Source organism: Streptomyces sp. NPDC029152, assembly GCF_055564355.1.
In genome coordinates, this window is record NZ_JBVHWR010000013.1 from 121,776 (window position 1) to 177,862 (window position 56,087).

The 56,087-nt window shown below is 73.2% G+C and carries 50 protein-coding genes, 1 tRNA gene and 1 pseudogene (1 of these 52 only partly in view); 33 read left to right on the plus strand and 19 right to left on the minus strand.

The features are described 5' to 3' along the window. The 7 genes from galU to ACZ4V6_RS26120 form a co-directional block, all read left to right on the plus strand. A protein-coding gene (gene galU / locus ACZ4V6_RS26090; protein WP_467831843.1) for a UTP--glucose-1-phosphate uridylyltransferase GalU crosses the window boundary here: on the plus strand, window positions 1-595 show its 3' portion. 308 nt of this gene lie to the left of the window's left edge; 595 of the gene's 903 nt are visible here — the last part of the coding sequence; its start codon lies beyond the left edge, outside the window; its stop codon occupies window positions 593-595. Window positions 596-600: 5 nt separating this feature from the next. After that, window positions 601-1,950: a molybdotransferase-like divisome protein Glp gene (gene glp / locus ACZ4V6_RS26095; RefSeq protein WP_467831846.1), complete on the plus strand. Its 1,350-nt coding sequence runs from the start codon at window positions 601-603 to the stop codon at window positions 1,948-1,950. 85 nt (window positions 1,951-2,035) lie between these two features. Next, window positions 2,036-2,548 (plus strand): cyclic pyranopterin monophosphate synthase MoaC, encoded by a 513-nt coding sequence (gene moaC, locus ACZ4V6_RS26100; RefSeq protein ID WP_467831849.1) that lies wholly within the window; start codon window positions 2,036-2,038, stop codon window positions 2,546-2,548. Continuing rightward, window positions 2,545-3,084: a MogA/MoaB family molybdenum cofactor biosynthesis protein gene (locus ACZ4V6_RS26105; protein WP_467831851.1), complete on the plus strand. Its 540-nt coding sequence runs from the start codon at window positions 2,545-2,547 to the stop codon at window positions 3,082-3,084. The genes moaC and ACZ4V6_RS26105 overlap by 4 nt, the downstream gene beginning before the upstream one ends. A 26-nt stretch (window positions 3,085-3,110) precedes the next feature. Then, entirely contained in the window at window positions 3,111-3,743 is a 633-nt protein-coding gene (locus ACZ4V6_RS26110; RefSeq protein ID WP_467831853.1) for a GNAT family N-acetyltransferase, read from the plus strand. Window positions 3,744-3,915: 172 nt separating this feature from the next. Beyond that, complete coding sequence (gene sepX, locus ACZ4V6_RS26115) at window positions 3,916-5,133, plus strand: divisome protein SepX/GlpR (protein WP_467831856.1); 1,218 nt, start codon at window positions 3,916-3,918, stop codon at window positions 5,131-5,133. 85 nt (window positions 5,134-5,218) lie between these two features. Next, window positions 5,219-5,292 (plus strand) — tRNA-Ala (locus ACZ4V6_RS26120). A gap of 79 nt (window positions 5,293-5,371) precedes the next feature. Here ACZ4V6_RS26120 and ACZ4V6_RS26125 read toward each other — a convergent pair. From ACZ4V6_RS26125 to ACZ4V6_RS26135, 3 genes are all read right to left on the minus strand, one after another. Beyond that, window positions 5,372-7,828, minus strand: a complete 2,457-nt coding sequence (locus ACZ4V6_RS26125) for an FtsX-like permease family protein (protein WP_467831858.1) — start codon at window positions 7,826-7,828, stop codon at window positions 5,372-5,374. After that, window positions 7,822-8,589, minus strand: coding sequence for an ABC transporter ATP-binding protein (locus tag ACZ4V6_RS26130; protein WP_467832018.1), 768 nt, complete (start codon window positions 8,587-8,589; stop codon window positions 7,822-7,824). The genes ACZ4V6_RS26125 and ACZ4V6_RS26130 overlap by 7 nt, the downstream gene beginning before the upstream one ends. 131 nt (window positions 8,590-8,720) lie before the next feature. Then, window positions 8,721-9,206: a GNAT family N-acetyltransferase gene (locus ACZ4V6_RS26135; RefSeq protein ID WP_467831861.1), complete on the minus strand. Its 486-nt coding sequence runs from the start codon at window positions 9,204-9,206 to the stop codon at window positions 8,721-8,723. 68 nt (window positions 9,207-9,274) lie between these two features. On the opposite strand from ACZ4V6_RS26135, the gene ACZ4V6_RS26140 reads away from it, so the two are divergent. After that, entirely contained in the window at window positions 9,275-10,078 is an 804-nt protein-coding gene (locus ACZ4V6_RS26140; RefSeq protein WP_467831863.1) for an exodeoxyribonuclease III, read from the plus strand. On the opposite strand, the gene ACZ4V6_RS26145 is transcribed toward ACZ4V6_RS26140, so the two are convergent. After that, window positions 10,066-10,704 (minus strand): MerR family transcriptional regulator, encoded by a 639-nt coding sequence (locus ACZ4V6_RS26145; protein ID WP_467832020.1) that lies wholly within the window; start codon window positions 10,702-10,704, stop codon window positions 10,066-10,068. The two genes, ACZ4V6_RS26140 and ACZ4V6_RS26145, sit on opposite strands and share 13 nt — an antisense overlap. 187 nt (window positions 10,705-10,891) lie before the next feature. Between ACZ4V6_RS26145 and ACZ4V6_RS26150 the strand changes: the two genes are divergently transcribed. From ACZ4V6_RS26150 to ACZ4V6_RS26165, 4 genes are all read left to right on the plus strand, one after another. Then, on the plus strand, window positions 10,892-12,421 hold the full coding sequence (locus ACZ4V6_RS26150) for a flavin-containing monooxygenase (RefSeq protein ID WP_467831866.1): 1,530 nt from the start codon (window positions 10,892-10,894) through the stop codon (window positions 12,419-12,421). After that, the gene (locus ACZ4V6_RS26155; RefSeq protein WP_467831868.1) at window positions 12,418-13,365 is read left to right on the plus strand and encodes an alpha/beta fold hydrolase; all 948 of its coding nucleotides are present in this window, start codon (window positions 12,418-12,420) and stop codon (window positions 13,363-13,365) included. The genes ACZ4V6_RS26150 and ACZ4V6_RS26155 overlap by 4 nt, the downstream gene beginning before the upstream one ends. Beyond that, entirely contained in the window at window positions 13,362-14,255 is an 894-nt protein-coding gene (locus tag ACZ4V6_RS26160; RefSeq protein ID WP_467831871.1) for an SDR family oxidoreductase, read from the plus strand. Before ACZ4V6_RS26155 ends, ACZ4V6_RS26160 begins: the two co-directional genes overlap by 4 nt. 86 nt (window positions 14,256-14,341) lie before the next feature. Beyond that, complete coding sequence (locus tag ACZ4V6_RS26165; protein WP_467831874.1) at window positions 14,342-14,566, plus strand: hypothetical protein; 225 nt, start codon at window positions 14,342-14,344, stop codon at window positions 14,564-14,566. A 72-nt stretch (window positions 14,567-14,638) separates the two neighbouring features. Here ACZ4V6_RS26165 and ACZ4V6_RS26170 read toward each other — a convergent pair whose 3' ends face one another. Continuing rightward, window positions 14,639-17,977: a S41 family peptidase gene (locus tag ACZ4V6_RS26170; protein ID WP_467831877.1), complete on the minus strand. Its 3,339-nt coding sequence runs from the start codon at window positions 17,975-17,977 to the stop codon at window positions 14,639-14,641. A 150-nt stretch (window positions 17,978-18,127) separates the two neighbouring features. Here ACZ4V6_RS26170 and ACZ4V6_RS26175 point away from each other — a divergent pair, with 150 nt between their 5' ends. The 5 genes and pseudogenes from ACZ4V6_RS26175 (at window position 18,128) to ACZ4V6_RS26195 (ending at window position 22,905) form a co-directional block, all read left to right on the plus strand. Continuing rightward, window positions 18,128-18,727 carry a TetR/AcrR family transcriptional regulator gene (locus ACZ4V6_RS26175; protein ID WP_467831879.1) on the plus strand — a complete coding sequence of 200 codons (600 nt, stop codon included), beginning with the start codon at window positions 18,128-18,130 and terminating at the stop codon, window positions 18,725-18,727. Between the two features lie 122 nt (window positions 18,728-18,849). After that, a complete protein-coding gene (locus ACZ4V6_RS26180) occupies window positions 18,850-21,084 on the plus strand; it encodes an MMPL family transporter (protein ID WP_467831881.1) in 2,235 nt (744 codons plus the stop codon). Between the two features lie 129 nt (window positions 21,085-21,213). After that, window positions 21,214-21,717, plus strand: a complete 504-nt coding sequence (locus ACZ4V6_RS26185; protein WP_467831884.1) for a YbaK/EbsC family protein — start codon at window positions 21,214-21,216, stop codon at window positions 21,715-21,717. Next, window positions 21,714-22,556 (plus strand): annotated as a pseudogene (locus ACZ4V6_RS26190) (EamA family transporter); the annotation flags it as partial. The gene ACZ4V6_RS26185 and the pseudogene ACZ4V6_RS26190, both read left to right, overlap by 4 nt. Window positions 22,557-22,629: 73 nt before the next feature. Next, window positions 22,630-22,905, plus strand: a complete 276-nt coding sequence (locus ACZ4V6_RS26195) for a DUF1876 domain-containing protein (protein ID WP_467831887.1) — start codon at window positions 22,630-22,632, stop codon at window positions 22,903-22,905. Between the two features lie 42 nt (window positions 22,906-22,947). Here the strand turns inward: ACZ4V6_RS26195 and ACZ4V6_RS26200 are convergent, their stop codons facing one another. The 4 genes from ACZ4V6_RS26200 to ACZ4V6_RS26215 form a co-directional block, all read right to left on the minus strand. Beyond that, complete coding sequence (locus tag ACZ4V6_RS26200) at window positions 22,948-24,132, minus strand: serine hydrolase domain-containing protein (protein WP_467832023.1); 1,185 nt, start codon at window positions 24,130-24,132, stop codon at window positions 22,948-22,950. 91 nt (window positions 24,133-24,223) lie between these two features. Beyond that, window positions 24,224-24,982, minus strand: a complete 759-nt coding sequence (locus ACZ4V6_RS26205; RefSeq protein ID WP_467831889.1) for an energy-coupling factor ABC transporter ATP-binding protein — start codon at window positions 24,980-24,982, stop codon at window positions 24,224-24,226. Beyond that, window positions 24,970-25,731: a cobalt ECF transporter T component CbiQ gene (gene cbiQ / locus ACZ4V6_RS26210; protein WP_467831892.1), complete on the minus strand. Its 762-nt coding sequence runs from the start codon at window positions 25,729-25,731 to the stop codon at window positions 24,970-24,972. Before cbiQ ends, ACZ4V6_RS26205 begins: the two co-directional genes overlap by 13 nt. A gap of 1 nt (window position 25,732) precedes the next feature. Continuing rightward, window positions 25,733-26,806 (minus strand): energy-coupling factor ABC transporter permease, encoded by a 1,074-nt coding sequence (locus tag ACZ4V6_RS26215; RefSeq protein ID WP_467831895.1) that lies wholly within the window; start codon window positions 26,804-26,806, stop codon window positions 25,733-25,735. 191 nt (window positions 26,807-26,997) lie between these two features. On the opposite strand from ACZ4V6_RS26215, the gene ACZ4V6_RS26220 reads away from it, so the two are divergent. Then, window positions 26,998-27,375 carry an SsgA family sporulation/cell division regulator gene (locus ACZ4V6_RS26220; RefSeq protein ID WP_467831898.1) on the plus strand — a complete coding sequence of 126 codons (378 nt, stop codon included), beginning with the start codon at window positions 26,998-27,000 and terminating at the stop codon, window positions 27,373-27,375. A 21-nt stretch (window positions 27,376-27,396) separates the two neighbouring features. On the opposite strand, the gene ACZ4V6_RS26225 is transcribed toward ACZ4V6_RS26220, so the two are convergent. From ACZ4V6_RS26225 to ACZ4V6_RS26235, 3 genes are all read right to left on the minus strand, one after another. Beyond that, complete coding sequence (locus ACZ4V6_RS26225; RefSeq protein ID WP_467831899.1) at window positions 27,397-29,154, minus strand: penicillin-binding transpeptidase domain-containing protein; 1,758 nt, start codon at window positions 29,152-29,154, stop codon at window positions 27,397-27,399. 106 nt (window positions 29,155-29,260) lie between these two features. Next, window positions 29,261-30,898: a penicillin-binding transpeptidase domain-containing protein gene (locus tag ACZ4V6_RS26230; protein ID WP_467831901.1), complete on the minus strand. Its 1,638-nt coding sequence runs from the start codon at window positions 30,896-30,898 to the stop codon at window positions 29,261-29,263. Between the two features lie 138 nt (window positions 30,899-31,036). After that, window positions 31,037-32,782: a dolichyl-phosphate-mannose--protein mannosyltransferase gene (locus tag ACZ4V6_RS26235; RefSeq protein ID WP_467831903.1), complete on the minus strand. Its 1,746-nt coding sequence runs from the start codon at window positions 32,780-32,782 to the stop codon at window positions 31,037-31,039. Window positions 32,783-32,878: 96 nt separating this feature from the next. Here ACZ4V6_RS26235 and rsmI point away from each other — a divergent pair, with 96 nt between their 5' ends. The 5 genes from rsmI (at window position 32,879) to ACZ4V6_RS26260 (ending at window position 37,390) form a co-directional block, all read left to right on the plus strand. After that, complete coding sequence (rsmI, locus tag ACZ4V6_RS26240) at window positions 32,879-33,727, plus strand: 16S rRNA (cytidine(1402)-2'-O)-methyltransferase (RefSeq protein ID WP_467831906.1); 849 nt, start codon at window positions 32,879-32,881, stop codon at window positions 33,725-33,727. 242 nt (window positions 33,728-33,969) lie between these two features. Continuing rightward, a complete protein-coding gene (locus ACZ4V6_RS26245) occupies window positions 33,970-34,401 on the plus strand; it encodes a hypothetical protein (RefSeq protein ID WP_467831908.1) in 432 nt (143 codons plus the stop codon). 56 nt (window positions 34,402-34,457) lie between these two features. Then, window positions 34,458-35,348, plus strand: coding sequence for a TatD family hydrolase (locus tag ACZ4V6_RS26250; protein WP_467831911.1), 891 nt, complete (start codon window positions 34,458-34,460; stop codon window positions 35,346-35,348). A 280-nt stretch (window positions 35,349-35,628) separates the two neighbouring features. Continuing rightward, window positions 35,629-36,489: a 16S rRNA (adenine(1518)-N(6)/adenine(1519)-N(6))-dimethyltransferase RsmA gene (rsmA, locus tag ACZ4V6_RS26255; protein WP_467831913.1), complete on the plus strand. Its 861-nt coding sequence runs from the start codon at window positions 35,629-35,631 to the stop codon at window positions 36,487-36,489. Between the two features lie 7 nt (window positions 36,490-36,496). Next, window positions 36,497-37,390, plus strand: coding sequence for a 4-(cytidine 5'-diphospho)-2-C-methyl-D-erythritol kinase (locus ACZ4V6_RS26260; RefSeq protein WP_467831916.1), 894 nt, complete (start codon window positions 36,497-36,499; stop codon window positions 37,388-37,390). Window positions 37,391-37,400: 10 nt separating this feature from the next. Here ACZ4V6_RS26260 and ACZ4V6_RS26265 read toward each other — a convergent pair whose 3' ends face one another. Then, window positions 37,401-37,997, minus strand: coding sequence for a Uma2 family endonuclease (locus ACZ4V6_RS26265; RefSeq protein WP_467831918.1), 597 nt, complete (start codon window positions 37,995-37,997; stop codon window positions 37,401-37,403). Window positions 37,998-38,153: 156 nt separating this feature from the next. Between ACZ4V6_RS26265 and ACZ4V6_RS26270 the strand changes: the two genes are divergently transcribed. From ACZ4V6_RS26270 to ACZ4V6_RS26285, 4 genes are all read left to right on the plus strand, one after another. Next, window positions 38,154-39,968 carry an ABC-F family ATP-binding cassette domain-containing protein gene (locus ACZ4V6_RS26270; protein WP_467831921.1) on the plus strand — a complete coding sequence of 605 codons (1,815 nt, stop codon included), beginning with the start codon at window positions 38,154-38,156 and terminating at the stop codon, window positions 39,966-39,968. A 242-nt stretch (window positions 39,969-40,210) separates the two neighbouring features. Beyond that, window positions 40,211-41,980 (plus strand): outer membrane protein assembly factor BamB family protein, encoded by a 1,770-nt coding sequence (locus ACZ4V6_RS26275; RefSeq protein ID WP_467831922.1) that lies wholly within the window; start codon window positions 40,211-40,213, stop codon window positions 41,978-41,980. A gap of 61 nt (window positions 41,981-42,041) precedes the next feature. Next, window positions 42,042-43,964: an outer membrane protein assembly factor BamB family protein gene (locus ACZ4V6_RS26280; RefSeq protein ID WP_467831925.1), complete on the plus strand. Its 1,923-nt coding sequence runs from the start codon at window positions 42,042-42,044 to the stop codon at window positions 43,962-43,964. Between the two features lie 204 nt (window positions 43,965-44,168). Then, complete coding sequence (locus ACZ4V6_RS26285) at window positions 44,169-44,843, plus strand: helix-turn-helix transcriptional regulator (protein ID WP_467831927.1); 675 nt, start codon at window positions 44,169-44,171, stop codon at window positions 44,841-44,843. Window positions 44,844-45,477: 634 nt separating this feature from the next. Here ACZ4V6_RS26285 and ACZ4V6_RS26290 read toward each other — a convergent pair. Both ACZ4V6_RS26290 and ACZ4V6_RS26295 read right to left on the minus strand, forming a co-directional pair. Next, window positions 45,478-45,783, minus strand: a complete 306-nt coding sequence (locus ACZ4V6_RS26290) for a hypothetical protein (protein ID WP_467831929.1) — start codon at window positions 45,781-45,783, stop codon at window positions 45,478-45,480. Window positions 45,784-45,804: 21 nt separating this feature from the next. Beyond that, window positions 45,805-47,484 (minus strand): sodium:solute symporter family protein, encoded by a 1,680-nt coding sequence (locus ACZ4V6_RS26295; RefSeq protein ID WP_467831932.1) that lies wholly within the window; start codon window positions 47,482-47,484, stop codon window positions 45,805-45,807. A 178-nt stretch (window positions 47,485-47,662) separates the two neighbouring features. Here ACZ4V6_RS26295 and galT point away from each other — a divergent pair, with 178 nt between their 5' ends. From galT to galK, 3 genes are read left to right on the plus strand one after another with little or no spacing between them, the layout of a single operon-like run. Then, on the plus strand, window positions 47,663-48,724 hold the full coding sequence (galT, locus tag ACZ4V6_RS26300; RefSeq protein WP_467831935.1) for a galactose-1-phosphate uridylyltransferase: 1,062 nt from the start codon (window positions 47,663-47,665) through the stop codon (window positions 48,722-48,724). Further along, on the plus strand, window positions 48,721-49,683 hold the full coding sequence (gene galE, locus ACZ4V6_RS26305) for a UDP-glucose 4-epimerase GalE (protein ID WP_467831938.1): 963 nt from the start codon (window positions 48,721-48,723) through the stop codon (window positions 49,681-49,683). The genes galT and galE overlap by 4 nt, the downstream gene beginning before the upstream one ends. Window positions 49,684-49,726: 43 nt before the next feature. Next, the gene (gene galK / locus ACZ4V6_RS26310) at window positions 49,727-50,899 is read left to right on the plus strand and encodes a galactokinase (RefSeq protein WP_467831941.1); all 1,173 of its coding nucleotides are present in this window, start codon (window positions 49,727-49,729) and stop codon (window positions 50,897-50,899) included. Here galK and ACZ4V6_RS26315 read toward each other — a convergent pair. Continuing rightward, window positions 50,883-51,338, minus strand: coding sequence for a GNAT family N-acetyltransferase (locus ACZ4V6_RS26315; RefSeq protein WP_467831944.1), 456 nt, complete (start codon window positions 51,336-51,338; stop codon window positions 50,883-50,885). The genes galK and ACZ4V6_RS26315 overlap by 17 nt on opposite strands. 289 nt (window positions 51,339-51,627) lie before the next feature. Here ACZ4V6_RS26315 and ACZ4V6_RS26320 point away from each other — a divergent pair, with 289 nt between their 5' ends. Next, window positions 51,628-52,395 carry a response regulator transcription factor gene (locus ACZ4V6_RS26320; RefSeq protein ID WP_467831947.1) on the plus strand — a complete coding sequence of 256 codons (768 nt, stop codon included), beginning with the start codon at window positions 51,628-51,630 and terminating at the stop codon, window positions 52,393-52,395. On the opposite strand, the gene tamR is transcribed toward ACZ4V6_RS26320, so the two are convergent. Then, window positions 52,354-52,851, minus strand: coding sequence for a MarR family transcriptional regulator TamR (tamR, locus tag ACZ4V6_RS26325; RefSeq protein WP_467831950.1), 498 nt, complete (start codon window positions 52,849-52,851; stop codon window positions 52,354-52,356). The genes ACZ4V6_RS26320 and tamR overlap by 42 nt on opposite strands. Window positions 52,852-52,969: 118 nt before the next feature. Between tamR and ACZ4V6_RS26330 the strand changes: the two genes are divergently transcribed. Together ACZ4V6_RS26330 and ACZ4V6_RS26335 are read left to right on the plus strand one after the other, a co-directional pair. Further along, the gene (locus ACZ4V6_RS26330) at window positions 52,970-53,788 is read left to right on the plus strand and encodes a trans-aconitate 2-methyltransferase (protein ID WP_467831952.1); all 819 of its coding nucleotides are present in this window, start codon (window positions 52,970-52,972) and stop codon (window positions 53,786-53,788) included. Then, a complete protein-coding gene (locus tag ACZ4V6_RS26335) occupies window positions 53,785-54,147 on the plus strand; it encodes a VOC family protein (RefSeq protein ID WP_467831955.1) in 363 nt (120 codons plus the stop codon). The genes ACZ4V6_RS26330 and ACZ4V6_RS26335 overlap by 4 nt, the downstream gene beginning before the upstream one ends. 11 nt (window positions 54,148-54,158) lie before the next feature. On the opposite strand, the gene ACZ4V6_RS26340 is transcribed toward ACZ4V6_RS26335, so the two are convergent. Both ACZ4V6_RS26340 and ACZ4V6_RS26345 read right to left on the minus strand, forming a co-directional pair. After that, entirely contained in the window at window positions 54,159-54,833 is a 675-nt protein-coding gene (locus tag ACZ4V6_RS26340; protein WP_467831957.1) for a TetR/AcrR family transcriptional regulator, read from the minus strand. Next, window positions 54,830-55,831, minus strand: a complete 1,002-nt coding sequence (locus tag ACZ4V6_RS26345; protein ID WP_467831958.1) for an acyl-CoA desaturase — start codon at window positions 55,829-55,831, stop codon at window positions 54,830-54,832. Before ACZ4V6_RS26345 ends, ACZ4V6_RS26340 begins: the two co-directional genes overlap by 4 nt. Window positions 55,832-56,087 lie beyond the last annotated feature (256 nt).

The following is a 56,087-nucleotide window of genomic DNA, read 5'->3' on the forward strand; positions in this document are numbered from 1 at the left end:
CCACTACGTCCGCCAGGGCGACCCCAAGGGCCTCGGCCACGCCGTGCTGTGTGCCGCCCCGCACGTCGGCGACGAGCCCTTCGCGGTCCTGCTCGGCGACGACCTGATCGATCCGCGCGACCCGCTGCTGCAGCGCATGATCGACGTGCAGGCGCAGCACGGCGGCAGCGTCATCGCCCTCATGGAGGTCGAGCCCGAGCAGATCCACCTCTACGGCTGCGCCGCCGTCGAGGCCACCGAGGACGGCGACGTCGTCAAGGTGAGCGGACTGGTCGAGAAGCCCGACCCGGCCGACGCCCCCTCCAGCTACGCCGTCATCGGCCGTTACGTCCTCGACCCGCACGTCTTCGACATACTGCGCAAGACCGAGCCCGGCCGCGGCGGTGAGATCCAGCTCACCGACGCCCTCCAGCAGCTCGCGGAGGACGAGAAGGTCGGCGGTCCGGTGCACGGCGTCGTCTTCAAGGGCCGCCGTTACGACACCGGCGACCGCGGCGACTACCTGCGTGCCATCGTCAGGCTCGCGTGCGAACGTGAGGACCTGGGCCCCGACTTCCGGACCTGGCTCCGCAGTTACGTAGCCGAGGAGATGTAACGACGTTGAGCAGCGACGCGCCCCGTGACACCGGTCACGACCACGCCACCGCGGACTTCGGTCCCGACCGGCTGTGGTCGGTGCAGGACCACCTCGACGACATCCTCGCCACCGTCCGCCCCCTGGAGCCCATCGAGCTGAACCTGCTCGACGCCCAGGGGTGCGTCCTGGTCGACGACATCACGGTGCCTCTCTCGCTGCCGCCGTTCGACAACAGCTCCATGGACGGGTACGCGGTGCGGGTCGCCGACGTGGCGGGGGCCGGTGAGGAGTACCCCGCCGTCCTGGAGGTCGTCGGCGACGTCGCCGCCGGCCAGGCCGACCCGCCGTCCGTGGGCCCCGGCCAGGCCGCCCGCATCATGACCGGCGCCCCGCTGCCGCCCGGCGCCGAGACCGTCGTCCCCGTCGAGTGGACGGACGGGGGCCTCGGCGAGGGACCGGTCGCCGGGATGCGGGCCCGCAGCCTCGCCCCCGAGGGCGCCGAGGGACAGGTCCGCGTGTACCGGCCGGCCGGGGCGGGCGCGCACGTGCGCGCGGCGGGCAGCGACGTGAAGTCCGGCGACCGGGCCCTGGAGGCCGGAACGGTCCTCGGGCCGCCGCAGATCGCCCTGCTCGCCGCGATCGGGCGCGGCAGGGTCCGGGTGCACCCCCGCCCGCGCGTGGTGGTGCTGTCCACCGGCAGCGAACTCGTCCAGCCCGACGAGGAACTGGCCCACGGTCAGATCTACGACTCCAACAGCTTCGCCCTCACCGCCGCCGCCCGCGACGCCGGCGCCATCGCCTACCGCGTGGGCGCGGTCGCCGACGACGCCGAGACGCTGCGGAGCACCATCGAGGACCAGCTCGTCCGCGCCGACCTGATGGTCACCACCGGCGGGGTCAGCGTCGGGGCGTACGACGTGGTCAAGGAGGCCCTCGCCCACGTCGCCGACGAGGACGAGCCGGGCAGCGGCGTGGAGTTCCGCAAGCTCGCCATGCAGCCCGGCAAGCCCCAGGGCTTCGGCTCCATCGGTCCCGACCACACCCCGCTGCTCGCCCTGCCCGGCAACCCGGTGTCGTCGTACGTCTCCTTCGAGCTGTTCGTGCGCCCCGCGATCCGCAGGCTCATGGGCCTCGCCGACGTCCACCGCCCGACCGTCACCGCGACCCTCACCGCCGAGAAGGCGCTGACCTCGCCCAAGGGCCGCCGGCAGTTCCTGCGCGGTGCCTTCGCCGACGGATCGGTCACCCCGGTCGGCGGCGCAGGGTCCCACCTCGTGGCGGCCCTCGCGCACGCCGACGCGCTGATCGTCGTCCCCGAGGACGTCGCGTCGGTCGAGCCCGGCACCGAGGTCGAGGTGGTCCTGCTCCGCTGACCCCGCCCGGATGGCGGTACCGTGTCGCGCACAGCAGGCCCACGCGCCGCACCGCGCCGGGCCCGGACCGGGAGCGCCACACAGCATGAGCACGCACGACCGACCCACGCAGGACGGCCAGGACACGCAGGGCCGGCTGACGCACATCGACGAGGCGGGCGCCGCCCGCATGGTCGACGTGTCCGCCAAGGACGTGACCGCGCGCACCGCACGCGCCAGCGGACGCGTCCTGGTGGCGCCCCGCGTGGTCGAGCTGCTGCGCGGCGAGGGGGTCCCCAAGGGCGACGCCCTGGCCACCGCCCGGATCGCGGGCATCATGGGCGCCAAGCGCACCCCCGATCTGATCCCGCTCTGTCACCCCTTGGCGCTCTCCGGTGTGAAACTGGACCTGTCGGTCGCGGACGACGCCGTGGAGATCACCGCCACGGTGAGGACGACGGATCGCACGGGTGTCGAGATGGAGGCGCTCACCGCGGTCTCCGTCGCCGCGCTCACCGTGATCGACATGGTCAAGGCGGTCGACAAGGGAGCGGTCATCACGGACGTGCGCGTGGAGGAGAAGACGGGCGGCAAGTCGGGCGACTGGAGCCGGGGATGACACGGGAAGCGTCGGCGGGCGGTGCCCTGCCCGCAGCGTACAGCGCCCTGGTGGTCACCGCCTCCAACCGGGCCGCCGCCGGGGTCTACGAGGACAAGGGCGGCCCCCTGATCGCCGAGGGCCTGCGGCGCTTCGGCTTCGCCGTCGACGGCCCGCGGGTCGTCCCCGACGGCGACCCCGTCGAAGCGGCCCTGCGCGCGGGCGCCGAGGCGGGCTACGACGTGATCGTCACCACCGGCGGCACCGGCATCTCGCCCACCGACCGCACCCCCGAGGCGACCCGGGCGGTGATCGACCACGAGGTGCCGGGCATCGCGGAGGCCGTCCGGGCGTACGGCCGCGACAAGGTGCCCACCGCGGCGCTCTCCCGCGGTCTGGCCGGGGTGGCGGGCGGGACGCTGATCGTCAACCTGCCGGGTTCCACCGGCGGCGTGAAGGACGGCCTCGCGGTCCTGGAACCCTTGCTGAAGCACGCCGTGGACCAGCTCCGCGGCGGTGACCACGCCGGACCCGGCAGCAGCGGGGGTGTGAGCTGAACGGCCCGTCCTGGCCCGTCGAGCTGGTGGACGGCGACATCGTCCTCCGGCCCATAAAGCTGCGCGACCAGCGGGCGTGGCGCGAGGTCAACCGCCGCAACCGCGACTGGCTGCGCCCCTGGGAGGCGACCATTCCGCCGCCCGCGCCCGGCGGGCCGCTCGCGCACCGGCCGACGTACCGCCAGATGGTCCGGCACCTGCGGTCCGAGGCGAACGCCGGCCGGATGCTGCCCTTCGTCATCGAGTACCGGGGGCGGCTGGCCGGCCAGTTGACGGTGGCCGGGATCACCTGGGGCTCGATGTGCTCCGGCCACGTCGGCTACTGGGTGGACGAGGCGGTGGCCGGGCGCGGGGTGATGCCCACGGCCGTCGCGATGGCCGTGGACCACTGTTTCCGCACCGTCGGCCTGCATCGCGTCGAGGTCTGTATTCGCCCGGAGAACGGGCCCAGCCGCCGGGTCGTGGAGAAACTCGGATTCCGCGAGGAGGGCCTCAGGCCCCGTTATCTCCACATCGACGGCGGATGGCGCGACCATCTCGTGTTCGCGCTCACCGCGGAAGAGGTGCCGGAGGGGCTGCTGCGGCGCTGGCACCGGTCACGGGACCAAAGTGCGCGGAACAGCCCGGGCAATCCGGGTCCGGCCGAACACCGGAATTGAATAAACGTTCGAAATTGATCGGTCCGCGACCGTGCGGGAGCGGGTAATTCGCGACCTCGGCGGTCGGCTGGTGGCATCGGTCGTAAAAAAAGTTCGAAATATCAGCCGGATCGTGCGACACACCGGTCCAATTGGCGGATGGCCCCACGCAAACCCCTCTACCGTGTGAGGCGTGAGCAGCAGCGGCCTCATCTACGCAGTCATCGTCGGGGCCTGGGCCGCCTACTTGGTGCCGATGTGGCTCCGTAGGCAGGACGAGCTGAACGAAGCCCGTCCGACGGAACGCTTCAGCACCGCCATCCGGCTGCTGTCCGGACGGGCGGGCATGGAGCGCCGGTACGCCAAGGACCTGCGGTCGCGCTCCGCCGACGACGCGGAGCCCGACGCCGACGCCCCGGACGCCGTCACCGAATCGGTGGACGTCCGGGCCTTCGCCGTGTCCAAGACCCGTCGGCACACCCAGCCGGTCCCGCAGCACACCGAGGAGCGGCCCGCACCGGCCCGCGCCGAGACGGACGGACGCCCCGACCGCGACGGACCCGCGCAGGCCCCCGAGTCCGGTGCCGCACCGGCCCGCAGGCGGGTGCCCGCCGCCCGGCCCGCCCCGGGCTCACCGGCGGCGGCCCGCGCCCGGCGCATGAAGGTGCTCGCACGCCGCCGGCGCACCACCGTGATGCTCTTCCTGGCCTTCACGCTCGGCTCGGTGGTCGCCGCGGTCGGCGGACTGACGTTCCTGTGGGCGCCCGGCGTGCCCGCGGTGCTGCTCAGCGCCTACATCGCCTATCTGCGGTCCCAGGAACGCCGCCGGTTCGCCTTCCAGATGGACCGCCGTCAGGCCGAGGTCGCCGCACAGCGGCTGCGCGACCGCCAGCCGCGCCGGCGCGTCCCCGCCGACGCCGCCGGCGACCCCGGGGCCGAGGAGCCGGACGAGGTGCCCGACGCCGAACCCGACCCCGGGCTCTCCGCGCTCGCCGCGGACCGCCGGGCGCTGGTGGAGCAGACCGACCACGCCGAGTGGGTCGACCAGCAGCGCGAACGGCAGCGGCGGCCGGGCCAGGGCGACAGCTGGGACCCCGTGCCGGTCCCCCTGCCCACCTACGTCACCGCCCCGGTCGCCCCCCGCGCCACACCCGACGTGGACCTCGCGGCGCCCGACACCTGGAGCTCGGCCCGCTCCAGCGCGGTCACCCCGGACCGGACGGAGCGGGAGGACGCGGAGGATCGGACGGCACCGGACGGCACGGCCGGCCACGCCGAGGACCGGCCCGAGGACCCCGGCCGCAGCGACGTCCGCCGCGCCGCCTCCGCCCGCCGCGCCCGGGAGCGGGGCCGGACCCCGCTGTTCGACCAGTACGAGGACGGCGACCGCCCCCGCGCGGCCAACGAATAGCGCGCCCGGACCCCGCCCCCGGACGGGCTCCGGGAAGGGATTTTTGAGCAGGCCGATCGGGGTGCTAAAGTTTCACTCGTTGCAAGGGCCTGTGGCGCAGTCCGGTAGCGCACCTCGTTCGCATCGAGGGGGCCAGGGGTTCAAATCCCCTCAGGTCCACGCAGCATGAAGCCCCTGTCAGTGGTTACTGACAGGGGCTTCATCGTGTTCCCGGGAGCCGGGCCGGCCGCCCCGGGGCTCAGCCCGCCGCGCGGACTGACAGCCCCTCACCCGTCCCGCGCCGCAGCACCAGTGCCGCCGGGACCGTCGCCGCGAGCACGGCGACGACCGCGCACGCACCCGCCACCGCGCCCAGCGCCGGCCAGGGCAGCGCCGGCGGGACGGCCGGGGCCGACAGCAGGGCCAGGGCGCCCCGCATCCCGCACAGGTTCAGGACCGCCACCGCCACGCCCAGCACGGTGCCGACCGCCACCACCGTCAGCGACTCCGCCGCCACCAGCCGCAGCACCTGCCCCCGGGTGGCCCCCGCCAGCCGCAGGACGCCCAGGTCCCGCACCCGGTCGGAGGTCGCCATGACCAGGGTCGCCGCCAGCGAGATCCCCGCGTACAGCAGGACGATGCCCAGCACCAGCAGGAAACCCGCGCGCGAGGTGCCGTCCGTCCCCGGCGCCGTCGCGCTCAGCCACGCCTGCCGGGTCAGCACCCGCCCGCCCGAGGACCGCACCGCCTCCCGCAGCCCCGCCGCCACGGCGCCCCGGTCCGCGCCCCGCGCCACCGTCACCTCCACCCGGTCGACGGCCGCGCCCCGCGCGTTCGCCGGGGTGACGTACGCCCCGTTGTCACCGGTGCCGACCGGCATCACCGCCGCGATCCGCAGCGAGCGCCGGGTGCCGTCGCCGAGCCGGACCGTCACGCGCTGCCCCACGGTGTGCCGCTCCCACTCCTCGTCGACCACGATCGAGTCGTCGTCCAGGTCGGTGATCCGGCCGCCCGTCAACGGGATCCGCGCGGTCGCCGCCAGCGCCCCCGGGTCGGCCGCCCGGGCCTCGGAGCGGATCAGGGCCACGCCCTCCTCCACGACGTACACGGCGGTCGGCGCGGTCGCCGAGACGGCCGCCGTGCCGGGCACCGCGCGCAGCCGGCGCACCGCGTCCCGGCCGAGGCCGCCGTCCGCCGTCACCACCAGGTCCGCCACCGTGCGCTCCCGGGCCTCGGCCGCCCGCGCCCCGTCCAGCGTCGCCACCGCCCCCAGCAGCGAGCCGGTCAGCGCCACCGTCACCAGCACCGGCGCCGCGACGGACGCCGTGCGCCGCACGGACGCGGCGGCGTTCTCCCGCACCAGCGTCCCGCCCGCGCCCGGCAGCCGCGACGGTGCCCAGGCCAGCAGCCGGACCAGCGGGCGCACCGGCAGCGGGGCCAGCAACGCCACCGCCGTGATCAGCAGCATCGGCCGGCTCACGTACGTCTTGCGGTGCAGCAGGTCGCCCGGGTCGGTCAGCAGCGCCAAGGCCGACGTCACCGCCGCCGTCAGCAGCAGGGCCGCACCGCACAGCAGACGGCCCCGGGTCAGCGTCCCGGTGTCCACGGACGCCTCGCGCAGCGCCTCGGCCGGCCCGGTCCGCCCCGCCCGCCAGGACGCCGCCACCACCCCGCACAGGGCCACCAGCAGGCCCGTCCAGAAGGCCAGGTGATACGGCCACACCCGGTCGCCGATCGCGAACCAGCCGGGCGCCAGGCCCTGCCCCACCGTCCACGCCGCCACCTCCGGGGCCGCGCAAGCGCCCAGCACACAGCCCGTCGCCGAGGCGAGGACACCGACCAGCAGCGCCTCGGCGGCCACCAGCCGGCGCACCTGGCCCGGCGTCGCGCCCGCCGTGCGCAGCAGACCGAACTCCCGGCGCCGCTGCGCCACCATGAAGGAGAACGTCGACGCCACCACGAACACCGACACGAAGGCGGCCACCCCGCCCGCCGTCCCGAACAGGGCGTTCAGCGCCGTCACCGCCTCCCGGTCCCGGTCCGGGGCGGCGTCCGCCAGCCGTCGCGCCGCACCGGTCAGGACCCGGGCGCCGTCACCGGCCACCCGCCGCACGTCCGCCGGGTCCGCGTCCACCACCAGCTGCGTGCTCGACGGCGACAGCCGCGCCGCACGGGCGTCCGTGAAGAAGACGGCCCGCTCGAAGCCGAGGTCCCGCACCGTGCCGACGACGCGCACGGTGCCGTACGAGGTGTGCAGCCGCTCGCCCACGGCCGCCCGGCCGCCCGTGACCACCACCTCGTCGGCGGCCCCCGGCGCGCGTCCCGCGCTCAGCTCGTACGGGGCGAAGGCCGCCGTCGACCACGGGTGGCCCACCAGGGCGCCGCGCCCGCCCCCGACCCGTACGGGGAAGGCGCGGTCCTCGGTGACCGGGCCCAGCGCGCGCAGCGCCGCCACCGTACGGGCCGGTACCGGGCGGGGGTGCGCCAGCGGCTGCGTCCCGACGCCGTTCGCGGTCGGCACCCGCAGCGTGTCCGGCCCCCGCACCACCACGGGCGCCGCCGCGAACCGCTCCGGGGCGCGCTCGGGGGCGTCCTGCGAGGAGGCCAGGGCCAGGCCCGTCACGGTGAGCAGGGCGACGCCGAGCGCCAGGGCGACGAAGCTGCCGGCGAAGGCGGTCCAGCGGACGCGCAGGGTGCGCAGGGCGACGTTCAGCACGGCACGGCCTCCTGGCCCGCGGTCTCCAGCGCGGCCATCCGCGCCGCGATCCGGCCGGCCGGGGCGGCCGCCAGCTCGTCGTGCACCCGCCCGTCGACCAGGAACACGACCCGGTCCGCGTACGACGCGGCCAGCGGATCGTGGGTCACCATGACGACCGTGCGGCCGTCCTCGTCGACCATGCCCCGCAGCAGGGCCAGCACCTCGCGGCCGGTCCGCGAGTCGAGCGCGCCGGTCGGCTCGTCGCCGAACAGCACCTCGGGCCGGGTGATCAGCGCCCGGGCCAGCGCGACGCGCTGCTGCTGGCCGCCCGACAGCTCGGACGGGCGATGCCGGGCGCGCTCACCGAGCCCGACCCGCCGCAGCACCTCCCGCACCTCGGCCCCGCGCGGGCGCCGCCCGGCCAGGCGCAGCGGCAGCGCGACGTTCTGCTCGGCCGTCAGGGACGGCAGCAGGTTGAACGCCTGGAACACGAACCCGATCCGCTCCCGGCGCAGCAGCGTCAGCCGCCGCTCGCTCAGCGCGGTCAGTTCCGTCCCCCCGAGCCGCACCGAGCCCGAGGTGGGCCGGTCCAGGCCCGCCGCGCACTGCAGCAGCGTCGACTTGCCCGAGCCGGAGGGGCCCATGACGGCGGTGAAGGTGCCGGCCGGGAAGGCGAGCGTCACCCCGTCGAGCGCGGCCACCCGGCCACCGCCCGTCCCGTACCGCCTGCTCACGGAACGCAGTTCGACCGCACTGGTCCCCGTGCTCGCGATGCCCATGTCCTCCGCCGCCCCCACTCGTCCGGTGTTCACGGGGTCCACGAAACCGCGAACAGGCCCTCCGGGTCGGTGCGGCAGGGGCGAGACTCGGGGTAGGGCCAGGCCCACCCCTTCGCGTACGTCCTACGGGTCTACGGGGTCCGAAGGGCCTTCGCGTAGCAGAGGCTGTCCTCGTGGAAGCGGTAGTAGCCGAACTTCTCGCAGGGCTCGTAGCCGCTGGAGAGGTACAGGGCGACGGCCTCCGGCTGCTTGGTCCCGGTCTCCAGGACCATCCGGAGCCGGCCGGCCGCGCGGGCGTCCTCCTCCAGGGCGGCCAGTATGCGTCGGGCCAGCCCCCGGCCGCGCATCTGCTCGATCACGAACATCCGCTTCAGCTCGGCGTCCCCGTCGCGGTTGCCCTCGTCGTTGGCGTCCTGGCGGCGCCAGCCGCCGGAGGCGACCGGGACGTCGTTCTCGTCGTACGCGAGCAGGTAGAGGCCGTTCGGCGGCGTGAAGTCCGCGGCGTCGAGGTGCGTGGCGTCGCCGCCGTCGCCGTAGCGGACGTCGTACTCGGCCTGGACCTCGTCGTTCAGCTTCACGGCGTCGGGGTGGTCGAAGGGGACCCGGCGTATGTTCATGCTTCCTACCGTATATCGATGCATTGCCCGGAGCGGGACGTCGTCCAGTGTGCCGGTATCGTGCGCTGATGCTCACCGTGACCTCCGTGAACGTGAACGGTCTGCGCGCCGCCGCGAAGAAGGGCTTCGTGGAATGGCTCGCGGGCACCTCCGCCGACGTGCTGTGCCTCCAGGAGGTGCGGGCCGAGCCCCACCAGCTCCCCGAACACGTCCGCACCCCCGACGGCTGGCACGTCACGCACGCCCCCGCCGCCGCCAAGGGCCGCGCCGGCGTCTCCCTCTACACCCGCCGCGAGCCCGACCGCGTACGGATCGGCTTCGGCTCGCCGGAGTTCGACACCAGCGGCCGGTACGTCGAGGCCGACCTGCCGGGTGTGACGGTCGCCTCCCTCTACCTGCCCTCCGGCGAGGTCGGCACGGAGCGCCAGGAGGAGAAGGTCCGCTTCATGGGCGAGTTCCTCGCCCACCTCAAGGACCTGCGCGAGCGCGCCGCCGCCGAGGGCCGCGAGGTCGTGGTCTGCGGCGACTGGAACATCGCCCACCGTGAGGCCGACCTGAGGAACTGGCGCGCCAACAAGAAGAACTCCGGGTTCCTCCCGGAGGAGCGCGAGTGGCTGAGCCGCGTCCTCGATCCGGCGGAGGGCGGCTACGTGGACGTCGTGCGCGCCCTGCACCCCGACGTCGAGGGACCGTACTCGTGGTGGTCGTACCGGGGACGGGCCTTCGACAACGACTCGGGCTGGAGGATCGACCTCCAGGTGGCCACCCCGGGGCTGGCGGCCCGGGCCGTCAAGGGGTACGTCGAGCGGGCCGCCACGCACGCCGAGCGCTGGTCGGACCACGCGCCGGTGACCGTCGTCTACGGGCGCTGACCCTCGTCGGAATCCTTCCGCAGCCGTCGGTCCAGGGCCAGGGAGAGTTCCGCCTCCACCACGCTGCGGGCCAGGGGGCGCAGGCGGTGGAGGTCCTGTTCGGGGGCGTGGCGCAGGATCAGGTCGGCGAAGATCTCGGCGAGGGCGTCGGCGTGGTCGCGGACGCGTTTGCCGGCGTCGAGGACCTCGGCGAGGGGTATGCCCTCGCGGACCAGGGCGGAGGAGACGTCCAGCAGGCGGTGGCTGATGTGGACGAGTTCGTCGCCGTCGGTGCCGAGGTAGCCGAGCTCCATGGCGGCGGCCAGGTTCTCCGGGGTGACCTCGCCCTCGAAGCGGGCGGCGAGTTCCTCGGGGGTGAGGCGGACCGGGGTCTCCTCGGTGGGCTCGCCGATGCCGAGCAGGTCGCCGACGTCGCGGCCGTGGTCGAAGGCGTCGGCGAGCTCCGCGATGCCGTTGAGGGTGTGGCCGCGTTCCAGGAGGGCCGCGATGGTGCGCAGGCGGGCCAGGTGGTGGTCGTCGTACCAGGCGATGCGGCCCTCGCGGCGGGGCGGCGGGATCAGTTTGCGTTCGCGGTAGAAGCGCAGGGTGCGCACCGTGATGCCGGCCAGGCGGGCCAGTTCCTCCATGCGGTACTCGCGCGGGCCTTCGGGTCGTCCAGCGTCTCCAGCGTCTCCTGCCACGGCGGAAGCCTATGCCGTACCGGCGGTAACTTTCCTTGTCGCGCCCCCTACCCATCGGTACGGAGCTGTTCTACGCTCCCCATTGCGCCAGTGTTCACTGGCGGAGTTCTAGGCGATGCGTGGAGGCTTCGGGATGGCCGAGCACGAGCAGGTTCGAGAACACGTGCGGGTGGCGGTGGTCGGGTCCGGGTTCGGCGGGCTGGGCGCCGCGGTGCGGCTGCGCCGCGAGGGGATCACCGACTTCGTCGTCCTCGAGAGGTCCGACAGCGTCGGCGGCACCTGGCGGGACAACAGCTACCCGGGGTGCGCCTGTGACGTGCCGTCCCATCTGTACTCGTTCTCCTTCGCGCCCAACCCGGAGTGGCCGCGCACCTTCTCGGGACAGCGGCACATCCGGGCGTACCTGGAGCACGTGGCCGACACCTTCGGGCTGCGCCCCCACCTCCGCTTCGGCTCGGAGGTGAAGCGGATGGCGTGGGACGGCGACAGCCTGCGGTGGGAGATCGAGACCGCGAGCGGCACCCTCACCGCCGACGTCGTCGTCTCCGCGACCGGCCCGCTGTCCGACCCCAAGGTCCCGGACGTCCCCGGCCTCGACACCTTCCCCGGCAAGGTCTTCCACTCGGCCCGCTGGGACCACGACTACGACCTCACCGGCAAGCGGGTCGCCATGATCGGCACCGGCGCCTCCGCCATCCAGATCGTGCCGTCCGTCCAGCCGAAGGTCGGCCGCCTCACCCTCTTCCAGCGCACCCCGGCCTGGGTGATGCCCCGCATGGACCGGCCGATCAGCGGCGCCGAACGTGCCCTGCACCGGGCGCTGCCGGTCACCACCAAGCTGCGCCGCGGCCTGCTGTGGGGCATCCGGGAGCTCCAGGTGCAGGCCTTCACCAAGCACCCGAACGAGCTGGGCTTCATCGAGAAGATCGCCAAGCGCAACATGGCCGCCGCGATCAAGGACCCGGCCCTGCGCGCCAAGCTCACCCCCGACTACCGCATCGGCTGCAAGCGGATCCTGCTGTCGAACACCTACTACCCGGCGCTCGCCCGGCCCAACGTGGACGTGATCGCGAGCGGTCTCGCCGAGGTCCGCGGCAGCACCCTGGTCGGCGTCGACGGCAGCGAGGCCGAGGCCGACGCGATCATCTTCGGCACCGGCTTCCACGTCACCGACATGCCCATCGCCGAGCGGGTCGTGGGCGCGGACGGGCGGACCCTCGCCGAGGCGTGGAAGGGCGGCATGGAGGCCCTGCGCGGCGCCTCGGCGGCCGGCTTCCCCAACTTCATGACGATCATCGGGCCCAACACCGGTCTCGGGAACTCGTCCATGATCCTCATGATCGAGTCCCAGCTGAACTACATGGTCGACTACCTGCGCCAGTTGAACGTCCTCGGCGGCAAGGTCGCCCTGGACGCCCGCTCCACCGCCGTGCGGGGGTGGAACCACCGGGTACAGGAGCGCATGAAGCGCACCGTGTGGAACACCGGCGGCTGCACCAGCTGGTACCTGGACCCGAGCGGCCGCAACACCACCGTCTGGCCCGGCACGACCACCGAGTTCCGGCGTGCGACGCGGCGTGTGGACCTCGCCGAGTACGAGGTGCTGCGCGCCCCGGCCGCCCGGAGGGCGCCCGCGCCAAAGAGCGCGGAGGTGGGCGCGTGAGCCGCCTCGCACACGTCGCCGCCGGGCCCTACGCCCCGCCCGTGCCCGCCCGGGTGCTGACCGTCGCCTCCGCCGACGGGGCCCGGCTGCACGTCGAGGTGCACGGTCCCGACGACGCGCCCGCGGTTGTCCTGTCCCACGGCTGGACCTGCTCGACCGCCTTCTGGGCGGCGCAGATCCGCGCCCTGTCCGCCGACCACCGGGTCATCGCCTACGACCAGCGCGGCCACGGCCGCAGTCCGGCGAACCGGGTGTGCGGCACCGACGCCCTCGCCGACGACCTCGAGGCCGTGCTGGAGGCGACGCTCGCACCGGGGGAGAGGGCCGTGATCGCCGGGCACTCCATGGGCGGGATGACGGTCCTGGCCGCCGCCGCGCGGCCGGCGGTGCGCGAGCACGCCGCGGCCGTCCTGCTGTGCAGCACGGGCAGTTCGCGGCTGGTGGCGTCCGCGACGCTGCTGCCGCTGCGGGAGGGCCGGGTGCGCACCTGGCTGACCCGGCGGATCCTCGGTTCCCGGGCGCCGCTCGGACCGGTCACGCCCCTGGCGCTCAGGATCCTCAAGTACGGGACGATGGGACCGGGTTCGGCCCCGCACATGGTCGAGGCCTGCGCCCGCATCGTGCACGCCTGCCCGCGCGGAGCGCGTCACGCCTGGTCGCAGGTGCTCGACCGGCTCGACCTCGACCGCGGCGTAGGGGAGTTGACGATGCCGGTCGAGGTGATCGTCGGCACCGCCGACCGGCTGACCCCGCCCGTGCACGCCCGCGCGCTGGCCGCCGCGCTGCCCCGCTCCGTGGGCCTGACGGAGCTTTCGGGGGTCGGCCACATGACGCCCGTCGAGGCGCCGGACCTGGTCACCGGGAAGATACGCGCGCTGGCCGCCGCCCACATATCCGCCGCGTCCGCGCAGCCGGACGCCGTACACGCCGAGGAGAGCGCATGAGCAGGGTGAGCCTGGAAGGACGCGTCGCTGTCGTCACGGGAGCCGCGCGGGGCGTCGGGGAGCTGCTGGCCCGCAAGCTGTCCGCCCGCGGGGTGAAGGTCGCCCTGGTCGGTCTGGAGCCGGACGCGCTCAAGCAGGTCTCGGCCCGACTGCACAGCGAGAGCGACCACTGGTACGCCGACGTCACCGACCACGAGGCGATGGCGAAGGTGGCGGCCCAGGTGAAGGAACGGTTCGGCCGGATCGACGTCGTCGTCGCCAACGCGGGTGTCGCCACCGGCGGTCCGTTCGCCGACTCCGACCCGGAGTCCTGGCGGCGGGTCATCGAGGTCAACCTGATCGGCTCGGCGGTGACGGCCCGCGCCTTCCTGCCGGCGCTGACGGAGAGCCGCGGCTACCTGCTCCAGATCGCGTCCCTGGCCGCCATCACGCCCGCGCCGATGATGACCGCCTACTGCGCTTCCAAGTCCGGTGTGGAGGCGTACGCGCACAGCCTGCGCGCCGAGGTCGGCCACCGGGGCGTGAAGGTCGGCGTCGGCTACCTGTCCTGGACCGACACCGACATGGTGCGCGGCGCCGACCAGGACGACGTCATGCGGGAGTTGCGGCAGCGGCTGCCGTGGCCGTCGAACAAGACGTATCCGCTGGGCCCGGCGGTGGACCGGCTCGTGGAGGGCATCGAACGCCGGTCGAGCCACGTCTACGGGCAGTGGTGGCTGCGCGGCATGCAGGGCGTGCGCGGGTACCTGCCGGCCGTCATCGGCACCGTCGGCCAGCGCGAGATGCGGCGCTTCGCGGACCGGCTGGACGGCATGCGCACGGGACTGGTCGGGGCGGGCGGAGCGGCCGACGAACAGCACCGGACGACCGTGGCTACGGAACGTCACTGATCGACATGCGCAGGGTCATCGCCCGTGTGAATCTGATCGGGCCCGGCCGATCCGGCCGGCCCGAAAGACCACAGGAGTGAGCCCACATGGGTATCAAGGACCAGTTCCAGGACAAGGCCGAGCGCATGCAGCAGCAGGGCAAGCAGCGCGCCGAGCAGGGCAAGCAGCGCGCCGAGCAGGGCAAGCAGCGCGCCGAGCAGGGCAGGGACCAGATGCACAACCGCGACCGCCGTCGTGACGAGGACGAGATGGACCCGTCCTCGCGCCGCCGGGACGCGGACGAGCGCTTCGAGGAGAGCTACGACGCCTGACGCGCCGAGCCGAGTCGAGGAGGCGCCCTCCGCCGCACGGAGGGCGCCTTTCCCGTGCGCCGGGACGGGGCGTCACCCCCGGGGCGGCAGCGGCGGCCGGGAGCGGTCCGGCACGTCGTCGTAACCGGGCGGCGTCGCGGGCGGGTTGGCCTCCAGCAGCTCCAGCGCGAGCCGCACCGCCTCGTCCAGCACCGGGTAGCGGCCCTCGGCCCAGTCCAGCGGGGTGCGCAGCGCCTCCACGTCGGGGGCGACGCCGTGGTTCTCCACGGACCAGCCGTAGGCGTCGAACCAGGCCGCGTTCATCGGCACCGTGATCACCGTGCCGTCGCCCAGGCGGTGCCGGCCGGTCATGCCGACCACTCCGCCCCAGGTGCGCTGGCCGACCACCGGGCCGAGCCGCAGCAGCCTGAAGGCGGCCGTGATCATGTCGCCGTCGGAGGACGTCGCCTCGTCGGCGACCGCGACCACCGGTCCGCGCGGGGCGTTGGAGGTGTAGGACACCGGCTGGGCGTCGCGCGTCAGGTCCCAGCCCAGGATCGTGCGCGTCAGCTTCTCGATGACCAGTTCGCTGATGTGCCCGCCCGCGTTGCCGCGCACGTCCACGATCAGCGCGGGCCGCGACACCTCCATGCGCAGGTCGCGGTTGAACTGCGCCCAGCCGGAGCCGCCCATGTCCGGGATGTGCAGGTAGCCGCAGCGCCCGCCGCTCAACTCCCGCACCACCTCGCGGCGTTTGGTCACCCAGTCCTGATAGCGCAGCGGGCGCTCGTCGATCAGCGGGACGACGGCGACCCGGCGGGCGGGGCCCGGCCCGCCCCCGGCCGGGGAGAAGGTGAGCTCCATGGTCGTCCCGCCCGCGCCGGCGAGCAGCGGGGAGGGTCCCGCCACCGGGTCGACCGGGCGGCCGTCGACGTGGGTGAGGACGGCGCCCTCGCGGATGCCCGTGCCGGCCAGCGGCGAGCGGGCCTTGGAGTCGGAGGAGTCGCCGGGCAGGATCCGCTTGACGACCCAGCGGCCGTCCCGGCACGCGAAGTTGGCGCCGAGCAGGCCCTGCCAGCGCTGGTAGTGCGCCGGGCCCTCGTTGCGCCGGGCGGCGGCGACGTAGGCGTGCGAGGTGCCCAGCTCGCCGAGGACCTCGCGCAGCAGGTCGGCGAACTCGTCCGGGGAGGCGACCCGTTCCACCAGCGGGCGGTACTGCGCCAGCACCGCGTCCCAGTCGATGCCGCACATGCCGGGGTCCCAGAAGTAGGCGCGGATCAGGCGGCCCGCCTCGTCGTACGCCTGGCGCCACTCGGCGGCCGGGTCGACCTCGTGCAGGATGCGGCGCAGGTCGATCCAGGTGGTGGAGTCCCCGTCGCCCGCCTCGGTCGCCGGTACGGCGCGCAGGTCGCCCTCGTCGAGCACGACCAGCCGGGTGCCGTCTCCGCTGACCCGGAACCAGTCCAGGTGTCCGACCAGTTCGGACTTCTTCGCCTTGGCGAGGTTGAAGTGCTCCAGGGTGGGGCGTTCGCTCGGGTCGTCCGGGTTGGCGAAGGTCTCGCCGAGCGCGCCCGAGATCGGCCAGCGCAGCCAGACCAGGCCGCCGCCCGCCACCGGGTGCAGCGCCGAGTACTTGGAGGCGGCCACCGGGAACGGCGTCACCCGCGCCTCCAGCCCCTCCGCCTCCACGGTCACCGGTCCGCCCTCGCCGGCCTCGTCCTCCAGCGGGTCCAGACCGCCGGCGGCCGGGCGGCCCTCCGGGTTCAGCGCGAAGGGGGAGGGGGTCGCCGACGACAGCGGCACCAGGTAGGGGCGGCAGCCCAGCGGGAAGGACAGGTCCCCGGTGTGCACGTCGTACACCGGGTCGAAGCCGCGCCAGGACAGGAACGCGAGATATCGGCCGTCGCTGGTGAACACCGGGTTCTCGTCCTCGAAGCGGCCGTTGGTCACGTCGACGACGACCGGCCCGTCCGGTCCGTCGATGCGGGCCATCCTGATCTGCCGCAACGAGCGCCCGATCCCGGGGTGGGACCACGTCAGCCACGCGCCGTCCGGGGAGAAGGCGAGGTCGCGGACGGGGCCGTTGACCGACCGGACCAACTCGGTGACGGCGCCGCCGGCGGTGCCCTCCGGGAGGTCCGCGCCGCCGGCGCCGGTGTCCTCGCCGGCCGCCTCCGGCGCCTCGGCGGCCTCCGTCTCCCCCGGCACGTCCAGCAGCAGCAGCCGCCCGTCGTGCGAGGCGACGGCGAGGCGCCCGCCCGCCGGGTCCGAGACCAGCTCCAGCACCCGGCCGAGCCCGCCGGAGACCGGCCGCCGGGGGGCTCGGCCGCCCGTCGCCCGCGGCAGGTGGGAGATCTCGACGGCGTCCTCGCCGTCCGCGTCCGTCACGTAGGCGATCCGTCCGCTCGCCCCCAGCATCTCGGGGAGCCGGACCCGTACGCCCGGGGTGTCGGCGAGGGCGCGCGCCGGGCCGTCGCGGTGGGTGAGCCAGTACAGGCTGCCGCGCACGACGACGGCGCTCGCGCGGCCCGTCTCGTCGACGGAGAGGCCGCCCACGTTCTGGGCGGCGGGCACCTGGTACGTGCGCCGTCCCGCGCGCGGCCCGCTCAGCCGGACGTCGAGACGGCGCGGCACCGAGCCGGGCGAGAGGTCGTCGACGATCCACAGGTCGCCCGCGCACTGGTACACCACGCGCGTGCCGTCGCTGGAGGCGTGACGGGCGTAGAAGGCGTCGTGGTCGGTGTGGCGGCGCAGGTCGGAGCCGTCGTGGGCGCACGAGTAGAGGTTGCCGACGCCCTCGTGGTCGGAGAGGAACGCGATCCGGCCGCCGGCGAACATGGGGGAGTCGAGGTGCCCGTCCAGGTCCGCGAGCAGGCGCTGCCCGTGCAGCCACAGCCGGCCGGTGGCGCCGCCCCGGTAGCGCTTCCAGGCGGCGGGTTCGTGCGGCGGGGTGCCGGTGAGCAGGAGCGACCTGCGCTCGCCGTCCAGGTCGGCCACCTGGATGTCGGCGACCGGGCCCCAGGGCAGCTTGCGGCCGGGGTCGCCGTCGAGGGAGATCTTGTGGGCCCAGGTCAGGTGGGAGAAGGGCTCGCCGTGGGAGGCGACGGCGAGGACGGCGCTGCCGCCGTCGGGGTCGGGCGGCGTCCAGCCGCAGACGCGGGTGTCGAAGCCGCCCCAGTGGGTGAGCCGGCGCCCGGGTCCGCCGTCGACCGGCACGAGGTGGACCTCCGGCACCAGGGTGCGCCAGCTGGTGTAGGCGATGTGGCGGCCGTCCGGGGAGAAGCGCGGGTGACCCGCCTTGGTGCGGTCGACGGTGAGCCGCCAGGCGCGGCCCGGGCCGTCGAGGCCGGCGAGCCAGAGGTCGTCCTCGGCCACGAAGCACAGCCGGTCGCCACTGAGGTGGGGAAGGCGCAGATAACTCACCCATCCCATGCTTTGCCGCGGGCGGGGCACCGGCAACTTATGGGGAGCTGACAACCGTGACCCACAACACGAACGAAACCGTTTCGTTTCGATAGGGGACCGGGGTACATTCCTCATGTACGAGACCGTGTCGTTCTGAACGGAGAGGGGGAGGGCGAGATGACCGGGGCCGCCACCGCGCGCCGCAGTCGGATCACTCCCGAACGCGAGGCCGAGCTGTACGGCGCCGTGCTCGACCTGCTCCGGGAAGTCGGCTACGACGCCCTGACCATGGACGCCGTCGCCGCCCGCACCCGGTCCAGCAAGGCGACGCTCTACCGCCAGTGGGGCGGCAAGCCCGAGCTGGTGGTCAAGGCCATGCGGCACGGCAAGCCCGGCAGGATCGGCGAGATCGACACCGGCACCCTCCGCGGTGACCTGCACGCCCTGATGGCCCGCGAGGACGACTGCACCATGGAGCAGAACTCCGCGCTGATGCGGGGTGTGGCCATGGCGCTCCACCAGAATCCGGACCTGCGCCAGGCGTTCCGGGAACAGCTCATCGAACCGGAGATGGCGGAGTTCCGGCGGCTGCTGCAACGCGCGGTCGACCGGGGCGAGGTCAGACCGGACTGTCCGGCGCTGGACTTCCTCGTGCACATGCTGGTCGGCGGCTTCGCCACCCGCACGCTGCTCGACGACCAGCCGCCGACCCGGGCCTTCCTCGTCTCCTACATCGACGCCGTGATCCTCCCCGCTCTCGGCGTCCCCGCTTCCTGACACGTCCCCGGCCAGGCCCCCCGCCTGCGCCTCGTTCGAGCCCCACCTGACGTCACCGCTCACGTCGTCGGGCTGATCGTCCCTGCCCTGAAGACCCACGACCTGACCGGGAGTACGCCCTCGTGGCCACATTCCTCTACAGAATCGGCCGGCTCGCCTTCCGGCGACGGCACTTCGTCGCCCTGATATGGGTGGCGCTGCTGACGCTCGCCGGTGTCGGCGCGGCCAGCGCCCCGCCCGCCGGCAACTCGTCCTTCTCCATCCCGGGCACCGAGGCCCAGAAGGCCTTCGACCTGCTCGAACAGCGCTTCCCGGGCCAGAGCGCCGACGGGGCGACCGCACGGGTCGTCTTCAAGGCGCCGGCCGGCGAGAAGATGACGGACGCCGGCCACAGGGCGACCGTCGAGAAGACCGTCCACGAACTGGCGGACGGCTCCGAGGTCGCCTCCGTCGCCGACCCCTACCAGGGCAACGCCGTCAGCAAGGACGGCGCGATCGCCTACGCCTCGGTGCGCTACGACGTCTCCGGCATGGAGCTGGAGGAGTCCACCAAGGACGCCCTGGAGGACGCCGCGCAGCAGGCGCGCGACGCCGGACTGACCGTCGAGATCGGCGGTGACGCGCTCCAGGCCGTCCCGGAGACCGGCGCCACGGAGGTCATCGGCATCGCGGTCGCGGCCGTCGTCCTCGTCATCACCTTCGGCTCGCTGGTCGCGGCGGGGCTGCCGCTGCTCACCGCGCTGATCGGCGTCGGCATCGGCGTCTCGACGATCACCGCGCTGGCGAGCGCGCTGGAGCTGGGCTCCACGACCTCGATCCTGGCGATGATGATCGGCCTCGCGGTCGGCATCGACTACGCCCTGTTCATCGTCTCCCGCTACCGCGCGGAACTCGCCGAGGGCCGCGAGCGCGAGGAGGCGGCCGGCCGAGCCGTCGGCACCGCGGGCTCCGCCGTGGTCTTCGCCGGCCTCACCGTGGTCATCGCCCTGGTGGGCCTGGCGGTCGTCAACATCCCGATGCTGACCAAGATGGGCGTCGCGGCGGCCGGCACGGTCGCCATCGCGGTCCTGATCGCCCTCACGATGGTCCCCGCGCTGCTCGGCTACGCGGGCCGCAGGGTCAAGCCGGCCGGTGAGAAGAGCAAGCTGCTGGGCGGCGCCCGCGCCGCGCGGAAGAACGAGGCCGGCGAGCCGGCCAGGGCCAACATGGGCACCCGCTGGGCGAGCTTCGTCGTCCGCCGCCCCGTCGCCGTGCTCCTGCTCGGCGTCCTCGGCCTCGGTGCCGCCGCGATCCCCGCGGCCTCCCTCGAACTGGGCCTGCCCGACGACGGCTCCCAGCCGACGTCCACGACGCAGCGCCGGGCCTACGACCTGCTGTCGGAGGGCTTCGGCGCCGGCTTCAACGGGCCGCTGATGGTCGTGGTGGACGCGAAGGGCAGCGACGCCCCGAAGGACGCGTTCACCGCCGTCTCCGACGGGATCAAGGACCTGGACGGCGTCGTGGCGGTGACCCCGCCCGCGCCCAACAAGGCCGGCGACACCGCGACGATCACCGTGATCCCGGACTCCAAGCCGTCCTCCGTGCAGACCGAGGACCTGGTGCACGCCATCCGCGACGCGGGCGGCGACATCGAGGCGGACACCGGCGCGGAGACCCTGGTCACCGGCTCGACGGCGATGAACATCGACGTCAGCCAGAAGCTCAACGACGCGCTGCTGCCCTACCTGGTCCTGGTCGTCGGCCTGGCCTTCCTCCTCCTGATCGTGGTCTTCCGCTCGATCCTGGTCCCGCTGAAGGCGGCCCTCGGCTTCCTGCTCTCCGTCATGGCGGCGCTCGGCGCGGTCGTCGCGGTCTTCCAGTGGGGCTGGCTGTCCGGCCTGATGGGCGTCGAGGAGACCGGCCCGGTCATGTCGATGATGCCGATCTTCATGGTCGGCGTGGTCTTCGGCCTGGCGATGGACTACGAGGTCTTCCTGGTCACCCGCATGCGGGAGGCGTACGTCCACGGCGAGAAGCCGAACCAGGCGGTCGTCACCGGCTTCAAGCACGGCGCGCGCGTCGTCACGGCGGCCGCGGTGATCATGATGGCGGTCTTCGCGGGCTTCATCGGCTCCAGCGAGTCCATGGTCAAGATGATCGGCTTCGGCCTGGCGATCGCCGTCTTCTTCGACGCGTTCGTCGTCCGCATGGCCATCGTCCCGGCCGTCCTCGCCCTGCTCGGCAAGAAGGCCTGGTGGCTGCCGAGGTGGCTGGACCGCGCCCTGCCCAACGTGGACGTCGAGGGCGAGGGCCTGCGCACGGCCGACGACGGCAGGCACACCGACCCCGACGAGGACCGGGTGCCGGCGCGCACCTGATCCACCCCGCCTGACAGCGGACCGGCCGGTGAGGGCCCCGGGGGACGGGGCGGCCCTCACCGGCCTCGCTGTGCGCGGGCCCCCGAACCCGGTCGCGTGCGGGCTGCGCGTACCGCTACCGTGCCGGTCATGACGACGACCGGCAGCACCCCCGACGTCCACCCCCGTTTCGCCGAAGCCCTGCGCGGGCTCGGGCTCGACGCGCTGGTCGGGGAGGTGCGGCGGTTCCCGGAGGCCACGCGGACCGCGGCCGAGGCCGCCGCGGCGATCGGGTGCGAGCTGAGCCAGATCTGCAAGTCGCTGATCTTCGCCGCGGACGGGGTGCCCGTGCTGGTCCTCATGGACGGAGCCTCCCGCGTCGACGTGGAGCGGGTCCGTGAGGAGCTCGGCGTCGAGAAGGTCACGCGGGCCAGGGCCGACGTCGTGCGGGAGACCACCGGGTACGCCATCGGCGGCGTGCCGCCCTTCGGGCACCGCGAGCGGACCCGGGTGCTGGCCGACCGGTCCCTGCTCGCGCACGAGGTCGTCTGGGCCGCCGCCGGCACGCCGTACAGCGTCTTCCCCATGGAGCCCAAGGAGCTCGTCGCCACCGCCGGCGCCACCCTGGTGGACGTGCGCGAGCCCTCGGCGTGACCCCGCTGGTCACCGCCGCCGTCCTGCTCGCCGCGGTCACCCACGCCGGCTGGAACGCCATCGCCCACCGGATCACCGACAAGCTCACCGGCTTCGCCCTGATCTCGGGCGGCGGGATGCTCATCGGGTCCGCGCTGCTGCCGTTCACGGCGTTCCCGGCCGCCGGGGCGTGGCCGTACCTCCTCGCCTCCGCCGCGATCCACATCGCCTACTACGCCCTGCTGATGCGCTCCTTCCGGCTGGGCGACTTCGGGCAGGCCTACCCGATCGCCCGGGGCAGCGCGCCGCTGCTGGTCACCGTGCTGGCGGCCGTCTTCGCGCACGAGGTGCCCGACGGGTGGGCGGCCGCCGGGATCGTGCTGTCCTGCGCGGGGCTGAGCGGCGTCGCCCTGTGGGGCCTGCGCGGACGCCGGTCCGACCGGGCGGCGATCGGCGCGGCCCTGGCGACCGGGGTGACCATCGCGGCGTACACCGTCGTGGACGGGCTGGGCGTGCGCGCCTCCGGGTCCTCCCTCGGGTACACCGCCTGGCTGATGGCGGTGCAGGGGACGGCCGTCCCGGCGTACTTCCTGTACCGTCACCGCACCCGGGCCTGGGCGCTGCTGCGGCCGCGGGCCGGTCTCGGGCTGTTCGGCGCCGTGCTCTCCGTGGCCGCCTACGCACTCGTCCTGTGGGCGCAGACCCGCGCCGAACTCGCCCCGGTCGCCGCGCTGCGCGAGTCCTCCATCCTGGTCGGCGCGGCCATCGGCGCCCTCTTCTTCAAGGAGCGGTTCGGCGCGCCCCGGATCGCGGCGGCGGGGCTCCTGGTCGTCGGGATCGGGCTGATGCTGCACACCGGACAGTGCAGGCCGGATAGTGCGTGCGGCGACGACGAGGAGCACCCTGGAAACAGGAGTTCCGGAGGTGATCGTCATGATGCACACCGCTGTGGGATGGCACGTCGAGCTGGAGTTCATGGAGGACGACCAGCACACGCGCGCGGTCGCGATGGTGCGGCTGCCCGACGGCACGGAGATACGGGCGCACGGCCACGCCAGCCGTCACCGGGTGGACCCCCAGCAGCCACGGGTCGGGGAGGAGGTCGCCGGTGCGCGGGCGCTGAACGAGCTCGCGATGCAGCTGCTGACCAAGGCGCACGGCGAGATCGACGAGGCGTCGGGGAGGATCTCCCACCCGATCCACGTCTAGCGGGACGCGTGCGGGCCGGTGCGCCGTGTCCGCCGCCGGGCCTCAGCCCGCGTCGAGCGACGCCCGCACCGCCCGCACCAGGGCCTGGGCCCGCGGATCGGCCGTCACGGACCCGCGGAAGCCGTTGGTGACGTAGCCGAAGCCGATCCCCGCCCCCGGGTCGGCGAAGCCGAGGGCGCCGCCGCGGCCGGGGTGGCCGAAGGAACCGGGGGACAGCAACGGGGACGCGCTGCCGTGCAGCATGTAGCCGAGGCCGAAGCGGGTGTTCACGACCAGGACGCGGTCCGGGCCCGCCGACTCCTCGGCGCGGGCCCGTTCCGCCGTCGCCGGGTCGAACAGCCGTACGCGCCGCGTCACGCCGTCGACCTCGCCGATCAGCGCCGCGTAGAAGCGGGCCAGGGCGTCGGCCGTGGCGATGCCGTTGGTCGCCGGGAGCGCCGACGCCCGGTACGCCGGGTCGTTCTGGTCGGGGAACGGCGTGATCGCGGCGAAGGCGCGGCGGGTGAGCGAGTCCGGGTCCTGGTAGGCCTCGGTGACGGAGCGCTTGGGGCGCAGGCGCAGCCCGCCGGAGGGCTCGGGGCCCTCGACGCGGCCGACCCGGCCGGCGCGGCCCGCGCTCTCCTCCCCGGCGGGCAGGCCGAGCCACAGGTCCAGGCCGAGCGGGCCGGCGATCTCGTCGGCGATCCACTCGCCCGCGCTCCGCCCGCCCGTCACCCTGCGCACCAGCTCGTCGAGCAGCCAGCCGTAGGTCAGCGCGTGGTAGCCGTGGTCGGTGCCCGGCTCCCAGACGGGCGCCTGGGCGGCGACGGCCTCGGGGCCCCGCAGCGGGTCGAGGGCCTCCTCGGGGGTGAGCGGACGGTCCAGGACCGGCAGCCCGGCCCGGTGGTTCAGCACGTGCCGGACCAGCACGCGTTCCTTGCCGTGCGCCTTGAACTCCGGCCAGTACTCGCCCACCGGCGCGTCCAGGTCCAGTTCCCCGCGCTGGTGCAGCAGCAGCGGCACGGCGGCGGCGACGCCCTTCGTCGCCGAGCGCACGACCTGGGCGGTGCCCCGGCGCCACGGCTCGGTGCCGTCGACGTCGCGCGTGCCGCCCCACAGGTCGACGACCCTGCGCCCGTCCCGGTAGACGGCGACCGCCGCGCCCCGGTCCCCGAGCGCCGCGAAGTTCCGCGCGAACGCGTCCCTGACCGGCTCGAAGCCCTCGGCCACCGTGCCGTGCACGTCCACGCTCGCGTCCACTTGCCCTACGTCCCTTCCCGATGCCCCGGCCCGTCGCCTGCGACGGTGGGTGCAACACCCGCCGTCCGCCTGCGATTCCTCACGTACGCGTCGTCACCGACCGCGGGTCGAAGCCGAAGGGCAGTTCCAGGCGGTGGGCGCGCATCAGCGCGTCGTCGGAGAGCAGGTCGGCGGTCGGGCCGTCCGCCGCGATCACGCCGTCGCTGAGGACCAGGGAGCGGGGACACAGCTCCAGGGCGTAGGGCAGGTCGTGGGTGACCATCAGGACGGTGACGTCGAGGGAGCGCAGGATGTCGGCGAGCTCGCGGCGGGAGGCGGGGTCCAGGTTGGAGGACGGCTCGTCCAGGACCAGGATCTCCGGCTCCATGGCGAGCACGGTCGCGACCGCCACCCGGCGCCGCTGGCCGAAGGAGAGGTGGTGCGGGGGCCGGTCCTTGAACGCGGCCATGCCGACCAGGCCGAGCGCCCGGTCCACGCGCGCCTCCAGCTCGGCCCCCTTCAGCCCGGCCGCCGCCGGTCCGAAGGCCACGTCCTCGCGCACGGTGGGCATGAAGAGCTGGTCGTCGGGGTCCTGGAAGACGATGCCGACCCGGCGCCGGATCTCCGCCGTGTTCCGCTTGTCCACGGGCAGCCCGGCGACGGTGACCGTGCCGGTGCCGCCGGACAGGATGCCGTTGAGGTGGAGCACCAGGGTCGTCTTCCCGGCGCCGTTCGGACCGAGCAGCGCGACCCGCTCGCCGCGGGCGACGGAGAAGTCCACGCCGAAGAGGGCCTGGTGCCCGTCGGGGTAGGCGAAGGCGAGGCCGGAGACCTCCAGAGAAGCTGTCACAGCATCCATCCCAGCAGACAGACGACGAGCGCCGCACACGGGAGGGCCAGTGCGGACGACCACTGCGCCCGGGACGCGCTCACCTCGTCGATGACCGGCATCGAACCGGAGTACCCGCGGCTGACCATGGCCAGGTGGACGCGCTCGCCGCGCTCGTAGGAGCGGATGAACAGGGCCCCGGCGGACTTGGCGAGCACGCCCCAGTGCCGGACGCCCTTCGCCTCGAAGCCCCGCGACTGGCGGGCGATCCGCATCCGCCGCATCTCGTCGGTGATGACGTCCCCGTAGCGGATCATGAAGGACGCGATCTGCACCAGCAGCGGCGGCAGCTTCAGCCGTTGCAGGCCGAGCAGCAGTTCGCGCAGCTCGGTGGTGGAGGCGAGCAGGACGGAGGCGGCGACGCCCAGGGTGCCCTTGGCCAGGACGTTCCAGGCGCCCCACAGGCCGCCCACGCTCAGCGACATGCCGAGGACGTCGACCCGCTCGCCCTCGGCCACGAACGGCATCAGCACCGCGAACGCGACGAACGGCACCTCGATCAGCAGCCGCTTGAGCAGGAAGGCGGCCGGGACGCGGGCCGCGCGGGCCACCGCCGCCAGCAAGGCGGCGTACAGGCCGAAGGCCCACATCGCCTCGCGCGGGGTCGACACCACGACGACCACGAAGGCGAAGGCCGCGGCGAGCTTGGTGTGCGGCGGCAGACCGTGCACGGGGGAGTGCCCGTGCCGGTAGAGCCGGTGTGCGTGTCCCGCGCCCATCTCAGGCGCCCGTGCCGCCGGCGGTGCCGGCCGTCGTGCTGCTCGGCGAGGTGTCGTCGGCGCGCCGCCTGCGCACCGCCCAGAACACCGCGCTGCCCGCGACGACGGTGACGCCGACGCCGATGACGCCCGCCAGACCGCCGGAGACGCGGGTGTTCGAGATGTCCTTCACGCCGTAGTCGGCGAGGGGGGAGTCGGCGCTCGCGTGCTCCTCGGTCTTCTCGTCGATGCCCTTGTCGGCGGCGACCTTCTCCAGGCCGTCGGGGCTGGCGGAGGCGTAGAAGCTGACGAACCCGGCGAGGAGCAGGGAGGCGACCAGGCCGGTGATCCACACCTTGCGCGGCGAGCGGGCGGCGACGGGCGCCGGGGCCGGCGCGGCGCCGGGGGCGTCGACCAGTTCGCCGTTCACCCGCAGCTTCAGTCGCTGCTGGAGCCCGCGCGCGCCGTGCACGAGGTCCGGGCGCACGGCGATGACGGCGCCGACGGTCAGCGCGGTGATCGCGGCCTCGCCGATGCCGATCAGGACGTGCACGCCGACCATCGCGGTGGCGACCTTGCCGATGGCGACGTCGGTGGTGCCGCCGATCCAGTACAGGAGCGTGAAGGCGAGAGCGGCGGCCGGGACGGAGACGAGCGCGGCGACGAAGGAGGCGACGGTGACCGACCGGCGGGTGCGCGGCAGGACCTTCACCAGGCCCCGGAAGAGGACGTAGGCGACGACCGTCGTGACGATCGCCATGTCGGTGATGTTCACGCCGAGCGCGGTCAGGCCGCCGTCCGCGAAGAGGATGCCCTGCATGAGCAGGACGACGGAGACGCACAGGATGCCGGTACAGGGGCCGACGAGTATCGCGGCGAGCGCGCCGCCGAGCAGGTGCCCGCTGGTCCCCGCGGCGACGGGGAAGTTCAGCATCTGCACCGCGAAGATGAACGCCGCGACCAGGCCCGCCAGGGGCGCCGTCCGCTCGTCCAGCTCGCGCCGCGCGCCGCGCAGGCTGACCGCGATGGCGCCGGCGGCGACGACCCCGGTCACGGCGGAGGTCGGGGCGTTGATGAATCCGTCAGGTACATGCACGGATCGATGATAGAGGCTTGTTGCGAACCCCTTGCAAGAGCGACGGCCTCGTTATCTCACATGTGAGATGGATGACCGTGCGGTGCGGGGATGGCGCACTCCCGAAATGTGACATTCAGAAAATATGGGACATTGGAGGAGGGGTGGACGCACGGCTTCCGCACCGGTGACAGAGCGTGAAGGGCGATCCGATGTCCGTTGTCGAACAGTACGCACGAGCCCACATCCTGACGGACGCGGACCTTCCTGACGAGGACGGCGGCGGCGCCATCCCGGTCGTGCTGCGCTACGACCCGGACCACGACCCGCGCTCGGTGTGCGTGGGACTGCCCGGCCGGGGCCCCGGTTCCGGCGCCCGCGAGTGGAGGTTCTCCCGGGACCTGCTGGAACGGGGGCTGCGGGCGCCCACCGGAAGCGGGGAGGTGCGGGTGTGGCCCTGCGGGCGGGTGCAGACCGTCGTCGAGTTCCACTCCCCGCAGGGGTGCTCGGTCGTCCAGTTCGAGACCAAGGCGCTCGTCCGGTTCCTGCGCCGCACCTACGCGGTGGCGGCCGAACCGGTCCCGCACTGAGCCGCCCGCCCGCCCGTCGGTTCAGCCGCCCGCCTTCAGCAGCGCCGCCACGATGGGTCCCGCCGTGTCGCCGCCGTGGCCGCCCTGCTGGACCACGCCCGCCGCGGCCAGGTCGCCCCGGTACGCGGTGAACCAGCCGTTGGGCTCGTCCTGGCCGTCGACCTCGGCGGACCCCGTCTTCGCGCCGACCTGACCGCTCACCCCGGCCATCGCCTCGGCCGCCGTACCGTTCGTGGCCGTGTAGGACATCAGCTCGCGCAGCTGCGCCAGCGTGGACGCGGACATCGTGCGGGAGGCCGTGGCCGTTCTGCGCCCGTCGACCGACGGAGCGACCAGGTACGGCTGGTGGAAGGTGCCCGTCCGCACGGTCGCCGACACCGACGCCATGTTCAGCGGGTTCATCCGCACCCCGCCCTGCCCGATGAGGGAGGCGGCCATCGGCGCCGCGCTCTGCACCGGCACCGAGCCGTCGAAGGTGGGCACGCCGACCGCCCAGTCGTTCCTCGACAGGCCGAAGACCTGCTGGGCCTGCTCGGTCAGGTCGTCGTTCTCCAGCTTCGGGGCCTGGCTGATGAAGGCGGTGTTGCAGGACCGGGCGAAGGAGGCCTTGAACGTGCCGTTCTCGATCTCGAACTCGTCGTCGTTCTGGAACTTCCAGCCGCCGTAGTCGAAGTACTTCGGGCACGGGTGCGGCTCGTCGGCCGACGCCAGGCCCTTCTCGATGAGCAGGGAGGCGGTGACGACCTTCATCGTGGAGCCGGGGGCGAGCGAGCCCTGGAAGGCGGTGTTGAAGCCGTGGCCGCCGTTGGCGACCGCGAGGATCTCCCCCGTCGAGGCACGCAGCAGCACCACCGACGCCCGCTTCTTGCCCGCCACCTGCTGCTCGGCGGCGGCCTGCAGGGCCGGGTCCAGGGTCGTCGGCACCGTGCCCGGCGTGCCCTCGCTCAGCTCCAGCAGGGTCTTGTCGGACGCCTTCGCCGCCTTGGACCCCTCGCCGCGGACCACGCGCAGTTCGATGCCCGCCGCGCCGCCGGCCTTCTTGCCGTACTTCTCGCGCAGCCCGTCCAGGACGGTGCCGAGCGAGGGGTACGCCGCGGCGGTGATCTCCCCGCCGTCGCGGTCCAGGGCCTTGACCGGGGGCGTCCCGGCCTCGCCGGTGACCAGCGTGTCGCCGTCCTTCAGCTCGGGATGGACGACGGCGGCGTGCCAGTCGACGCGCGGCTCGCCGTCACCGGCCCGGCGGACGACGGTCAGCGCGCTGTCGTAGGCGAGCTTCCCGGTGACCACCTCGCCGTGCCCGGGAGCGCCTTGCGGGGTCCCGCCCTGCGCGGTCCCGTCCTGCGGGGCCCCTTCCCGGGCCCGGGCCTCGCCCCCGTAGGTCACGGTCGCCTCGACGGAGAACGGCACCTCGGCGCCGGCCGGGGTGCCCGGGGTGAGCGTGACCCGCGTGACGTGGGCGTCCTCCGTCCAGCCGGTGAGCAGCGCCGTGGCCGCCCCGGCGTCGTCGGTCGCGGCGGCCGCGCCGGCGACGTCGCCCCGCTGCCAGGCCGTGAGGAACCGACGGGCCGCCGTGGTGACCTCGGCCGCCGTGAGCGGGCCGGTCCTCACCTTCTCGCCGGCCGCCGCGGACGCCGGCCGCCCGGTCTCCTCGGCCGCGGCCCCGCCGCCGTACAGCGCCCACGCGCCGACCCCCGCGCCGCCCACGACCACGGCGACCACCCCGCCGATCAGGGCCGGTCTCGTCTTCCGTCGCCCGGCGACGGCCCTTCTGCTGCCCACTCTCGTCCCGTTCCTCCGTGTCACCCGGAATGCCCGGGATCCTGCTGCCGCCCGCTTGCCGCGACGGCGACCACCCTAGGGGGTGCCCCGTCCCGCCGGACCGTGCTCAGCCGCCGGCCCGCAGCACGGCCGCCACGATCGGACCGGCCGCGTCACCGCCGTGGCCGCCCCGCTCGGTCATGGCCGCCGCCGCGACGTCGTCGCGGAAGCCGGTGAACCAGCTGTTGGACGTGGTCTGCCCGTCGACCTCGGCCGAGCCGGTCTTGGCGCCGATGTCGCCGCCGAGCCCGGACATGGCGTTCACGGCGGTGCCCTGGGTCGCGGTGAGCCGCATCATCTGCTTGAGCTGGGCGGCGGTGCCCTGCGGCAGCCCCTCGGCGGTGGCCAGCCGCCGGCCGTCCAGCTCCGGCGGGACCAGGTACGGCTGGCGGAACTCGCCGGTGATGGCGGTCGCCGTCACCGACGCCATGTTCAGCGGGTTCATCTGCACCTGGCCCTGACCGATGGCGTTCGCCGCGCGGTCGGGGCCGCCGACGGCGGGGACGCTGCCGTCGAAGGAGACGATGCCGGTCTGCCAGTCGTCCCGGCCCAGTCCGAACCGCTCCTGGGCCTCCTGCGTCAGCGACGAGTCGCCGAGCGGGTCCTCGTCGATGAGCTTGATGAAGCCCGTGTTGCAGGACCGCATGAAGGTGCCGGCGAGCGTGGCGCTCAGGTCGGCCTTCATGCCGGTGAGGTTCTTGAAGGTCTGGCTCTGCCACATCGCCGTGTCCGGGCAGGGCGCCGGACCGTCCATCGAGGTCACGCCGTTGTCGATGAGCATGGCCGCGGTGATGATCTTCATGGTGGAGCCGGGGGCGACCCTGCCCTGGAAGGCCGCGTTGAAGCCGTCCGCGCGGTTGTTGGCCACGGCCAGCACCTCGCCGGTGCTGGGCTTGACGGCGACCACGGAGGACTCGTCGTACGTGCCGACCGCCCGCTCGGCCGCCGCCTGCACGCTCGCGCTGAGCGTCGTCCGCAGCTTGCCCGGCCTGCCCTCGCTCACCGTCAGCAGCGGGGTGTCCGGGGCCCGGGTCGCGGTGTGCCGGATCGCCAGCTCGACGCCGGGCGCGCCGCCCGCCTTGTCGCCGTACTTCTCGCGCAGCGTGGCGAGGACCGGGCCGAGCGAGGGGTACTTCTCCTTCGTCAGTACGGCGCCCTCGCGGTCCGTGGCCTGGATCTGCGGGGTCGCCGACTCCCCGGTGACCAGCGTGTCGCCGTCCTCCAGCCGGGGGTGGACGACGGCCGGGTCCCAGTCGACCAGCGCCCGTCCCGTGGTCCGCCCGCGCACCACGGTCAGCTCGCTCCGGTACGTCAGCGGCTTGGACACGCCGTCGTAGGAGACCTTCGCCTTCACCGTGAACGGCACGGTCATGCCGCTCACGCTCACCCGGCCGGGCGTGATCTCGACGCCGGTGACGTGCGCGTCCTCGCCGTAGGCCGTCAGCAGCGCCCCGGCGCCCACGGCGTCGTTCGTGTACGAGGCCGCCGTCGTCGCGTCACCCTTCTCCCAGGCGGTGAGGAACTTGTCCGCGGTCTCCTTCACCTCGTCGCCGCTCGGCGGCCCGCTCTTCGTGGCCGCCCCGGCCGCGCCGGAGCCCCCGCCCCCGTCCAGCGCCGTCGCGATGTTGTAGGCGCCGTACCCGGCCCCGCCCACCATCACGGCGAACACGCCGCCTATGACGGCGGCCTTCACCCCTCTGCCCATCGGCAGCCCCCTCCCCGTCGGCCTCCGCACGCGCTTTCTTGAACGCGTTCAGAAGTAGTTGTGGGTTGCACTCTAGGTGCGGGGAGTGATCCGCGGTACGGGTGTTCCCGGATGTTGTCCGAATGAGATGCGGCCGGGTCAGACCCAGGTGTCCAGCCACATCCGCGCCCGCCACTGGTCCATCGGGATCGCCGTGCCCGTGTACAGGGGCCAGAAGTAGATGAAGTTCCAGGCGATCAGCAGCACCAGCACGCCCGCCCCCGTCGCCCCCGCCACGCGCCGGGTGTCGCCGCAGCCCGGCCGGCCCACGACCGCCCCCAGCAGCATCGCCACCGCCAGGCACAGGAAGGGCAGGAAGACGACGGCGTAGAAGAGGAAGATCGTGCGCTCCTGGTACAGGAACCAGGGCAGGTAGCCGGCCGCCAGCCCGCAGGCGACGGCGCCCGCGCGCCAGTCGCGGCGGAAGGCCCAGCGCCACAGGACGTACAGCAGGGCGAAGCAGCCGATCCACCACAGCAGCGGCGTGCCGATCGCCAGGACCTCGCGGGCGCACTTCTCGCCCGCGTCGGCCGGGCAGCCGTCCGTGCCGGCCCCCGGCGACTCGTAGAAGTACGAGACCGGGCGGCCCAGGACGATCCAGCTCCACGGATTGGACTGGTAGGTGTGCGGGGACGTCAGGTGGGTGTGGAACTCGTACACCTGCGTCTCGTAGTGCCACAGGCTGCGCCACCAGTCCGGGAAGAGCCACGACCAGGAGCTCGTCCGGCCGTCGGCCGTCGCCCAGTTGCGGTAGTAGCCGCCGGTGCCGTCGGAGGCGGAGAGGATCCAGCCGGTCCAGGACACGACGTAGGTGACGACGGCGACCGGCACGGTCGACAGGAACGCCCAGCCCAGGTCGTGCCTCAGGACCGCCAGGTACGGCCGGCGGGCGCCCGCGACCCTGCGGGAGCCGACGTCCCACAGCACGGCCATCACGCAGAACGCCGCCATGATGTACAGGCCGTTCCACTTGGTGGCCGCGGCCAGGCCCAGCATCACCCCCGCCGCCAGCCGCCAGGGCCGCAGGCCGAGCCGCAGCGTCCCGGCGACGTGCGCGTCCGGGCGGACCCGGCCGTCGGCGTCCGCGGGCAGCGCGGCGGCGAGCTTCCCGCGGGCCCTGTCGCGGTCCACGACCAGGCAGCCGAACGCGGCCAGCACGAAGAACATCAGCACGCTGTCCAGCAGCGCGGTGCGGCTCATCACGAAGTGCAGCCCGTCCAGCGCCATCAGCGCGCCCGCCAGACAGCCCAGGAACGTGGAGCGGAACAGCCGGCGCCCGATCCGGCACAGCAGCAGCACCGACAGCGTGCCGAGCAGCGCCGTCATGAACCGCCAGCCGAACGGGTCGAACCCGAACACCAGCTCGCCCAGCCCGATCACGTACTTGCCGACCGGCGGATGGACGACGTACGCCGCGTCCGACGGGATCGGGACGTGCCCGCCCGAGTTCAGGATCAGGTCGTTGGCGTTCTTGTCCCAGTTGACCTCGAAACCGCGGTGGACCAGCGCCCAGGCGTCCTTGGCGTAGTACGTCTCGTCGAATATCACCGCCTTCGGGCTGCCCAGGTTCCAGAACCGCAGCACGCCCGCCAGCAGCGTCACCAGCAGCGGGCCGCCCCAGCCGGACCAGCGCCCGACCCGGTCGGCCGCCGTCTTCGACAGGCCGAGGAAGGCCCACAGCCGCGGGCCGGGCCGCGTGTACGGCGGCACCAGCCGGTCGCGGACGTCGCCCGCGGGCAGCCCCGCCGTGTAGCCGAAACGGCGCAGGCGCTGCTGCCAGGCGGGCCCCTGGCCGGACGGGGCCTGGTCCTGCCGGAGGTCCGTGGAGGACGCGGTACTGGTCACCGCGCCATCGTAGGGAACCGTTCCGTGCGCGTCCCGCGCACGGCCCTCCCCGGTCCGGATGCGTCCCCGTCCGTCCGCCCCTGGGAGGATGGGGGTGTGACTGGAACCCTTGTACTGGCGGGCACCCCCATCGGCGACGTCCAGGACGCCCCGCCCCGGCTCGCCGAGGAGCTCGCGGGCGCCGACGTCGTCGCGGCCGAGGACACCCGGCGGCTGCGCCGGCTGACCCAGGCGCTGGGCGTCACCCCCAAGGGGCGCGTCGTGTCGTACTTCGAGGGCAACGAGTCCGCCCGGACGCCCGAACTGGTCGAGGAGCTGGTGGGCGGCGCGCGCGTGCTGCTGGTGACCGACGCCGGCATGCCCTCGGTGTCCGACCCGGGCTACCGGCTGGTCGCCGCGGCCGTCGAGCAGGACGTCAGGGTCACCGCCGTGCCCGGCCCGTCCGCGGTGCTCACCGCGCTCGCGCTGTCCGGACTGCCGGTCGACCGCTTCTGCTTCGAGGGCTTCCTGCCGCGCAAGGCCGGCGAGCGGCTCGGCCGGCTGCGCGAGGTCGCCGGGGAGCGCCGGACCCTCGTCTACTTCGAGGCCCCGCACCGCCTCGACGACACCCTCGCCGCGATGGCCGAGGTGTTCGGCGCCGACCGGCGGGCCGCCGTCTGCCGGGAGCTGACCAAGACGTACGAGGAGGTCAGGCGCGGCGGCCTCGGCGAGCTCGCCGCGTGGGCCGCCGAAGGGGTGCGCGGCGAGATCACCGTCGTGGTCGAGGGCGCCCCGGAGACCGGGCCCGAGGAGGTCGGCGCCGAGGAGCTGGTGCGCCGGGTGCGGGTGCGCGAGGAGGCCGGGGAGCGGCGCAAGGAGGCGATCGCCGCGGTGGCCGCCGAGGCGGGCGTGCCCAAGCGGGAGGTGTTCGACGCGGTGGTGGCGGCCAAGCACGCCGGCGCGTGACGACGGGACGCGACAGCGCCCGCGCGGGCGACCGGGGCCCCCGCGCGCCTGCGCCCCATGGGTGGGCAAACAGCCTGTCCTCCAGGCAAAGCCCCGGCCCGCCCACCGGGCACGCTCGGGCAAGGAACGCCCAAAACGCCTCCAATACTCGACAGGACCGGTGCGTTCCTGTCAGGTGAGGCGTCCACTGGACCAAGGGGGACGTACCCGTTCCCGACGTCCAGCGGACAGCAGGAGCCGGCATGAGCGAGATCACCGGACGGACCGGCCGACGGGCCGGAGCCACCACCGTCGTCCACGAGTCGTACTCCTTCGCCTGCATGCGGTGCGGGCACGGCTGGGAGCAGTCGTTCGAGATAGAGCACCACAGGGACGCCGGCGGCCGCGAGTTCGTGCTCTACGTGGCGGACGGCCGCATCGTCCCGTCCCCGCTGAGCCGGCCCACGTGCGCCAGCTGCGACAACCACGTCGTACGGATCATGCGGCCAGGACGCGTCGCCTCGGTGCGCGGCACCGGACACGGCGCGCACCGGGTGCCGCCGGCCGGACCGGTGGAGGTCCCCACGGTGCCCGAGCAGCCGGGACCCGGGACGCCGGGGATCTCGTCCGGGTACCGGCACCGGCACCTGTCCGACCTCCTCCAGGCCCTCCACCTCCAGCGCAGGGCGAGCTGACCGCCCGGCGGCCTCGGGCGATCCGCGAAGGCGTGCCCCTTCCGTAGGATCGGGGCATGCCTTCGAACGCCTCGGACCGGACCGACAAGAACGACGCCCCGCCGCTCCCCGAACCCCTGCGGGTACCGGTCGCCGACTCGCACACCCACCTCGACATGCAGGCGGGCACGGTCGAGGAGGGCCTCGCGAAGGCCGCGTCGGTCGGCGTCACCACGGTCGTCCAGGTCGGCTGCGACCTCGCGGGCTCGCGCTGGGCGGCCGAGACGGCGGCGGCGTACGACGCCGTGCACGCCACCGTCGCGCTGCACCCCAACGAGGCGCCCCGCATCGTCCATGGGGACCCCGACGGCTGGTCGCGGCAGGGGGCGCGCGAGCCCGGCGGGGACGCGGCCCTCGACGACGCCCTCGCCGAGATCGACCGGCTGGCCGCGCTGCCGCAGGTCAAGGGCGTCGGCGAGACCGGCCTCGACCACTTCCGCACCGGCCCGGAGGGCAGGGCGGCCCAGGAGCGGTCCTTCCGCGCCCACATCGAGATCGCCAAGCGGCACGGCAAGACCCTGGTCATCCACGACCGCGACGCCCACGCCGACGTCCTGCGCGTCCTCAAGGAGGAGGGCGCCCCCGAGCGCACCGTCTTCCACTGCTACTCCGGCGACGCGGAGATGGCCGGGATCTGCGCCGAGGCCGGGTACTACATGTCCTTCGCCGGCAACGTCACCTTCAAGAACGCCCAGAACCTGCGCGACGCCCTCGCCCTCGCCCCGCTGGAGCTGGTCCTGGTGGAGACCGACGCCCCGTTCCTGACGCCGGCGCCCTACCGGGGCCGCCCCAACGCCCCCTACCTCGTGCCGGTCACGGTGCGCGCGATGGCCGCCGTGCGCGGCACCGACGAGGACGCCCTGGCCACCGCCCTCGCGGCGAACACGGCCCGCGCCTTCGGTTACTGACACCCGCGTCCGCGCGCGACGCCTCACGCCGCGCCGTCGCGTCGGTCCGGAGAGGGACGGAGGGGACGGAGGGGACGGAGGGGACGGACGCCCGGCCGGGTTCCGGGCCCGGTCCGGACCTCGGGAGCGTGCCGGCGCGAGCAGGACGCGGTTCGGGACGTGCGGGACCGGTGACCCGCACGGCGTGCACAGCGCGCCGGCCCCTGCCCTGCGGGGGTGACCCGACGGCGCCCCGGCCGCCCCGGGCCGTCCCGGGGGCGCCCCCGGCTACCCTTGCGGGGTGAGCAGCCCCACCCCCGACGCCCTCCTGGGCCCCGCCGACGTCCGCGAACTCGCGGCGGCCCTCGGCGTGCGCCCCACCAAGCAGCGCGGCCAGAACTTCGTCATCGACGCGAACACGGTCCGTCGTATCGTCCGCACCGCCGGGGTACGCCCCGACGACGTGGTGGTCGAGGTGGGACCGGGTCTCGGCTCGCTCACCCTGGCCCTCCTCGAGGCGGCCGACCGGGTCACCGCCGTCGAGATCGACGACGTCCTCGCCGCCGCCCTGCCCGCCACCGTCGCCGCCCGCATGCCCGAGCGCGCCGACCGGTTCGCCCTCGTCCACTCCGACGCCATGCAGGTGACCGAGCTGCCGGGCCCCGCCCCGACCGCGCTCGTCGCGAACCTGCCCTACAACGTCGCCGTGCCCGTCCTCCTGCACATGCTCGACACCTTCCCGAGCATCGAGCGCACCCTCGTCATGGTCCAGGCCGAGGTCGCCGACCGGCTCGCCGCCGGCCCCGGCTCCAAGGTGTACGGCGTGCCGTCCGTGAAGGCGGGCTGGTACGCCGAGGTGAAGCGGGCCGGCGCCATCGGCCGCAACGTCTTCTGGCCCGCGCCGAACGTCGACAGCGGACTGGTGTCACTCGTCCGGCGGGCCGAGCCGCTGAAGACCACCGCGTCCAAGCGGGAGGTGTTCGCCGTCGTCGACGCCGCGTTCGCCCAGCGCCGCAAGACCCTGCGGGCCGCGCTCGCCGGCTGGGCCGGGTCGGCCGCCGCCGCCGAGGCCGCCCTCGTCGCCGCGGGCGTGTCGCCGCAGGCGCGCGGAGAGTCGCTGACCGTGGAAGAGTTCGCGCGTATCGCCGAACACAAGGAGTGACGAGCAAGTGAGCGTGACGGTCCGCGTCCCCGCCAAGGTCAACGTCCAGCTCGCGGTCGGCGCCGCCCGCCCCGACGGCTTCCACGACCTGGCCAACGTCTTCCTCGCGGTCTCCCTGTACGACGAGGTCACCGCGACCCCCGCCGGCGCCCTGCGCGTCACCTGCGAGGGCCCGGACGCCGACCAGGTCCCGCTCGACCGGACCAACCTCGCGGCGCGCGCCGCCCTCGCCCTCGCCGAGCGGTACGGCCGCGAAGCCGACGTGCACCTGCACATCGCCAAGGACATCCCCGTCGCCGGCGGCATGGCGGGCGGCAGCGCGGACTGCGCCGGCGCCCTGGTCGCCTGCGACGCCCTGTGGGGCACCGGCGCCTCCCGGGAGGAACTGCTGGAGATCTGCGCCGAGCTGGGCAGCGACGTCCCGTTCAGCCTGGTCGGCGGGGCGGCGCTGGGCACCGGGCGGGGCGAGCGGCTGACGGAGCTGGAGGTCGGCGGCGACTTCCACTGGGTGTTCGCGTCGGCCGTGCGGGGCCTGTCCACACCGGCCGTCTTCCGCGAGTTCGACCGGCTGGGGGAGGGCCGGGACATCCCGGAGCCGGCCGCCGACCAGGCGGTGCTCGACGCCCTCGCCAAGGGCGACCCCGCCGCGCTCGCCGTCGCCGTCTCCAACGACCTCCAGCCCGCGGCGCTCTCCCTCTTCCCCGAACTGTCCGACACCCTGGCGGCGGGCCGGGCGGCGGGGGCACTGGCCGCGCTGGTCTCGGGCTCGGGTCCGACGACGGCCTTCCTCGCGACCGACGCCAAGTCCGCCTCCGACATCGCGGGTGTGCTGCGGGCCTCGGGCACGTGCCGGGACGTGCGCACGGCGGTGGGGGCGGCGGCGGGGGCTGTAGTGGTTTGAGAGGGCGGGGTCAGAGGTTGTCGACGGCCGTGAGGTCGATGTCGATGACGCAGGGCTTTTCGACCTTGATCCGGTCCCGGTGCATGCCCACGTGCACGTAGGCCTTGGTCATCGGGTCGAGTTCGTAGACGTGGACGACCGGCCTGCCGTCCGTGCCGCCCTGTTCGACGCGCCAGAAGTTGGGGATGCCTGCGGCGGCGTACTTCTGGGGCTTGGTGGTGCGGTCGCGGGATTCGGAGTCGGGTGAGACGACCTCGACGGCGAGGAGAACGTCCTCGGCCTTATAGCTCGTCTGGGTCGGTCCGGTGACCGCCTCGGCCCGGATGACGCTCACATCGGGCTCCGGGCCGTTGTGCCGGTCGAGGATGGTGGTCATCTCCCGACTGACCCTGAGATCGGCAGGCAACCCTGCGCGCAGCCCCCAGACCAGCAGGTCGATCACGTTCGCGTGGAAACGACGCTGTGGACTCACGAAAACCAGGCTCCCGTCGATCAGCTCTGTGTGCGGCGGGAGATCCGGCAGCGTGAACAGGTCGTCCACGGTGTATCCGTCCTGCGGCGGCACCGGCCAGCGAGAGGGGCGGTGCTCTACGGACTCGGCGGTCATGGTTCCTCCCATGGACGGGGATCCTGCTGCCTGCCCTCCAAGGTAACCGGGAGGTACGACACACGTCACCACAAAGAGTGACGACCCCCGCCCGCGTCACCCCACCCCCCGGAGGGCCTACGCTTGAAGGCTGATCGTCCCCCAGGCAGGAGAGAAATGGCCGTCAACCTGGTCAATGTCGAGAACGTCAGCAAGGTGTACGGCACCCGTGCACTCCTCGACGGCGTGTCCCTCGGCGTCTCCGAAGGGGACCGCATCGGCGTCGTCGGCCGCAACGGCGACGGCAAGACGACCATGATCCGCATGCTCGCCAAGCTGGAGGAGCCCGACACCGGGCGGGTCACCCACTCCGGCGGGCTGCGGCTCGGCGTGCTCACCCAGCACGACTCCCTCGACCCCGAGGCCACCGTCCGCCACGAGGTCATCGGCGACATGGCCGACCACGAGTGGGCGGGCAACGCCAAGGTCCGGGACGTGCTGACCGGCCTGTTCGGCGGGCTGGACCTGCCCGGGTTCCCGCAGGGGCTGGACACCGTCATCGGGCCGCTCTCCGGCGGCGAGCGGCGCCGGATCGCGCTCGCCAAGCTGCTCATCGACGAGCAGGACCTGATCGTCCTCGACGAGCCCACCAACCACCTCGACGTCGAGGGCATCGCCTGGCTCGCCCGGCACCTGCGCGAGCGGCGCTCCGCGCTCGTCTGCGTCACCCACGACCGGTGGTTCCTCGACCAGGTCTGCACCCGCATGTGGGACGTGCAGCGCGGTGACGTGTACGAGTACGAGGGCGGCTACTCCGACTACGTCTTCGCACGCGCCGAGCGCGAGCGCATCGCCGCCACCGAGGAGACCAAGCGGCAGAACCTCGTCCGCAAGGAGCTGGCCTGGCTCCGGCGCGGCGCCCCCGCCCGCACCTCCAAGCCCCGCTTCCGCGTCGAGGCCGCCAACGAGCTGATCGCCGACGTGCCCCCGCCCCGCGACAGCAGCGAGCTGATGAAGTTCGCGTCGTCCCGGCTCGGCAAGACCGTGTTCGACCTGGAGGACGTGACCGTCCAGGCCGGTCCCAAGGTGCTGCTCAAGCACGTCACCTGGCAGCTCGGCCCCGGCGACCGCATCGGCCTGGTCGGCGTCAACGGCGCCGGCAAGACCTCCCTGCTGCGGGCCCTCGCCGAGGCCGCCCGCAGCGAGGGCGAGCGGCAGCCCGCCGGCGGGCACGTGCGCGTCGGCAGGACCGTCAAGCTGGCCTACCTCTCCCAGGAGGTCGCCGAGCTGGACCCGGACTGGCGGGTGCTGGAGGCCGTGCAGCGCGTCCGCGAGCGCGTCGACCTCGGCAAGGGCCGCGAGATGACCGCGGGCCAGCTGTGCGAGACGTTCGGCTTCGGCAAGGAGAAGCAGTGGACGCCGGTCGGCGACCTGTCCGGCGGTGAGCGGCGACGGCTCCAGCTGCTGCGCCTGCTCATGGACGAGCCCAACGTCCTCTTCCTCGACGAGCCCACCAACGACCTCGACATCGAGACCCTGACCCAGCTCGAGGACGTGCTCGACGGCTGGCCCGGCTCGATGATCGTCATCTCCCACGACCGGTTCTTCGTCGAGCGCACCACCGACCGCGTCTTCGCCCTCCTCGGCGACGGCGCGCTGCGGATGCTGCCGCGCGGCATCGACGAGTACCTGGAGCGGCGGCAGCGGATGGAGGAGGCCGCGGCGGCGGGCTCCCCCGCACCGGCGGCGAAGCCGGCCGCGGAGGTGCCCGAGAAGAGCGCCGCCGACGTGCGCGCCGCGAAGAAGGAGCTCCAGAAGATCGAGCGGCAGCTCGACAAGATCTCCGAGAAGGAGACCGCGCTGCACGCCCGGATCGCCGAGAACGCCACGGACTTCGCGAAGGTGGCCGAACTGGACGCCGAGCTGCGGGCCCTGGCCGGACAGCGCGACGAGCTGGAGCTGCGCTGGCTGGAATTGGCGGAGGACGCCTGACCCGCGCGGGACTGTCGCGCGCAGGGGGCGCGCAGCGCGTGAAGGGGGCGTGAAGGCGCGTAACGGAGGCATCACGGGCCGGTCCTCCCTTGGGAACAGGGGCGGGCACGGCCCGGTGTGCTGTCGGCGCCGGGTGATAGAAAGGGCCGTCTGAAGACTGTCTGAGCGACCGCCCGACGACGACCCCGAGGCCAGCGCGTACCTCGGGGCGTGGCGGAAAAGCAATAAGGGGGAACGCGCTGATGAGCCAGCCGCCCAACCAGCCGCCGCAGCCGGGTGGCTTCGGAGCACCGCAGAACCCGCCGCCGGGCGGTGGTTTCGGGGCACCGCAGACGCCGCCGCCCCCGCAGGGCCCGCCGCCCGGAGCGCCGCAGCCGGGGTACGGGTACCCGCAGCAGCCGGGCCCGTACGGTCAGCAGCCCGGCCCGTACGCGCAGCCCGGCCCGTACGCCTCCGGTCCGTACGCCCAGCCCCAGCAGCCGGGCCCGTACGGTCAGCAGCCCGGCTACGGATACCCGCAGCCCCAGTTCCCCGGCGGACCCGGCACCCCGCCGCCCGGCGGCTCCGGCTCCCGCAACCCCTTCAAGGGCAAGCCGGCCCTCGCGATCGGCGCCGCGGTCGCGGCCCTGCTCGTCATCGGCGGCACCGTGTGGGCGGTCACCGGCACCGGGGACGACGGCAAGGACAAGAAGCCGGTCGCCGAGAAGAGCGACGACGCCAAGCCCTCGGTCTCCGGCGGCGCCCCGGTCGACCAGGGTGACGGCAGCGGCGACGGCGCCGAGGACCCCCAGGACCTCAACGAGGGCCGCCAGGCCGGCGAGTCCAGGGTGCTCTGGTACAAGGAGGCGCCCGACGCCCCCGGTTCCGGCGCCGACGCCGACGGCATGTGGATCACCGACAAGTCCGCGGTGAAGGCGGCGTACAAGCAGGTCTTCGCCTACAACGTCGACGACGGCAGGCCCACCTGGGACCCGATCACCTTCCCGCAGAAGATCTGCGCGGTCACCCCGGAGAAGACGGCCCAGAACACGGTCGTCGTCGCCTACATGAGCGGTTCCAGCGAGCGCGCCGAGTGCAACCGGCTCCAGCAGATCGACCTCGCCACCGGCAAGCAGGGCTGGAAGCAGGAGGTCGCGGACGGCGAGCTGTTCGACTCCACGCTCTCCGTCGAACTCACCGTCAGCGGCAGCACCCTGATGGTCGGCCGCTCCCAGTCCGGCACCGCCTACGACGTGACCAGCGGCAAGAAGCTGTACGACAAGAAGCGTTACGGCGACGCCTGCTTCCCCGCCGGATTCGCGGGCAGCGCGACGAAGCTCGTCCAGGTCGCCTCCTGCGGCGCCGGCGGCGACAACGCGCACGACGAGGTGCAGGGCCTCGACCCGAAGACCGGCAGGGTGCTGTGGACCCACCGGTACGAGAAGGGCTGGCGGGTCGAGCGGGCCTACTCCGTCGACCCGCTCGTCCTCTACGCCAGCAACGAGGACAAGAAGGTCTGGAACATCTCCGCCTTCACCGCCGCCGGCCGGGTCCAGGCGCAGGTCGGCGTCGACGAGGACTTCGCCCCCGAGTGCGGCTGGGCCATCCTCGATCGCGACCTCCAGGGCTGCACGGGCGTCGTCGTCGCCGACAACACCCTCTACCTGCCGACCAAGGCGACCACCGGCGCCAACGAGATCGTCGCGATCAACCTCGCCGACGGCAAGGAGAAGTGGCGCGCGAAGTCCCCCGCGGACGAGTCGATGCTGCCGGTGAAGGCCGAGGGCGGCGCGCTCGTGGCCTACGTGGAGCCGTCGTACGACGCGGGCGGCCAGGTCGTGTCGATCCCGACGGGCGGCGCCGGCCACACGCCGTCCAAGCTGCTGCAGAACCCGCAGAGCGTCGCGGACGTCGAGGACAGCTTCTTCTCGCGGGACGTCGACTGGGCCGACGGGCGCTTCTTCATCTCCAGCACCCGCCTGAACGGGAACGACGACGCGAAGGAGAAGTTGATGCTCGCCTACGGCAAGTGACCTCCTTCGCCCCCGCCGTCCGGCCGGACCCGTCGTCCCCGCTCCCCGAGGTACTCACGCCATGACCCAGCCGCCCCACCAGCCCCCGCAGCAAGGGGGTTTCGGCCCGCCGCAGGACCAGCCGCCGCAGCCGGCCCGGCCCCCCGCCCCACCGTCGGGCGGCGGCCCGGACCTCGGCAAGGCCCCCGCGCCCGGGTACGGCTACCCCCAGGCCCCGCAGACACCTCCGGCGGCCCCGCAGCCGCCCACGGCTCCGCCGACCCCGCCGACGGGCGCGCCGCAGCCGGGGTACGGGTATCCGCAGCCGCCGCAGACGCCCCAGCCCGGGTACGGCTACCCCGGCGGGCAGCCCGGACCGTACGGGCAGCCGCAGCCGGGACCCTACGGCCAGCCGACGCCGGCGTACGGTCAGCCGGCACCGGCGTACGGCCAGCCGGGGCAGCCCGGCCAGCCGGGTTACGGATACCCGCAGGCGACCGTGCCGATGCAGGCCCCGACCGGAGGCCCGGGCGGCGGGCGGAAGATCAGCGCGTCGATGGCGATCATCGTGGCGGCCGTCGTCGCGATCGCCCTCATCATCGGCGGCGGGGTCTGGTACGCGAGCTCCTCCGGCAAGGACGACAAGAACACCACCGCGGGCTCCGGCGGCGGCACCGGCGGCAAGGGCGGCACGGACGAGAAGGGCGGCTCCGGCGGCACCTCCTCCGGCGGCGAGGAGAAGGTGCCCGCGGACCCGTCCGCCAAGGTCCTCTTCCAGGTCCCGGCACCCGCGGTGAGCAAGGACGTCAGCACCGTCGTCGTCTCCGGCTCCTGGCTCACCGACAAGGTGTACGCCAAGAGCGGCATCGCCCAGATCGTCGGCTACGACCCCGACAAGGGCACCAAGCTGTGGACGATCCCGCTGGCGGGCCCCGTCTGCACCACCAGCCGGCACCTCACCGAGGACAACAAGGCGGTCGTCGTCCACGAGCCCGCCATGCCGACCAAGGCCGAGCCCTCGCACGGCTGCAGCCAGGTGGCGCTGATCGACCTGAACACCGGCAAGACGGTGTGGACGAAGACCGCCAACTCCGGTGACCAGCCGATCTCCTTCGGCAACGTCACGATCAGCGGCGGCACCGTCGCCGCCGGCAGCACCAGCGGCGGCGTCGCCTGGGACATCGCCAGCGGCAACGTCCTGTGGTCCCCGAAGCCGACCGACACCTGCTACGACGCGGGCTACGGCGGCGGCGAGAAGCTGGTCGCGGTGCGCAAGTGCGGCACGTACGACGCGCGGCAGCTGAACATCCAGACCCTCGACCCGAAGACCGGCAAGGTGCTCTCGGAGTACAAGATGGCCAAGGGCATCGAGTACGCGGGCATCGTCTCGACCAACCCCCTGGTCGTGGCCGCCGACGTCGGCGACTCCGCCGGTGACGGCAGCGGCATCTCGGACTTCTTCTCCATCGACAACAAGACCGGCAAGCTGCGCACCCGCATCTCGGCGCCGGGCGAGCAGTTCGCCGCCCGCTGCGACACCATCACCAAGATCGAGCAGTGCTCCGGCCTCGCGGTCGGCAACGACCGGATCTACATCCCGACCGAGGAGCACGAGGGCGGCGGCGAGGGCTACTCCCGGACCAACGAGATCGTCGCCCTCGACCTGGCCACCGGCAAGCAGACCGGGCAGCGCGCCGACGCCGGCGAGGGCTACACGATCACCCCGCTGCGCATGGACGGCGGCAACGTGATCGCCTACAAGAGCCCGCCGTACGACAAGGGCGGCCAGATCGTCAGCATCGACGGCGGGACGTTCAAGGAGACCAAGCTCCTGGAGAACCCGGCCACCGAGGCGGTGCGGGACGTGGAGGGCAGCATGCTGCCGGAGTACTCCGAGTACCTCTACTCCCAGGGCCACCTGTACATGTCGCAGGTGTACGCCAGTGAGATGACCAGCTCGGACGACAAGGAGTACCTGGTCATCGGGTTCGGCGCCGGCGGCTGAGCGCTCGGCCCCCGTCGTGTGTCCACGGCCCCGCCCCTGTTCGGGGGCGGGGCCGTATTGCGAGGGATTTCGGCGTTCCGGGGCAGTTCTTCCCGGTAGGGGCAGCGCGACGTCGAACTAGCGTGTAGCTTCCGGGGGCATGAGGGCGGGGCCGGGGGCCGGGGGGCCGGGCCGGGCTGGGCCGGGGGGACTGGGGGTTGCTCTATGGGAGTGCGGCTCATGGTGGTCGACGACCACCGACTGCTCGCCGAGGCACTGGCCTCGGCGCTGAAGCTGCGCGGGCACCGGGTGCTCGCCGCGACGGCGCCCGCCGCGGGGGCGGCGGAACTGGTGATCAGCCGGGCGCCGGAGGTGTGCCTGCTGGGCACGGCGGCACCGGCCGAGCCGGGGATCTTCGACCCGGTGGTGCGGATCAAGCGGGAGCGGCCGCAGGTGGCGGTGCTGGTGCTGGGGCCGGTGCCCAGTCCGCGCGGGATCGCGGCGGCGTTCGCGGCGGGGGCGTCGGGGTACGTCCGGCACGACGAGCGCATCGAGGGGGTCGAGCGGGCGATCATGAAGGCGCGGGCGGGTGAGGCGGCGGTGACGCCGGCGCTGCTCCAGGGGGCGTTCGGGGAGCTGCTGAATCCGGCGGCCCAGCCCGACGACGAGGGGCAGCGGTTGCTGTCGATGCTCACCCCGAGGGAGGTCGAGGTGCTGGTCCGGGTCGCCGACGGCGAGGACACCCGGCTGATCGCGGCCGGCATGGGGATCGCGCCGTCCACGGCGCGTACGCATGTGCAGCGGGTCCTGATGAAGCTGGGCGTGGGCTCCCGCCTGGAGGCGGCCGCACTGGCCGCGCGGACGGGGCTGCTGGACCGGGCGGGGGCCTCCGGCGGTTGAACGGGGCGCCTGCGGCGGCCTGTGCGGGTTCGGTGGTGGTGCGGGGTGCCTGCGGCGGCCTGTGCGGGTTCGGTGGTGGTGCGGGGTGCCTGCGGCGGCCTGTGCGGGTTCGGTGGGGGTGCGCGGATGCCTGCGGCGCCTGTGCGGCTCCGGTGGGGGTGCGGGGTGCCTGCGGCGCCTGTGCGGCTTCGGTGGGGGTGCGGGTAGCGCCTTCGGTGGTCTGTGGGTCGGGGCCGCGTCGGGGGGTGTCCGTCCTCGGAACGGCGCGGAATCGGGTACTGACCAGCAGGCGGGGCGTTGACGCGCCAACCGCTGCGGGCGGACACCCCCCGACACGTCCCCTTCCCGCCGTACGCGACTGACCCGCCGTCCCCACTCAGCTATGGGCAGCCGCCATCCGCCACCGCTCCAGCTGCGGACAGTCGCCGTGCCGCCGTAGCTGCGGGCAGTCGTGCCTCCCCCAGTGCCTGAACGGCCTGGGCGGTACCCCCGGGGCGGCACGGGTGGACGGTGGGGGTCCCCCCGCTCGAGCGAAGCCGAGAGTGGGGGAGGTACCCCGTAGCGCCGGGCGCGCGAACCTACCCCGCCCCACTCCCGCGCCGGGCGCCCGTGAACGACGTTCACGGGACCCGCGTCACCCCCGCGGCGGCTCCTCGGCAGAGCGCGGCGGAGCCATCGGCCGCAGCTTCAGCCAGGCCAGGAAGAACAGCCCCAGCACCAGCATCCCCAGCCCGGTCCACAGGTTGATGTTCACCCCCTGCGCCTTGTCGATGTCGTCGTCGGACGCCACGAAGCCCGCGATCGTCACGATGACGCCGTAGACCACGAACAGTCCGCCGATGATCCGCCGGATGTCGAACAGCCGCGCGGCGGTCGCGGACTTGCTCTCCAGCTCGGAGACCTCGTCCTGGACGTTCTTGTCGGAGTGGGAATCGGACATGCTCTCTCAATCCTCCCGCGGTCAGAACGAGAACGGGATGTAGCAGGCGGCGGCCAGCACGACCGCGCCCCAGCCCAGCAGCGCCGGCTTGCGGTACCACGCGTCGTCGCCCTCGGCGGGCGGCTCCGCCATGCCGGGGGAACGGGTGCCGTACACCAGGCCCTGGAGCTCGGCGACCGGCTTGGGCTTGGTGAACAGGGACACGGCGACCATGACGACCGCTCCGGCGACGAAGCCCGCGATCGCCGAGACGAAGTTGGCGCCCTGGTCGGAGGGGATGTCGATGATGCCCTGCTTGTAGACGACGAAGTAGTTGACCATCGCGGCGGTGGTGCCCGCGATCAGGCCCCAGAAGCCGGACTTCATGGACGCCCGCTTCCAGAACATGCCGATGATGAAGACCACGAACATCGGCACGTTGAAGAAGGAGAAGAGCGTCTGGAGGTAGCTCATGATGTTCGAGAAGGACGAGGCCAGGAAGGCCGTCCCGATCGACGCCAGGACGCCGATCACCGTGATCAGGCGGCCGAAGCGCACGTAGTACGCGTCGTCGCGGTCCTTCACCACGTACTTCGCCCAGATGTCGGTGGTGAAGACCGTGTTGAAGGAGGAGACGTTCGCGGCCATGCCCGCCATGAAGGCCGCCAGGAGGCCGGTCACGGCGATGCCGAGGACGCCGTTGGGCAGCAGCTGCTGCATCAGGTACGGGATCGCGTCGTTGTACTGGAGGTCCGAGCCGGGCGTGCCGATCTTCGGGACGAGGACCGCGGCGACCAGGCCCGGGATCATCACCAGGAAGACGATGAAGATCTTCGGGAACGCGGCGATCAGCGGCGTGCGCTGGGCCGCCGAGAGGTTCTTCGCCGACAGGGCGCGCTGCACCTCGGCGAAGTTCGTCGTCCAGTAGCCGAAGGAGAGCACGAAGCCGAGGCCGAGGACGATGGTCAGCCAGTTGGCGCCCAGCGGGTTCGCGCTGCCGATGCCCGTGCCGCCCCACGAGGTCATGAAGTCGGCGCCGTGGGACTGGGTGAGGGAGTCGGACAGGCCGTCCCAGCCGCCGACCTTCTTCAGGCCCAGGACGGTGATCGGGATGAGCGCCGCCATGATCACGAAGAACTGGAGGACCTCGTTGTAGATCGCCGAGGAGAGTCCGCCGAGGGTGATGTACGCCAGGACGAAGAAGCCGGCGACCACGATGGCCACCCACTCCGGCCAGCCGAGCAGCGCCTCGACGACGATCGCGAGGGCGTAGAGGTTCACCCCGGCGATCAGGATGGCGGCGAAGGCGAACAGGACCGAACTCAGCAGGTGTGCCGCCCTGTCGAAGCGCAGGAGGAGGAACTCCGGGACCGAGCGGACCTTGGAGCCGTAGTAGAACGGCATCATCACCAGGCCGAGGAAGACCATCGCGGGGATGGCGCCGATCCAGTACCAGTGCGTCGTGTAGACGCCGTACTGCGCGCTGTTGGCGGCCATCCCCAGGATCTCGGTGGCGCCGAGATTGGCCGAGATGAAGGCGAGGCCGGTGATCCAGGCGGCCAGGGACCGGCCGGACAGGAAGAAGTCCAGGCTGGTCCTGACCGAGCGGCGGGCGGCGAAACCGATGCCGAGGACGACGACGAAGTAGATCCCGAGGATCGTGTAGTCGAGCCAGTTGGTGGGGAGTCGAAGCTCCGCGGCTAGGTATGTGGGGGTATGCATACGAACTCGCTTCGTTGCGCGAACTGATCCGGAGCGGAACTTACGCCTCCGAGTTCAACTTCTGAACACTTCTGGTGATGTTCTTTGTTTGATTGTGATGATCAGCGTCCTGGTGGGTTGTGATGTGTTATGTTTGATTGTGTTGGATGATTGGGTGTGGGTGCAGAGGAGTGCGGCAGTGAAGAAGACCTCGACCCGGCTGGCCGACGGCCGCGAGCTCATCTACTACGACCTGCGCGACGACCGGGTGCGCGACGCCGTCGACCGGCGTCCGCTGGAGCGGACCGTCACCACCTCCGAGATCCGCCGCGACCCGCTGCTCGGCGACTCGGTCGCCGTCGCCTCCCACCGCCAGGGCCGCACCTACCACCCGCCCGCCGACCAGTGCCCCCTGTGCCCGTCCGAGGGCGAGCGGCTGAGCGAGATCCCCGACGCGTCGTACGACGTGGTGGTCTTCGAGAACCGTTTCCCCTCGCTGGCCGGCGACTCCGGCCGCTGCGAGGTCGTCTGCTTCACCTCCGACCACAACGCCTCGTTCGCCGACCTGGGCGAGGAGCAGGCCCGGCTCGTGCTCGACGCCTGGACGGACCGCACCTCGGAGCTGTCGCATCTGTCCTCCGTCGAACAGGTCTTCTGCTTCGAGAACCGCGGCGCCGAGATCGGCGTGACGCTCGGTCACCCGCACGGGCAGATCTACGCCTACCCGTTCACCACTCCCCGCACCGCCCTGATGCTCCGTTCACTCGCCGCGCACAAGGAGGCGACCGGCGGGGAGAACCTGTTCGACGCGGTGGTGGAGCGGGAGCTGGCCGGCGAGCGGGTCGTCCTGGAGGGCGAGCACTGGGCCGCCTTCGTGCCGTACGCGGCGCACTGGCCGTACGAGGTGCACCTCTACCCCAAGCGGCGCGTGCCCGACCTGCTCGGCCTCGACGAGGCGGCGCGCACGGAGTTCCCCCGGGTCTATCTGGAACTGTTGAGGCGCTTCGACCGGATCTTCGGGGAGGGTGAGCCTCCGACGCCGTACATCGCGGCCTGGCACCAGGCGCCGTTCGGCCTGCTGGAGGACTTCGACGGTGTGACGCGGGACGACTTCGCGCTGCACCTGGAGCTTTTCACGATTCGCCGTACGTCCGGCAAGCTGAAGTTCCTCGCGGGCTCCGAGTCCGGCATGAACGTGTTCATCAACGACGTGCCCCCGGAGCGCGCGGCCGAGCGATTGCGAGAGGTAGCGAGTTCATGAGTGGGAAGTACCTGGTGACGGGCGGCGCGGGCTATGTCGGCAGCGTGGTCGCCCAGCATCTGCTGGAGGCGGGTCACGAGGTCACCGTCCTCGACAACCTCTCCACCGGATTCAGGGAGGGCGTCCCCGCGGGCGCCGCGTTCGTCGAGGGCGACATCCGCGACGCCGCCAAGTGGCTGGACGCCTCGTTCGACGGCGTGCTGCACTTCGCCGCGTTCTCGCAGGTCGGCGAGTCGGTCGTGAAGCCCGAGAAGTACTGGGACAACAACGTCGGCGGCACCATGGCCCTGCTGGAGGCCATGCGCACGGCGGGCGTGCGCCGGCTCGTCTTCTCCTCCACGGCCGCCACCTACGGCGAGCCCGAGGAGGTGCCGATCGTCGAGACCGCGCCGACGAAGCCCACCAACCCGTACGGCGCCTCCAAGCTCGCCGTCGACCACATGATCACCGGCGAGGCGGCGGCCCACGGCCTGGGCGCGGTCTCCCTGCGCTACTTCAACGTCGCCGGCGCGTACGGCGCGTACGGCGAGCGGCACGACCCCGAGTCGCACCTGATCCCGCTGGTGCTCCAGGTCGCGCAGGGCAGGCGGGACGCGATCTCCGTCTACGGCGACGACTACCCGACGCCGGACGGCACCTGCGTGCGCGACTACATCCACGTCGCCGACCTGGCCGAGGCCCACCTGCTCGCCCTGGACGCGGCCGTTCCCGGCGAGCACCTGATCTGCAACCTGGGCAACGGCAACGGCTTCTCCGTCCGCGAGGTCGTCGAGACCGTCCGCCGGGTCACCGGCCACCCGATCCCCGAGGTCGTGGCCCCCCGCCGGGGCGGCGACCCGGCCACCCTGGTGGCGTCGGCCGCCACCGCCCGCGAGAAGCTGGGCTGGAACCCGTCCCGCGCGGACCTCGCGGGGATCGTCGCCGACGCGTGGGAGTTCGCGCAGCGGCACGCGAAGTAGACCTGCAGGACGTGGAGAAGTACGGAAGGGCGAGGGGCAGGGCATGAGCGAGACTGTGGCGCGGGCGGTCGGTGAGCGGTTCCGCGAGCTGTACGGGGCAGAGCCGCAGGGGGTGTGGGCGGCGCCGGGCCGGGTCAACCTCATCGGCGAGCACACCGACTACAACGACGGCTTCGTCATGCCGTTCGCCCTCCCGCACACCGCGGTCGCCGCGGTCTCCCGGCGCGACGACGGCGTCCTGCGCCTGCACTCGGCGGACATCGACGCCGGCCCCGTCGAGCTGCGCGTCGCCGACCTGACCCCCGAGGCGGACCGGACCTGGACGGCGTACCCCTCGGGCGTCGTCTGGGCGCTGCGCGAGGCCGGGCACGAGATCACCGGCGCCGACGTCCACCTGGCCTCGACGGTCCCGTCGGGCGCGGGCCTGTCCTCGTCGGCGGCCCTGGAGGTCGTCGTCGCCCTGGCCCTGAACGACCTGTACGCCCTCGGCCTGCGCGGCTGGCAGCTGGCCCGCCTGTGCCAGCGCGCCGAGAACGTCTACGTCGGCGCACCGGTCGGCATCATGGACCAGACGGCGTCCGCGTGCTGCGAGGACGGCCACGCCCTGTTCCTGGACACCCGCGACCTCTCCCAGCGCCAGATCCCCTTCGACCTGGCCGCCGAGGGCATGCGCCTGCTCGTCGTCGACACGCAGGTCAAGCACTCCCACAGCGAGGGCGAGTACGGCAAGCGCCGCGCCGGCTGCGAGAAGGGCGCCGCCCTGCTGGGCGTCGACGCGCTGCGGGACGTCCCGTACGCGGAACTGGACGCGGCGCTCGAACGGCTGGGCGACGAGGAGGAGGTGCGCCGCCTGGTCCGCCACGTCGTCACGGAGGACGAGCGCGTGGAGCGGGTGGTGGCGCTGCTGGAGTCCGGCGACACCCGCGCCATCGGTCCGGTCCTCGTCGAGGGCCACGCCTCCCTGCGGGACGACTTCCGCATCTCCTGCCCGGAGCTGGACCTGGTCGTCGACACCGCCCTGGAGGCCGGCGCCCTGGGCGCGCGGATGACCGGCGGCGGCTTCGGCGGCTCGGCGATCGTGCTGGTGGAGGCGGCGGACGTGGACGACGTCACCAAGGCGGTCGAGGAGGCGTTCGCCGCGGCCGGCCTCACCGCTCCCCGGGTGTTCGAGGCGGTGCCCTCGGCGGGCGCGCGGCGGATCAGCCCAGCCGCTTGACCAGCGTGTACTCGGTGATCCCCGGCGGATAGTCGGGGATCACGCACACCACCTCGTAGCCCTGCCCGCGGTAGAAGCCCGGCGCCTGGAAGTCCCAGGTCTCCACGCGCGCCGCCGCGCAGCCCCGTTCGTCGCGGGCCGTCCGTTCCGCCTCGCCCAGCAGCGCGGTGCCCAGCCCCGTGCCCCGGCACCGGTCGTCCACCCACAGGTAGGTCACGTGGAGCCAGGTCGCCCAGGTGTGCCCGACGAGACCGCCCGCGAGGCCGCCCCCGTCGTCCAGGACCCAGACGTGCAGGGGGAATTCGCGTTCGTGAGGGGTGCCGCGCAGGGAACGCAGGATCGGGGAGGCGGCCGTGTTCGTCTTCCGCAGGCGGGTGCGCAGCAGATCGCGCCGTGCCGTGTCTACTTCTGTCACAAGACGAAACATGCGGCTCACCATAAACGCGCCCGGCTGTCAGTTCTGCAAATAGCCTTCCGCTCCCGGCGCCCGTCCGTACCCTGATGGACAGCACCGGTGGGGGCCGGTGCCGTTCAGGGGGCGAGACAGCCGGGTACGGGACCCGGGACGGGGGAGCGGTTGTCGTACGGCGGCGGCCGTGCGGTTGCGGCGACCCGTCCCCGGTACCGGACACGAGGACGCACACGGGGACTTCGGGCCCCGTGCCCGTGCCGGTGTTGTCCTTTGGCGATGTATCCCCTGCTCCTCGGGAGCCGGGGAAGGGGGTTTCGTGGTGCGCATCCGAGTGCTGGTCGTCGACGACCACCGCATCTTCGCCGAGTCGCTGGCCGCCGCGCTGGCCGCCGAGCCGGACGTCGACGTCCTGGCGGCGGGCAGCGGTCCGGCCGCGCTGCGCTGCCTGAAGAAGGCCGCGGTCGAGGGGCGGCCGTTCGACGTGCTGCTCGTCGACGCCGACCTGGGCGGCCACGTGCCCGCCGCCCGGCCGGCCGTGCCCGTGCGGGACGGCGACGAGGACGGGCTGGTGGACGGCATCTCGCTGGTCGCCGGGGTGCGGTCGGCGCAGCCCGGGGTGCGGATCGTCGTCCTCGCCGAGAGGGACGACCCCCGGCGGGCCGCCCTGGCGCTGGGCGCCGGAGCCTGCGGGTGGGTCGCCAAGGACTGTTCCCTGTCGCGGCTGCTCAGCGTCATCCGGGGGGTGCTGCGCGACGAGACGCACCTGCCGCCCGCGCTGCTCACCGGGGTCCTGCGGGAGCTGACCGCCGCCCGCAGGCACCGCACCGAGAGCGAACGGCTGGTGGAGTCGCTGACCCCGCGCGAGCGGGAGGTGCTGCGCTGCATGGTCGCCGGCCTCGGCCGCAAGGCCGTCGCCGAGCGGCTGTACCTGTCCCCGCACACGGTGCGCACCCACATGCAGAACGTGCTGGGCAAGCTGGGCGTCCACTCCACCCTCGCCGCCGTCGCCCTGGCGCGCCGGGCCGGGGTGGGGCCCGCCGACCTATCCGGGGATGTTGTCGAACGGGGCGGTCAGCTGGCGTAGCAGGGCGGCCAGTTCGCCGCGCTGGGCGCGGGAGAGCTCGCCCAGGATCGCGCGCTCCTGGTCCAGGAGCCCGGCGAGGGCCTGGTCGGCGCGGTCCCGGCCCTCGGCCGTGAGCCGGACCAGCACGCCGCGCCGGTCGCTGGGGTCGGGCAGGCGTTCCACCAGGCCCTTCTTGGCGAGGCGGTCGATGCGGTTGGTCATCGTGCCGGAGGTGACCAGGGTCTGGGTGAGCAGCTGGCCCGGCGAGAGCTGGTACGGGGTGCCCGCGCGGCGCAGCGCCGTCAGGACGTCGAACTCCCACGGCTCCAGCTGGTGCTCGGAGAAGGCCAGCCGACGTGCGCGGTCCAGGTGCCGGGCGAGCCTGCTCACCCGGCTCAGCACCTCGAGCGGTTCCACGTCGAGGTCCGGGCGCTCCCGGCGCCACGCTGCGACCAGCCGATCGACCTCGTCCTCCATGACGATCAGTGTAGTGGTTGTGTCGATGTGAAGTCTCTTGATGTCAACCATCTTGACATCAAGAGATTTTCGGGGTCACGCTGGACACCCGCCCCGCACGGCCACCCCTGGAGGCACCATGCCCGCCGCCCCCGTCTGGGACCCCGCCCGGTACCTGCGCCACGCGGACCACCGCGCCCGCCCCTTCACCGACCTCCTCGCCCGGATCCCCGGGCTCCCCACCGCCCGCCCCCGCGTCGCCGACCTCGGCTGCGGCCCCGGCAACGTCACCACCCTGCTCGCCGGCCGCTGGCCCACCGCCCGCATCACCGGCTACGACGACTCCGCCGAGATGCTCGCGCGGGCCGAGGAGCACGCCGGACCCACCCCGGGCGGCGGACGCCTCGGCTTCGCCCGTGCCGACGTCCGCACCTGGACCCCGGCCGAGCCGCACGACCTGATCATCAGCAACGCCGCCCTCCAGTGGGTCCCCGGGCACGCCGAACGCTTCGCCGACTGGATCACCGCCCTGCGGCCCGGCGGCACCTTCGCCTTCCAGGTCCCCGGCAACTTCGACGCCCCCAGCCACCGCCTGATGCGTGACATCGCCGGCTCCCCGCGCTGGCGCGACCGCCTCGCCGGCACCCTGCGCCACGACGACGCCGTGCACACCCCCGGGACCTACCTGGAGAGGCTGACGGACCTCGGTTGCACGGCGGACGTCTGGGAGACGACGTACCTGCACCTGCTGACCGGGGACGACCCCGTCCTCGACTGGGTCGCGGGCACGGGCCTGCGTCCCGTCCTCACCGCGCTCGACGACGACCCGCAGGCCCGGGACGCGTTCGTCGAGGAGTACCGCACCGCCCTGCGCGAGGCCTACCCGCCCGGCCCGCACGGCACCCCGTTCCCCTTCCGCCGCGTCTTCGCCGTCGCCACCAGGAGGCGTGAGCGGTGAACACCGCGCTCGACCACGTCCGGCTCGCCGCCCCGCCCGGCTCCGGGGACGACCTGCGGGCCTACTACGCGGGCGCCCTCGGCATGACCGAGATCCCCGAGCCACCGGCCCTGGCGGCACGCGGCGGCTGCTGGTTCCGGACCGGCGCCGTCCAGCTCCACCTGGGCACCGAGACGGACTTCCGGCCCGCGAAGAAGGCCCACCCCGGCCTGAGGGTCACGGGGATCGACACGTACGCCGCCCGGCCGGCCGCGCACGGAGCCCCGGTCACCCGGGACGACGCCCTGCCGGGCCACAAGCGCTTCTCCAGCGAGGACCCGGTGGGCAACCGGCTCGAATTCCTGGAACCGGCCGGCTGACCGTCGCACCGCTACGACTTCCGGTGCCCGATCAGCCGCGGCTTGGGCTCCAGCCCGTCCAGGCCGTGCCACGCCAGGTTCACCAGGTGCGCCGCCACCTCCGCCTTCTTCGGGCGGCGCACGTCCAGCCACCACTGGCCGGTCAGCGCCACCATGCCGACCAGCGCCTGCGCGTACAGCGGGGCCAGCTTGGCGTCGAAGCCGCGGTTCTTGAACTCGCGGCCCAGGATGTCCTCCACCTGGGTGGCGATGTCGGAGATCAGCGAGGCGAAGGTGCCCGTCGACTGCGGGATGGGGGAGTCGCGGACCAGGATGCGGAAGCCGTCCGTGTACTCCTCGATGTAGTCCAGCAGCGCGAACGCGGCCTGCTCGCACAGCTCACGCGGATGGCCCGCGGTCAGGGAGCTGGTCACCATGTCCAGCAGCCGCCGCATCTCGCGGTCCACCACCACCGCGTACAGGCCCTCCTTGCCGCCGAAGTGCTCGTACACCACCGGCTTGGACACCCCGGCCTTCGCCGCGATCTCCTCCACCGACGTGCCCTCGAAGCCCTTCGCGGCGAAGAGGGTGCGACCGATCTCCAGCAGTTGCTGGCGACGCTCGGCACCGGTCATCCGGGTACGGCGCGCACGCCGCGGCTTGTCATTGCTGGGAGTGCTGGAGTCGGTCGCCACAGCGACCATCATGCCGCCTCGACGGTTTCCCTCCGGCGGCGGGAGCCGCCTTGGTCCGTGTTGCGGCGCGAATCGATACGCGAGCGTGACGGCCACCGCACGTCGTACGCCCACCCCAGCTGCTCGAACCAGCGGATCAGACGGGCGGACGAGTCCAGCTGCCCGCGCATCACCCCGTGCCGCGCCGACGTCGGGTCGGCGTGGTGCAGGTTGTGCCAGGACTCACCGCAGGACAGGATCGCCAGCCACCACACGTTGCCCGAACGGTCCCGCGACCTGAACGGCCGCTTGCCGACCGCGTGGCAGATCGAGTTGATCGACCACGTCACATGGTGCAGCAACGCCACCCGGACGAGTGAGCCCCAGAAGAACCCGGTGAACGCACCCCACCAGGACATCGTGACCAGCCCGCCGATCAGCGCCGGCAGCGCCAGCGACACCGCCGTCCACAGGACGAACTGGCGGGAGATCGCACGCAGCGCCGGGTCCTTGATCAGATCCGGCGCGTACTTGTCCTGCGGCGTCTGCTCCTCGTCGAACATCCACGCGATGTGCGCCCACCACAGGCCCTTGATCAGGGCCGGCACCGTCTCGCCGTACCGCCACGGCGAATGCGGGTCGCCCTCGGCGTCCGAGAACTTGTGGTGCTTGCGGTGGTCGGCGACCCACCGGACCAGCGGCCCCTCGACCGCCATCGAACCCGCGATCGCCAGCGCGATCTTCAACGGCCGCTTCGCCTTGAACGAACCATGGGTGAAATGACGGTGGAACCCGATCGTGATGCCGTGGCAGCCCAGGAAGTAGAAGAACACCAGCAGGCCCAGGTCCAGCCAGCTCACCCCCCACCCCCACGCCAGCGGCACCGCCGCCACCAGCGCGAGGAACGGGACCGTGATGAACAGCAGGAGGGTGATCTGCTCGATCGACCGCTTCTGCTCACCACCGAGGGTGGCGGAGCCTTCGCCGGGGGCCTTCGCAGCGTCTGGGATCACATCGGAACTCGTGGTCATGCGCGTCCTCTGGGGGTCGAGGGTCGTGGCCGGCGCCGGGCTGCGGAAACACGCCGCGGAAACCACGCACGATTTCCTACAATTCCGTAACCTACGGCGACGTAAGTATGGCAGTGCGTCGCCGCCCGGCAAGAGCCCGAGAACCTGCGCGTCCGGCTCGACACCTATCCTGGAGAGCGGTCGGACAGCGCGGTCCGCTCAGATTTCTTCCCGGACGTCCGGCCCCGTAAGCGGCGCCCGCCGCGCGAGACGCCGT

Bases quoted from the DNA above. Each gene is read 5' to 3' on its own strand.
- moaC (WP_467831849.1), top strand. From the start codon at position 2,036: ATGAGCACGCACGACCGACCCACGCAGGACGGCCAGGACACGCAGGGC.
- ACZ4V6_RS26105 (WP_467831851.1), top strand. From the start codon at position 2,545: ATGACACGGGAAGCGTCGGCGGGCGGTGCCCTGCCCGCAGCGTACAGC.
- ACZ4V6_RS26130 (WP_467832018.1), bottom strand. From the start codon at position 8,589: ATGGGCATCGCGAGCACGGGGACCAGTGCGGTCGAACTGCGTTCCGTG.
- ACZ4V6_RS26135 (WP_467831861.1), bottom strand. From the start codon at position 9,206: ATGAACATACGCCGGGTCCCCTTCGACCACCCCGACGCCGTGAAGCTG.
- ACZ4V6_RS26140 (WP_467831863.1), top strand. From the start codon at position 9,275: ATGCTCACCGTGACCTCCGTGAACGTGAACGGTCTGCGCGCCGCCGCG.
- ACZ4V6_RS26145 (WP_467832020.1), bottom strand. From the start codon at position 10,704: ATGGAGGAACTGGCCCGCCTGGCCGGCATCACGGTGCGCACCCTGCGC.
- ACZ4V6_RS26150 (WP_467831866.1), top strand. From the start codon at position 10,892: ATGGCCGAGCACGAGCAGGTTCGAGAACACGTGCGGGTGGCGGTGGTC.
- ACZ4V6_RS26160 (WP_467831871.1), top strand. From the start codon at position 13,362: ATGAGCAGGGTGAGCCTGGAAGGACGCGTCGCTGTCGTCACGGGAGCC.
- ACZ4V6_RS26165 (WP_467831874.1), top strand. From the start codon at position 14,342: ATGGGTATCAAGGACCAGTTCCAGGACAAGGCCGAGCGCATGCAGCAG.
- ACZ4V6_RS26170 (WP_467831877.1), bottom strand. From the start codon at position 17,977: ATGGGATGGGTGAGTTATCTGCGCCTTCCCCACCTCAGTGGCGACCGG.
- ACZ4V6_RS26175 (WP_467831879.1), top strand. From the start codon at position 18,128: ATGACCGGGGCCGCCACCGCGCGCCGCAGTCGGATCACTCCCGAACGC.
- ACZ4V6_RS26185 (WP_467831884.1), top strand. From the start codon at position 21,214: ATGACGACGACCGGCAGCACCCCCGACGTCCACCCCCGTTTCGCCGAA.
- ACZ4V6_RS26195 (WP_467831887.1), top strand. From the start codon at position 22,630: ATGATGCACACCGCTGTGGGATGGCACGTCGAGCTGGAGTTCATGGAG.
- ACZ4V6_RS26205 (WP_467831889.1), bottom strand. From the start codon at position 24,982: ATGGATGCTGTGACAGCTTCTCTGGAGGTCTCCGGCCTCGCCTTCGCC.
- cbiQ (WP_467831892.1), bottom strand. From the start codon at position 25,731: ATGGGCGCGGGACACGCACACCGGCTCTACCGGCACGGGCACTCCCCC.
- ACZ4V6_RS26220 (WP_467831898.1), top strand. From the start codon at position 26,998: ATGTCCGTTGTCGAACAGTACGCACGAGCCCACATCCTGACGGACGCG.
- ACZ4V6_RS26230 (WP_467831901.1), bottom strand. From the start codon at position 30,898: ATGGGCAGAGGGGTGAAGGCCGCCGTCATAGGCGGCGTGTTCGCCGTG.
- ACZ4V6_RS26245 (WP_467831908.1), top strand. From the start codon at position 33,970: ATGAGCGAGATCACCGGACGGACCGGCCGACGGGCCGGAGCCACCACC.
- ACZ4V6_RS26250 (WP_467831911.1), top strand. From the start codon at position 34,458: ATGCCTTCGAACGCCTCGGACCGGACCGACAAGAACGACGCCCCGCCG.
- ACZ4V6_RS26265 (WP_467831918.1), bottom strand. From the start codon at position 37,997: ATGACCGCCGAGTCCGTAGAGCACCGCCCCTCTCGCTGGCCGGTGCCG.
- ACZ4V6_RS26270 (WP_467831921.1), top strand. From the start codon at position 38,154: ATGGCCGTCAACCTGGTCAATGTCGAGAACGTCAGCAAGGTGTACGGC.
- ACZ4V6_RS26275 (WP_467831922.1), top strand. From the start codon at position 40,211: ATGAGCCAGCCGCCCAACCAGCCGCCGCAGCCGGGTGGCTTCGGAGCA.
- ACZ4V6_RS26280 (WP_467831925.1), top strand. From the start codon at position 42,042: ATGACCCAGCCGCCCCACCAGCCCCCGCAGCAAGGGGGTTTCGGCCCG.
- ACZ4V6_RS26285 (WP_467831927.1), top strand. From the start codon at position 44,169: ATGGGAGTGCGGCTCATGGTGGTCGACGACCACCGACTGCTCGCCGAG.
- ACZ4V6_RS26290 (WP_467831929.1), bottom strand. From the start codon at position 45,783: ATGTCCGATTCCCACTCCGACAAGAACGTCCAGGACGAGGTCTCCGAG.
- ACZ4V6_RS26295 (WP_467831932.1), bottom strand. From the start codon at position 47,484: ATGCATACCCCCACATACCTAGCCGCGGAGCTTCGACTCCCCACCAAC.
- galE (WP_467831938.1), top strand. From the start codon at position 48,721: ATGAGTGGGAAGTACCTGGTGACGGGCGGCGCGGGCTATGTCGGCAGC.
- galK (WP_467831941.1), top strand. From the start codon at position 49,727: ATGAGCGAGACTGTGGCGCGGGCGGTCGGTGAGCGGTTCCGCGAGCTG.
- ACZ4V6_RS26315 (WP_467831944.1), bottom strand. From the start codon at position 51,338: ATGGTGAGCCGCATGTTTCGTCTTGTGACAGAAGTAGACACGGCACGG.
- tamR (WP_467831950.1), bottom strand. From the start codon at position 52,851: ATGGAGGACGAGGTCGATCGGCTGGTCGCAGCGTGGCGCCGGGAGCGC.
- ACZ4V6_RS26330 (WP_467831952.1), top strand. From the start codon at position 52,970: ATGCCCGCCGCCCCCGTCTGGGACCCCGCCCGGTACCTGCGCCACGCG.
- ACZ4V6_RS26340 (WP_467831957.1), bottom strand. From the start codon at position 54,833: ATGATGGTCGCTGTGGCGACCGACTCCAGCACTCCCAGCAATGACAAG.
- ACZ4V6_RS26345 (WP_467831958.1), bottom strand. From the start codon at position 55,831: ATGACCACGAGTTCCGATGTGATCCCAGACGCTGCGAAGGCCCCCGGC.